The following is a 57,671-nucleotide window of genomic DNA, read 5'->3' on the forward strand; positions in this document are numbered from 1 at the left end:
TGTTGTTTCCGGCTACCGGTGAAAACCGCATGTATGCCAAAGAAGAGGCGCCGGTGACCCGGGTCAGCTTCAATGTGGGCGATCAGATAGCCAGTCACGAAGACTGGACCATGATGGTCGATGAAGTGCAGGAGAAAGATGGCCTGCTTATATATGTAGGTGTTCGCACCGACAATGATGAGCCGGTTGCCCTCAAGGAAGTGTTTCTCAACAACTTCATCAAGTTCAACAAGCCGCAGGATCGCCTGTTCGCCGGCCAGATCGATCGGATGTCCCGCTTTACCCTGCGCTATGAAGCGCTGGTCAACCAACACAAGCGCCGCCGCAATCCGACCCGCGGTCTGGCCGGTGGCAGAGTCAGCCTGATCCCGCACCAGCTTTATATTGCCCATGAAGTGGGTCATCGCTACGCCCCGCGCGTACTGCTGGCCGACGAAGTGGGCCTCGGCAAGACCATTGAAGCGGGCATGATCATTCATCAGCAGTTGCTCTCAGGCCGCGCCCATCGCGTGCTCATCCTGCTGCCCGAAACGCTCCAGCACCAGTGGTTGGTCGAAATGCTGCGCCGTTTCAACCTGCACTTCTCCCTGTTTGACGAGGAGCGCTGCATCGAGGCCTTTGCCGATGCGGAAAACCCCTTCGAAACCGAACAGCTGGTAATTTGCAGCCTCGATTTCCTGCGCAAGAAGCGCCGCCGCTTCGAGCAGTTGCTGGAAGCCGAGTGGGATCTGCTGGTCGTCGATGAGGCACACCACCTGGAGTGGAGCGAGGAGGCGCCGAGCCGTGCCTATGAAATGGTGGAAGCGCTGGCCGAACAGGTGCCAGGCGTCCTGTTGCTGACCGCGACCCCGGACCAGCTGGGCCACCAAAGCCACTTTGCCCGTCTGCGCCTGCTCGACCCCGAGCGCTTCTACGACTACAAAGCCTTCCTCGCCGAGGAGCAAGCCTATGGCCAAGTCGCCAGTGCCGCCCAGGAGTTACTGGATGGCGAGGCCCTGAGCGAAGCCGCCAAACAGACCCTGGCAGGCCAGCTGGATGGGCTGGATCTCACTGATGCGGCCGCCCGTCAGCAGGCAGTTGCCAAGCTGCTGGATCAGCACGGCACCGGCCGCGTGCTGTTTCGCAACAGTCGCGCCAACATTCAGGGCTTCCCCGAGCGTCATCTCAACGTCTACCCCATGCCGTTGCCGGAGCAGTACAAGACCGCCATCAAGGTGATGGGCATGATGGGTGGCAACGGCGGCGATCTGCAGACCCGCGCCCTGCGCTACCTCTACCCCGAGAAGATCTTCCAGCAGTTTGAAGGCGACAGCGCCAGCTGGACCCAGTTTGACCCGCGCGTCGACTGGCTGCTGGAGCTGCTGATCTCTGCCCGTCAGCAGAAGATACTGGTGATCTGCTCCGAAGCGGCCACCGCCATCGCGCTGGAAGAGGCCGTGCGTACCCGCGAGGGGATCCGCGCCGCCGTCTTCCACGAGGGGATGTCCATCCTGGAGCGTGACAAGGCCTCCGCCTATTTCGCTCAAGCTGAGGGTGGCGCCCAGGTGCTGCTCTGCTCCGAGATAGGCTCCGAGGGTCGCAACTTCCAGTTTGCCAGCCACCTGGTACTGTTTGATCTGCCCCTCAACCCGGATCTGCTGGAACAACGCATCGGCCGTCTCGACCGCATCGGTCAGCAGAACACCGTCGAGATCCATGTTCCCTATCTGGAGGGTACCTCCCAGCGTGCCCTCCAGCTCTGGTATCACGACGGCCTGGATGCGTTCGAGCAGACCTGCCCGACCGCCCGCCCGGTGTTCGAGGCGGTGCGTGACGAACTGTTCGAGCTGCTGGCCGCCAACACCGGTGAGCAGGCGACTCTCGAAGCACTGCTGACTCGTACCCGCGAGCTGCACGAACCGCTCAAAGCCAAGCTGGAACAGGGCCGTGATCGTCTGCTGGAGATCCACTCCAGCGGTGGCGAAGCCGCCAAGCAACTGGTCGAGAAGCTAGCCACCGAAGATGACGACACCGGCATGATCTCCTTCGCCCTCAAGATGTTCGACGAGATCGGCGTCAATCAGGACGATCGTGGCGAGAACGCGCTGGTGCTGATGCCGGGCGATCACATGCTGGTACCGAGCTTCCCGGGGCTGCCGCAAGACGGCATGACCATCACCTTCGATCGCACCACCGCCCTGTCGCGGGACGACATGTCGTTCCTCTCCTGGGATCACCCCATGATGCGCGGCGGTATCGACCTGATCCTCGGCTCCGAGATCGGTGCCACCTCGGTGGCTCTGCTCAAGAACAAGGCGCTGCCGGTCGGCTCCATCCTGTTGGAGCTGATCTTCGTTGCCGAGTCTGCGGCCCATCCCCAGCTCTACCGTTTCATGCCGCCGACCCCGATCCGCCTGCTGATGGACAAGAACGGCAACAATCTCGGGGAGAAGGTGGCGTTCGATGCGTTCAACCGCCAGCTGACGCCGGTCAACCGCCACCTTGGCAGCAAGCTGGTGACTGCGTCCCAGCCAGTGATCCACGGTCTGATTGGCCAGGGTCAGGCGATTGCCGAAGAGCTGAAGGCCGGGATTGTCGACAAGGCCCGCGCCCAGATGGCGCAGACCCTGCAGCAGGATCTCGATCGTCTGGAGGCGCTCAAGGCGGTCAACCCGAACGTGCGCGACAGCGAGCTGGAATATCTGCGCAATCTGCAGGCAGAATTGCACCACCTGATCGACCAGACCCAACTCAAGCTGGATGCCATCCGCTTTATCGTGGTTACCCATAACTGATAAAACTGTGAAGACATCGTCTGGTTGATAACGACCAGACCCAACGCGAGTTGGATGCCATGCACTTTTTATCGTGGTTACCCATAACTGATAAAACGGTGAAGGCATCGTCTGGTTGATAACGACCAGACCCAACGCAAGTTGGATGCCATGCACTTTTTATCGTGGTAACCCATAACTGACAGGGGGCTTGCCCCCGCTTTGACCAAAGATGCGAGACGCTATGTTTGTATACTCACCGCCCCTGGAACCCTGGCTCGATATCCTGTTCAAGGACAAGGACATCATGGTGGTCAACAAGCCCACTGGCCTGCTGAGCGTCCCCGGGCGCGGCCCCGAGAATGAAGACAGCGTGCTCCATCGGGTCAAGCAACAGCACCCCAAGGCGGCGGCAGCCCATCGTCTCGACATGGCGACGACCGGCGTGCTGGTGATCCCCCTCAATCCCAACTCCCATCGGGAGCTGAGCCGGCAATTCCGCGAGCGGGAAACCGAGAAGCACTACCTCGCCTGGGTGTGGGGCGAGCCTAAGCTGGATGCGGGTGAAGTGGACCTGCCGCTCTGTGTCGACTGGCCAAACCGACCGAAACAGAAGGTGGACTTTGAGGAGGGACGCCACGCACTGACCCTGTGGCAGAAGTTGAAGGTGGAAAACGGCAACAGCCTGATCAAGCTGACCCCGATTACCGGTCGCTCGCACCAGCTGCGGGTTCACATGCTGGAACTGGGTCACCCCATCCTCGGCGACAACCTCTACGCCAATCCGGAGGCACTGGCGGCTGCCCCCCATCTTTACCTGCATGCGGCCAGCCTGACCATCAGCCACCCCCGCAGCGGCGAACGGATGACCTTCGAGGCACCAGCCCCCTTCCCGGTCTGAGCCAAGAGAGACATCGCGATATCACAGACATAAAAAAGCCCCCATCAACGAGATGGGGGCTTTTTCGTTAGGGTCAGACGCGAATATCGATTTTACTTCCCAGAGAAGCGTTGGCCGATGTCGGTGCAACCGGTGCTGATTGAGCCGCTGTCTGCAGCAGCTTCAATGCAGATTCACCTTCTTGGGTCTGCTGTTTCTTGGCCAGGCTGGCCGTCATCAATGCAGAACCAAATGACGCAGATGCAGAACTAGATATATCCATGGTGTACCTCCTGCCCTAAGACTATCGGCTATCTTAGGCCAGACATGAGCACTTTGGCTAAATTAAATACGTCTTGTCAGGCGGACGCCGCTTCAGCCACTCCTCTTCCATCTCCAGCAGGGTCTGATAGACCTTTTCCGCCTGCTCGGGACGGCTAAACAGATAGCCCTGGCCATAGAGATGAATGTCGGTCAAAGTGCGCAGCACGTCGAGCTGGGCCTGGCTTTCAATCCCTTCGCACACCAGACTCTTGCCCAGCATGGAGCCCATCCGGCAGATGTTGGCGACCAGCTCGGACGCTTCGATGGAGGTATCGATCCCCTGAATGAAGGAGCGATCGATCTTCACCTTGCTGACCGGCAGCTTCTGCAGATAACTGAGGGACGAGTAGCCCGTCCCGAAGTCATCCAGCGCCAGCTGTACCCCTTGCTGGTTGAGGTCCTGCATCAGCTGCAGGGAGTTTTTCACCTCGCGCATGGTGGTGTCTTCCGTCACTTCCAGCACCAGGCTGGCAGCCGGGATATGGTGGTCCATCAGCGCCTTGGCCACCAGCTTCAGCAGATTTCGCTGATACATGCCGGGAGATATGTTCACGCACATCTGCAGATCCACCAGGCCCAGCTGCTGCCATTGATAGAGCTGCTCACAGGCGGTGTTCAGCACCCAGCTGCCCAGCTTCTCGGCCAGCTGGAACTCTTCGGCGACCTGGATCACCTCGTTGGGCGGGATAAAACCAAGCTCAGGGTGACGCCAGCGCAACAGGGCCTCGACCGCCTCACAGCGGCCGCTTTCCAGGTTGACGATGGGCTGATAGTAGAGTTCGAGCGCATTGTGCTCCAGCGCCATGATCATGTCGCTGGCCAGATGCTTGCGGCGCGCCGTCTCATTGAGCAGAGAGTTGTCATAGATAACGTATGGCACATGAGTCTTGCGACTGTGGAACAGTGCCTGCTCGGCCCGGCTGAGCAGTTCCTGGGCCTGTTTGCTGTCCATCGGGAAGAAAGCGATGCCGATGCCCACCTCCAGCCGGAACGGATAGTTGTCGATGATGATGTCCTGCTTGAGTGCGTGCAGCAGACGAGCAACCAGTTCTCTCACCTGGCGCAGATCACTGCTCTCGCGCTGGATCATCGCAAACTGGTCCCCACCCAGCCTGGCCACCCACTCACCGTTTTCACACAGGCCGCGCATCCGCTTCGCCAGCTCCTGCAACAGAAAGTCGCCAGTGTTGTAACCGAACTTGCTGTTGATATCGCGAAAGTCATTGATGTCCACCAGTACCAGACCAAACGGCGTCTCCTTGCTGGCGTAGGTTCCCATCTTCTCGAGCAGCGCCAGGCGATTGGAGAGGCCGGTCAGGGGATCTATCCGCGCCACTCTGAAATGACGGCGCGCCTCGCGGATCAGCAGACCGCTCAGCAGCATCACAGACAATACCAGCCCGGACACCATGAACAGCAGGGCATTGCGCAACTGGCCGAAGCGCTTGTCATTGCCCGAATAGACATTGATGTTCTTCTGCATCACGGAGGCGAGGGAATAGGAGAGCGGCTCCTGCAGAGGCGACAACCGCATCATGATCTGCTGATAATCCGGCGTCCCCGACTTCAGGTTGGTGATATTGGGTTCCATCTCGCGGATATTGCTTTCGATCAACTGAACAAGCCGCAAGGTCTTCTGCTTGTCCTTCATGCTCTGGCGCAGCTGGCCACTGAGCAGGATGGGTGTGCGACTCCAGAGGATGTCGTAACGCAGCATCAGGGTATCGTGATCGATGCCGCCATAATGGTAGATCTCGACGGAGTTGAGGAAGCGCCCCAACTCCAGTTGCAACTGCATCAGGGCCCAGGAGACGTCATAGGTATACTTCTCCATCACCCGGGTCGCATTCTGTATTTGTGCAAGGCAATACAGAGTGCTCCCGGTGAACAGCAGGATGGATAGATAAAGAACGATGAGTAAAGGCCACGCCTTGGTCTTTGCTTTCACTCGTGCTCCCAGAAGTAACTACATCAATGCTGAATATCAATGGCATTCAATTGCCAAATCATCATGTCGGTAAACTCCGAGCGTTTCAGCTCGGGATATTGATCCAGCGGTAGGATAAACCAAAGCGGTCCCTTATTCCGTACCCGCATGGTGACCCCATCATCTTGCCACGCCAGAATAGGGTCGTATTGCCTGACCTTATCCCAGTTGATCCTGATCTGAAAACTGTTCAATGCCGTCAAGGTGATCGCCTTGCCATCCGCGCCGACAGCGGCCAGCACATCGGCCAGCTTGGGGCCCACATATTTGTGCGGTTTGTCGACCCAGGGGTTGGCGGTCACTATCTCGTGCTGCGGCAATGCCTTGAGCATCGCCAGATCGAAGGAGACCACCCCTTCAGTCGCTTCCGCCGGTTGTACATTGCCGGTCACCTTCAGGATGACGGGACCTTGCGGCGTTTCCAGCGCCATTACCGGCATGGCAAGAGAAAACAGTAATGAAATCAAACCCAGTACACGCATGTTCACCTCGGATAAAGTCACTGACAATAGACTCAGTCTAGTCGCCACAAAAAAAAACGGCCCGCAAAAGCGAGCCGTTTGGTAACACTGGCCGAATTACATCATGCCCATGCCACCCATGTCAGGCATGGCAGGGGTATCTTTCTTCGGCAGCTCGGAGACCATGCACTCGGTGGTGATCATCAGACCGGCAACGGAAGAGGCAAACTGCAGGGCAGAACGAGTCACCTTGGTCGGATCCAGGATGCCCATGGCCAGCATGTCGCCGTACTGTTCGGTGTAGGCGTTGTAGCCATAGTTACCTTCGCCGTTCTTCACCGCGTTGGCGATGACGGAGGCCTCTTCACCGGCGTTGATGACGATTTGACGCAGCGGAGCTTCCATGGCGCGCAGGGCAACCTTGATACCCACGTTCTGGTCTTCGTTGTCGCCACGCAGGCCGGTCAGTTTGGCAGCAACACGCACCAGCGCCACACCACCACCGGCAACCACGCCTTCTTCCACTGCAGCGCGAGTCGCGTGCAGGGCATCGTCGACGCGTGCTTTCTTCTCTTTCATCTCGACTTCAGTGGCAGCACCCACCTTGATCACCGCAACGCCACCAGCCAGTTTGGCTACGCGCTCTTGCAGCTTCTCACGGTCGTAGTCGGAAGAGGTCTCTTCGATCTGCTGACGGATCTGGGCTACACGGCTCTCGATCAGGCCTGCATCACCCACGCCATCGATGATGGTGGTGTTCTCTTTGGTGATGACGATGCGCTTGGCACGGCCCAGGTCTTCCAGGGTCGCTTTTTCCAGCTCCATGCCCACTTCTTCGGAGATCACGGTACCGCCAGTCAGGATGGCGATATCCTGCAGCATGGCCTTGCGACGGTCACCGAAGCCCGGCGCCTTGACGGCAGCCACTTTCACGATGCCACGCATGGTGTTGACCACCAGAGTCGCCAGCGCTTCACCTTCAACGTCTTCGGCAACGATGATCAGCGGCTTGCCAGCCTTGGCCACGCCTTCCAGCACCGGCAGCATTTCGCGGATGTTGGAGATTTTCTTGTCGACCAGCAGGATGAAGGGGTCGTCCAGCTCGACGGCACCGGTTTCCGGCTTGTTGACGAAGTACGGAGAGAGGTAGCCACGGTCGAACTGCATACCTTCAACCACTGCCAGCTCGTCTTCCAGACCCTGACCGTCTTCTACAGTGATGACGCCGTCACGGCCCACTTTGTCCATGGCTTCGGCAATCAGCTTGCCGACTTTCTCGTCGGAGTTGGCAGAGATGGTGCCAACCTGAGCGATGGCATTGTTGTCTGCACAGGGCTGGGACAGCGCTTGCAGTTCGGCAACGGCGGCCACCACGGCCTTGTCGATACCGCGCTTCAGATCCATCGGGTTCATGCCGGCGGCAACGGCCTTCAGGCCTTCGTTGACGATGGCCTGGGCCAGTACGGTCGCGGTGGTGGTACCATCACCGGCGGCGTCGTTGGCCTTGGAAGCGACTTCCTTGACCATCTGGGCGCCCATGTTCTGGAACTTGTCTTCCAGTTCGATTTCGCGAGCGACGGAGACGCCATCCTTAGTGATGGTCGGAGCGCCGAAAGATTTGTCCAGCACCACGTTACGGCCTTTCGGGCCCAGGGTCACCTTGACGGCATCGGCCAGGATGTTGACGCCTTCCAGCATCTTGATGCGGGCTTCGTTGCCAAACTTGACTTCTTTAGCTGCCATTTTGTTCAGTCCTTCAATCAATTCTTGGGGGAAAGGGGTGGATTACTCTTCGACAATCGCCAGGATGTCGGTTTCAGACAGGATCAGCACGTCCTGACCATCCAGTTTCTCGGTCTTCACACCGTAGCCTTCGTTGAAGATCACCTTGTCACCAACCTTGACGGCGAGGGCTTTGACGTCGCCATTATCCAGAATTCGGCCAGTCCCCACGGCAAGAACTTCACCACGGGTGGACTTCTGGGCCGCCGTACCAGTCAAGACAATGCCGCCAGCGGATTTGGCTTCAGCTTCGATGCGCTTGATGATGACGCGGTCGTGCAGTGGACGAATTTTCATCGATAACTCTCCCAAAATGAGTCTCTGTGTTGCTTTGAGGAATGGCCATTCCTGGCCAAATTAGATATGTCTCCGATGTGGGGTACGTTTGTTAACCCTTCAAGGGCAAATACAAAAAAAATATTTTCACGTACTATGAAGGTCTTCGATGGATCGCCCGAGTCCCGGTCAGGAAACCGGTTTGTGCTGCCAGCAACCAGAACTCCGCCAGATGTACAGAGACCAGCCCGTGACCCGACCCAATCCCCTGCTGACAGCCCCCATGACGTCCGTACTGCTGCGCATGACGGGCCCCATGATCCTCGGCATCGTCGCCATCCTCGCCTTCAACCTGGTCGATACCTTCTTCATCGGCATGCTGGGCACCCAGGCGCTGGCAGCCATCAGCTTCACCTTTCCGGTCACCTTCGTGGTCACCTCGCTGGCCATGGGGCTGGGGGCCGGCCTCTCCGCCGTAATGGGTCACGCCCTCGGCCAGGGCAAGCATGAAGAGGCCGCCCGCATCACCACCGACAACCTGTTTCTGGCTGTGCTGCTGGTCACCCTTATAGCCGTGGCGGGGGCGCTCACCATACACCCGCTGTTCCGGCTGCTCGGCGCCAGCGATGCGCTGATCGCCCTCATCTACGACTACATGCTGATCTGGTATCTGACCGTCCCCATGCTGGTGCTGCCCATGGTGGGCAATGCCGCCATCCGGGCCACCGGCGATACCAAGACCCCGAGCCTGGTGATGACGGTGGCCGGACTGGTCAACGGCGTGCTGGATCCCCTGCTCATCTTCGGCATAGGCCCCTTTCCCGAGTGGGGGATCCGCGGCGCCGCCATCGCCACCTCCCTCTCCTGGCTGATGGCCATGCTGGTCAGCCTCTATATACTGCGCCACCGCGAAGGCCTGCTACGCTGGCGCCTCTCCCCGCGCCCGCAGTTGCTTGCCCACTGGCGCGCCCTGCTGCACGTGGCCGTGCCCGCCTCCTTTACCAACATGCTCAACCCGCTGGCCAATGCGGTGCTGATGACCATCTTCGCCGGACTGGGCACCGAAGTGGTGGCCGCCTACGGCGCCGCCTCGAGAGTCGAGGCCCTGCTGCTCATCGTGATGATGGCGCTCTCCTCGGTACTGGCTCCCTTCATCTCGCAAAACTGTGGCGCCGGCAACCCGGCCCGCGCCAAGGCGGCGCTGCAGCTCTGCATGCGCTTCGCCCTGCTGTTCCAGCTGTCGGTATATGCGCTGACCTGGCTGCTGGCCCCCTTCATCGCCGATCTGTTCAGCGATCACCCGCAGGTGGTGCGCCTCATCGTGCTTTATCTGCACCTGGTGCCCATCGGTTACGGCTTTCAGGGCATGGTGATGCTGCTTGCATCCGCCTTGAATGGCGTGAGGGCATCCAGCATCTCTTTTCTGTTCAATGGCTTGCGACTGTTTGTCTTCTTGCTGCCAGGAGCCTGGCTGGGGGCAAAACTGGGGGGAGAACAGGGGATCTATCTGGGGATCCTGCTGGCGAACCTGGCGGCGGGCACCTTGGCCTGGTGGTATGCCCGCCACCGCTTCGAGCAGTTGTGCCATCAGGGCAAGGCCTGATGGCACGGGATTGAGCGCAGCACTTACTCCTTGCGCTCGAACTCCCCTTCGATGGTGGTACCGGCGCGCGGGGATTGACCCGGCTGGTCACTGCCAGGCACCTCGTCGAACGGCTGCTGACGGCGCTGAAAACCGCCCATCTGCATTCTGAACTGGTTGCTGCCGATGAGCTTTTCGGCCAGCTTGTTGCGCAGCCAGGGTTGCAGCAGCAGGATGCCGAAGAAGTCGGTCACGAAGCCCGGGATGATCAGTAGCAGACCGGCCAGCGCCAGCATCATGCCCCCCATCACCTCACGTCCCGGCATCTCCCCCTGCTGCATCTTCTGCTGCGCGTTGAACAGGGTCTTGATCCCTTCGCTGCGCACCAGAGAGGAGCCCAGCACCGCCGTCAGAATGAGCAGGCCGACGGTCGGCAAGGCGCCGATCACGGAGCCCACCTCGATCATCACGGTGAGCTCGAGCACCACCAGACCGACCAACAATAGAAACAACTTGCCCATAACAACCTCAGTGCGGGTGAATGTGAATGAACCGCTGGCAAGACCAGACAGCCGTCGATGCCGCTGTCAACCCGCCATGATATCGGTTCCTGCTGGTTAAAATGGGGGTCAGTATGCACTTTTCAAGTGCGGAGAGTGACGCAGCGCCGGATCCGCAGAAAAACCGGCTTGCCGGACTGTGATTGAAGTGATTGTTCTGTCAAAGTTAATCGGTCGATTGCAATATCTGTTTAATGACCACAAGTTATTTGAGGTTGTCTCAAATTTAGTGATCCAGGTCTAATATCAGATACCTCAATTGGGGTAATATCGACGTCAGTAATGAAGGAGGCAAAAAAGGCCTCCAACCGCCCCACTCGATGTGTGGTGCTTCAGGATGAACCGTGCGTAAGGAACTCGCGACCACTCGGTGAGGATCGTTTCCATTTATCTGATTTCTGAGGCATTACAATGAGCGACATCAAGAACGTCCGCATTGAAGAAGACCTGCTGGGCACCAAAGAAGTTTCCAACGACATGTACTACGGCGTACACACCCTGCGCGCCGTCGAGAACTTCAAGATCAGCTCTCAGAAGATTTCTGACGTTCCGGAATTCGTCCGCGGCATGGTGCTGACCAAAAAGGCCGCCGCGCTGGCAAACGGCGAGCTGGGCACCATCCGTCCTGAAATTGCAGACAAGATCGTGGAAGCCTGCGACCTGATGCTGAACACCGGCAAATGCTTCGACCAGTTCCCGGTCGACGTTTACCAGGGCGGTGCCGGCACCTCCGTCAACATGAACACCAACGAAGTACTGGCCAACATCGCCCTCGAGCTGATGGGTCTGGAAAAAGGCCGCTACGACGTCATCAACCCCAATGACCACGTCAACAAGTGCCAGTCCACCAACGACGCCTACCCCACCGGTTTCCGCGTCGCCGTGGTGAACAGCACCGACACCACCCTGTTTGCCCTGGAAGCGCTGATCGCCGCCTTCGATGCCAAGGCTGCCGAGTTCAAGAACATCCTGAAGATGGGCCGTACCCAGCTGCAGGACGCCGTGCCCATGACCCTGGGTCAGGAGTTCCATGCCTTCGCCGTCACCCTGCGCGAAGAGATCAAGTCCATCAAGCGTTGCCAGGAGCTGCTGCTGGAAGTGAACCTGGGCGCCACCGCCATCGGTACCGGCCTCAACACCCCGCCCGAGTACTCCGCCCTGGCCATCAAGCGCCTGGCCGAGATCACCGGTCGCGCCTATGTACCGGCTGAAGATCTGATCGAAGCGACCTCCGACTGCGGCGCCTACGTGATGCTGCACGGCGCCATCAAGCGCATGGCGATGAAGCTCTCCAAGATCTGTAACGACCTGCGTCTGCTCTCCTCCGGCCCGCGCACTGCACTCAAAGAGATCAACCTGCCGGAAATGCAGGCTGGCTCCTCCATCATGCCGGCCAAGGTCAACCCGGTCATTCCGGAAGTGGTCAACCAGTCCTGCTTCAAGGTATTTGGCAACGACGTCACCATCACCTTCGCCGCCGAAGCCGGTCAGCTGCAGCTGAACGTCATGGAGCCGGTGATTGGTCAGGCGATGTTCGAATCCCTGAGCCTGATGGAAAAAGCCTGTATCTCCCTGCGCGAGAAGTGCGTGGAAGGCATCACCGCCAACCCGGAAATCTGCATGAACCACGTGCTGAACTCCATCGGCATCGTGACCTACCTGAACCCCTTCATCGGCCACCACGAGGGCGACATCGTCGGCAAGATCTGTGCACAGACCGGCAAGAACGTCCGTGAAGTCGTGCTGGAACGCGGCCTGCTGACCGCCGAACAGCTGGACGAAATCCTCTCCATCGAGAACCTGATGAACCCGCAATACAAAGCCAAGCGTTACACCCGCGAAGCTACCGTATAAGCGAGCAAATGGGCCGGGATCATCCCGGCCCATAGAGTCAGTTCCCGATAGGTCTTGCCCAGCCCCATCGGGAATTGGCTTTTCTGCCAAATAAAACCTAAAAAAACTGGAAAATGGAGTGTTCACTATGATTGGAATCGAGTTGCTCGTCGTGCTCGCCGCTATCTATCTGGGGGCCCGGATAGGCAGCATCGGCATCGGCTTTGCCGGTGGTTTGGGGGTACTGGTGCTGACCTGGGGCCTCGGGGTGCAGATCCCGAGCGATCAGCTGGTCACCTACATCCCCTGGGACGTGATCATGATCATCGCGTCCGTCATCTGCGCCATCGCCTGCATGCAGCTGGCCGGCGGGATGGACTACCTGGTGCACCTGGCCGAAAAAGCCCTGCGCAAGAACCCCAAATACATCACCTTCGCCGCCCCGGTCGTCACCTACCTGATGACCATGCTGGCCGGTACCGGTCACACCGCCTTCTCCACCCTGCCGGTGATCGCCGAAGTGGCCAAGGAGCAGGGCATCCGCCCATCCCGTCCGCTCTCCATCGCGGTCGTCGCCTCCCAGATCGCCATCACTGCCTCGCCCATCTCCGCAGCCGTGGTCGCCTTCTCCGGCATGCTGGAGCCGTTCGGTGTTGACTACCTGACCCTGCTGGCCATCTGCATCCCGTCCACCTTCATCGCCTGCATCCTCGGCGCCTTCGTCGCCAACATGCTGGGCAAGCCGCTGGAGCAGGACGAAGTCTATCTGGAGCGCAAAGCCAAGGGCCTGATCAAGCTGCGTGGTACCACCCAGCTCGAAATCAAACCCTATGCCAAGCTGTCGGTCTGGATCTTCATCGCCGCCATCGTGGCCGTGATGGCCTATGCCACCGCCATCTCCGGTAAAGTGGGCCTGATCACCAACCCGCCGATCCCCCGTGACGGCGCCATCATGGGCATCATGCTGGCCGCTGCCACCATCATGACCCTGCTGTGCAAGCTGGACGTGACCCAGGTCACCAACATGCCGACCTTCAAGTCCGGTATGTCCGCCTGTATCTGCGTACTGGGTGTGGCCTGGCTCGGCAACGTCTTCGTGAAGGGCAACATGGATACCATCCAGCTCATCGCCGGCGACCTGCTGAACCAGTACTCCTGGCTGCTGGCCGTGGTGCTGTTCTTCGCCGCCATGCTGCTCTACTCACAAGGCGCCACCACCAAGGCCCTGATGCCGGCCGCCCTGGCACTGGGTGTCAGCCCGCTGACCGCCATCGCCTCCTTCGCCGCCGTGAGCGCCCTGTTCGTGCTGCCCACCTACCCGACCCTGCTGGCCGCGGTCGAGATGGACGACACCGGCTCCACCCGCATCGGCAAGGCGGTGTTCAACCACCCCTTCTTCGTACCGGGTGTGGCCACCATCGCCATCGCCGTGGCGCTCGGCTTCTTCTTCGGTGGCATGATGCTCTAAACAGCATTTAATTCCACAAATGTTCAAACGGCCCTCTCTGGGCCGTTTTTTATGCCTGCCTTTCTGGTCAAACCATTAATTAATCCTTGTCCGCTTCAGTTTCTATCAAGGTTCGCAGGGCTACTCTGGGCTATCGGAACAGATAACCGATCAACAGGGCCGAGCACAGGTCCGACAGTGTTTACACCAGAGGAACGAACAATGAAAAAAACAGCATTGACCATGGCCATCTCCAGCCTGCTGCTGGCCGGTGGTGCGCAAGCCGCGACCGTTTACAACCAGAACGACACCAAGCTCGACATCGGTGGTCGCGCCCAGGGCATGTACTACGGCACTGATGACAACGGTTCTGAAGGCGACGCCAGCTACCTGCGTCTGCACGTTGCCGGCGAAACCAAGATTGCTCCGGAAATGCAGGCTTTCGGCTTTGCCGAGTACAACCTGCCGACCTCCGGCTCCGACAATGACGAGCTGCGTTATGCCTACGCCGGCATCAAGCACGATCGCTTCGGTGCCTTCAGCTACGGTCGTCAGGACGGCCTGTTCACCAAAGCCGTGAACAACTACACCGACGTGCTGCCCGAGTGGGGCGGTGACGCCCTGGGCAAGGACACCGAAGTGTTCGGCACCGGTCGTACCAATGGCCTGGCTCAGTACATCTACACCTATCAGGGCCTGACCCTGGGTGCCCAGTTCACCGGCAACAACGATCCGCAGAACGCCGATCGCTCCAACCTGACTGGCACCAACAGCACCTGGAATCCGAAGGGTTCCGCCGAAGGCTTCGCCGTGTCCGCCAACTATGACTTCGACATGGGCCTGAGCCTAGGTGCCGCCTACAACCAGGCCGGCAAGACCGACGAGCAGGCTGCCAACGCCTCCTTCGGTGGCGACAGCGACGCCAAACTGTACGGCGTGGGCGCCAAGTACGCCGTCGGCGACCTCTACCTGGCTGCCACCTACTCCCACGGTGAAGACCACATGTACGTCAGCACCTTCAACGGTTACGCCGAGAAGATGGATGGCTACGAAGCCGTGGCCCAGTACGCCTTCGGCAAGTTCAAGCCGTCCGTGGCCTACCTGCGCACCGACGTGAAGGACAACGCTCGCGGCATCGATGATACCGCCACCGAATACGTCTCCATCGGTGCCTGGTACAACTTCACCGACAACTTCAACGCCTACGTTGACTACAAGATCAACCTGCTGGACAACGTCAACGGCACCCACACCAACTCGCTGGGCAAGAACACCGACGACGTGGTCGCCGTGGCCCTGCAGTACAACTTCTAAGTCTTCCTGTAGCCTACTGTATTTTTTACCGGCCGCTTGCGGCCGGTTTTTTTATGCCCGTTCAGACGTTGACCCGCGCCAGACCCGACTCGCGATGAAAGCAGTTGGCCAGCAGCAACAAGGTGGTCACGCCCACGGTGCCCAGCACCAGCCAGGGCAACCAGGGCTGTCCCTGAGCCATGGCGTAATCATGCAGGGCGCCGCCCCCCACGTACCCCGTCATCCCTCCCAGCGCCAGCCCCAGCCGGCTGAAGCCCATGTAGCTGCCGCGCGCCCCCGGCTGCGCCAGCTTGGTCATCAGGGTCTCCCGCGCCGGCTCGGCGATGACGATCCCCAGGTAGAAGCAGGCCAGCAGCATGAACACGGCAGGCAGGGTGTTGGCAAACGCCACCAGCCCAATGCCGGTGGTCATCAGCAGCACCCCGGCCATCAGCCGGCTCTCCAGCTTGAAGCGCCGCTCGCCATAGCGCGCCAGCGGATAGAGCAGCGCCAGCGAGATGGCGGTCTCCAGGGTATACATCCAGCCAACCGCCGTGGTGCTGCCCGCCATCTGTTTGACCAGGATCGGGAAGATCAGCATCACCTGCACCCAGAGCGCGTAGTAGCCGCTCAGGATCAGCACCAGTCGGCAGAATGCCTTGTCGGCCAGCACCTGACCGAGACCGGCGCGGATCGGGGTCGGCCGCACCGAGAGCTTGTACGGGGGGAGGATCAGCAGGTTGCACAGGGCGGCGCAGACGAACAGGCCGGCCCCCAGCAGGCAGACATACTCGAAGTCGAAGTTGAGCAGCCAGCTGCCGAGCAGGGCTCCCACCACGGCGCCGGCGCTCTCCAGCATCATCAGCAACGAGATGTAGCGACCCCGCTCCCGTGGCCGAGTGAACTTGATCACCAGCGCCGCCCGGGGCGGGTCGAACAGGCAGCCGCCGAGCCCCGAGATGATGCAGGAGAGGATCAGCTCAAGGCCACTCTGGGCATAGGCCAGGCTGGCAAACCCCGCCGCCCGCAGCAGCATGCCGCCCACGATGAGCGGGCGCGCGCCAAACTTGTCCGCCAGCGAGCCCCCCAGAATGCCCAGACCCTGCTGGGTCAGCTGACGCAACCCCAGCGCCAGGCCAACCACCCCGGCCGCCCAGCCGAGCTGATCCACGAAGCGCAGGCTGATCATGGGCATCACCACGAAGAACCCCAGGATCACCAAGAGGGAATCCAACGCCAAAAACCACCGCCCCAACCGCCTCGCCCGATCCACCATGACTACCCGTCCCCTGCTGCTCTGATGACATTCATATCGATTACTGCTCGTCGCCCGAATGACGCCGTCACCAAACGGACTCAAGGTGCTGCAAGCCCCTGAGCCGGTGTGGCAATATGCCAAAGCACAACGATTGATACTGCTATTCTGGAAGGACGCCAGATATAGTGGTAGCCGACAACTGGCTATATTTCATATTGGATTATCTTATGGCTATGACCCTCGACGATCTGCAGTTGCTGCTGGATGTGGTCAATCGCGGCAGCTTCAGCAAGGCGGCGGCCGTGCGCGGCTGGTCGCAACCCATGGTGAGCCAGCAGATCGCCGTGCTGGAGCAGGATCTGGGCCAACCCCTGTTTCGCCGCCACCGGCGCGGCGCCACCCCCACCCCAGCCTGCGAGCAGTTTCTGCCCGCGGCGAGCGCGGCCCTCAGCGCGCTGGAAGGGGGTCGGCTGGCCATGCAGGGGGCACCGGCCCTGCCGCGCATCCGGCTCGCCTGCCTGCCCTCCCTGACGACAGTGGTGTTCGGCCCCCTGCTGCTGGCACTGGTCGACGAGACCTTCGAGATCCGCTGCAACACGGATCACTCCGGCATCATCATGCAGGAGCTGCTGACCGGCGAGACCGACGTCGGCTTCATCCTCAAGTGTCCCGCCATCGCCGGCATCCAGCTAGAGCTGCTCTATCGCTCCCCCATCATAGCGGTGGTCTGCGCCACCCATCCGCTGGCCGGACGGCAAGGTCTGACCCTGCAGGACATCGCCAACGAACGGCTGGCACCCCAGCAGTGGGGCACCGGCTGCGACGAACTGATCCTGCAGCTACGCCTGCTGCGCCAGGTGGCGAGCCCGCTGCACGCCATCCAGCCCGCCAGCGCGGCGCGGGAGCTGGCGCTGGAACACGGCTTCATCACCCTGATGCCGGCGCTCGCCATCGCCCGGGATCTGGAGTTTGGCCGGCTGGTGCAGCTGGACGTGGTGGATCTGCCGCCAGATCACTGGGACGTGATGATGGCCTGGCGCAGCGGCAAGCGCCCCAACCCCGCCAAGGAGCGGGTGCTGGAGGCCGCCCGCACCCTGGCCGCCCGCTGGGCGGGAAAAACCGCATAAAAAAAGCGCCGGACAAGTCCGGCGCTTCACTGTTGTCAACGGCCACTGATGATCAGTAGCTGGCCTTGAGGGTCACCCCGGAGAAAGCGCTGAAGGCGCTCAGCTGCACGTTCCAGGTCCCCGCCTTGGGCGAGTTCAGGGTGCAGGTCTCGGCGTTGCCGCTCTTGTAGGGGCGGCAGTCATAGCTGCTGCTGGTCGGCACGCTGCCGAACTTCACATAGAGGTCCGCATCGCCGGTACCGCCACTGCTGGCGATCACCAGCTGGCTCTTGCCGGCCGGCACGTCGATGGTGAAGTTCAGCTTGCCACCCTTGGCGGCGGAGAGACCGGTCACCGGTACCCCGTTTTGCAGCACGCTGCCCGTGGGCGGAGTGGTGCCGCCACAGGTGGCATTGACCCCGACCGTGGTAAAGGCGGCCGCCACGTCGGTCACGCTGTAACCGAGATCGGTCGCCGCCTTGGTCACGCCACAAGCGCCCTGATCGAAGGTGGTGTTGGCGCCCCAGTAGAGACGGTTGGCCAGCACGAACACTTCGAAGGCCTTGCGGGTATTCCAGCCGCTGGTGTTGGCCAGCAGGTAGAAGGCGCGGTTGTAGACACCCGAGCTGTGGTGCACGTCGATGCCGTCATAGTAGTCGCTGGCGTGGCCGATGGAGCTGCCATCCCGGGTCGGATCCTCGAAGTAGCGCAGGGAGCCGTTGCCCTTGAAGATCTGGGCGCCCACCAGCCAGTCGTTGCTGCCCTTCATGTAGTTCTCGGCCGCTTCCCCCGCCATGTCGGAGAAGGCCTCGTTGATGCCGCCCGACTGACCGGAGTAGACCAGCCCGGAGTTCTGCTCGGTAAAACCATGGCTCACCTCGTGGGCCGCCACGTCCAGGCTCACCAGCGGATAGAAGGTGGTGGCGCCGTCACCGAAGGTCATCTGGCTGCCGTCCCAGAAGGCGTTCTCGTAGTTGCGGCTGTAGTGCACCCGCATCTTCAGTTTGAAGGTCAGCGGCGCCGTGTTGTACCAGTTGCGGTACATGTCGAACACCACGTTGCCGAAGTAGTGGGCATCGTTGAGGGGCGAGTAGGCACCGTTGATCTCCTTGACCGTGTTCTCCGGGCAGGTGAACTGGTGGATGGTGCCGCCCGTGGTGGCGTGATTCATGTTGAGGGTGTCAACGTTGGCACTGGTCATGCGGCAGTTGTCATCCACCTGCAGCGGGCCGAAGTCGGAGCCGTAGAAATATTTGCCGGTCTTGATGTTGCCGCCCGGGCCGGTGGCATCCTTGTGGTTGATCCCTTCCCAGCGCTTGAGCTCGTTGCCGGTCTGGGCATCGATCATCACGAAGGGACGGCTCGGCTCTTCGCTCGCCGCCAGCCAAGAGACCAGATAGACCAGCTTGGCCTGACCCGCGTCATCCTGCATCACGAACAGCTTGACCCGCTCGTTGCTGCCCTTGGCCCCGGCCCGCGCCTTGCTGGCGGCATCGGCCGGCGACAGGGCCGCGGTCGGGCTGGCCAGATCGGCATCGATCTGGCGCAGGATCTGGCCGGAGACCTGGCTGATCTGGCCACCGAGGGACTGTTCGGCCACCAGCACCTGACCCCAGACCGGGATACCGTGCCAGGTCTGCTCATAGCGTACCCGCTGCTGGCCGTTGGGCAGCTTGACTGCCCGCACCTGGCGGAACTCGCCATCCCCGGCCAGCGCGCTGACGCCGGCGGCACCGCTCGGTGCTCCCTGAATGCCGGCAACCTGATGTACGTCAACCTGTTCTGCAGCCAAGGCTGCGCTTCCCCAGCAGGCCAATACCACGGCCAAATAGACTTTGTTCATCCGTCTTTTCCTTAAGTCGATGAAGATTACACGCCGGGTCCGTTGCCCAGCGCTCCTACACTAGTTGGCGCGATCGGAATTGCTGCCTGTCAGATGTGACAGCCCAGCATGAATCCATAGCAGAATCTGCTGCTGCCTGTTTTTGGTAGCGTAAAGAACCGAAAAAATGGCGAATAACACCAGGAAAGGCCGAACAATGACAAGCCCCCCCAATGACGGTCGGAGCCGCCCCTCCATATGGGGATAGCGCAGCCTTGATCGTGGCTGAAAGTCCTTGGCTAACAAGGGGTTGATTGGCTACATTGGCGGTTCTACGGCCCATTGCGGGCCCCTGCTGCAACGGGAGGTGCGGATGTTTTCATGGCAACTGGATGACGAGCTGGCGCTGCTGTTCCTGCAGCCCGACATGGCCAGCGAACTGTTCAACCTGTGTCGGGAGAATCGCGACTACCTGACCCAGTGGCTGCCCTGGCCCCCCTACATTCAGCAACCCACCGACAGCGCCACCTTCATTCGCCACGCCATCGAGAAATTTGCCCGCGGCGAGGGGCTGACCACCGCCATCGAGTATCAGGGGGAGGTGGTCGGTGTCATCGGTTACAACCAGATCGACAAGGCGCTGGCCAAGGTCAGCATCGGCTACTGGCTGGCCGAACGCTGGCAGGGCAACGGCATCATCACCCGCGCCTGCCAGGCCCTGATCCATCACGCCTTCGAAGAGATGGGGATGGAGAAGGTGGAGATCAGCGCCGCCACCGACAACGAGCCCAGCCGGGCCGTCTGCGAGCGCCTCGGCATGCAGCAGGAGGGGATCACCCGCCGTGCCGAGCGGCTGGCCGACCGCATCGTGGATCACGTTCACTACAGCCTGCTGCGCGATGAGTGGCTTGGACAGAGGGATCACTGATGGCACTGCCACACCTGTGCACGGCCCGCAGCCGGCTCACCGTACTGCCCCCCGAGCGGGCCGATCTGATGCTGGATTTCTATCTGCGCAACCGCGCTCACCTCGCCCCCTGGGAGCCCAGCCGGGACGAGAGCTTCTATACCCTGAGCCACTGGCACGGCCGGCTGCGCGACAGCTACGGCCAGTTCTTCAACGGCAGCGGGGTGCACCTGGTGGCGCTCGACCCGGACGGCGAGCAGGTGATCGCCACCTGCAACTTCACCAACATCCTGATGGGTGTCTTCAAGGCCTGCCACCTGGGCTATGCCATCGACCAAGCCCATCAGGGACAGGGGCTGATGCAGGAGATCGTCGGGGCCGGCATCGATTATCTGTTCCGGGAACACGGCCTGCATCGCATCATGGCCAGCTACATGCCGGCCAATCAGCGCAGCGGCGCCCTGCTCGAGCGGCTCGGCTTTGAGCGGGAGGGGTACGCCAAAGACTACCTGATGATCAACGGCCGCTGGGAGGATCACATCCTCACCTCCCGTCTCAATCCGGCGCTCTAGCTGGTTCTCTTGCCGGCGAAGACCCCGTCAAAGACGGGGAGCGGACATAAAAAACGGGCCCGAAGTTACCTTCGGGCCCGTTTTTCAGATGAGGTGCAGGCTTAGTTGGCCTTGGCATCGCTCACTGCGGCTTCTGCCTTGGTGGCTACGTCAGCGGCAGCCTTCTCAACGGTTGCAGTCGCTTCGGAAGCAGCCTTCTCTACGGTAGAGGTGGCTTCGCTAGCGGCTTTCTCAACAGTTGCAGCAACGTCGGCGGCCGGAGTAGCGGCCGGTGCGGCGGCCGGAGTAGCGGCCGGTGCGGCGGCTTCTTCTTTCTGACCACAAGCGGTCAACATCAGACCCAGGATACCGGCTACCAGTACTTTGTTCATGTGCATACCCTCAGAAAAATATGGAGAGATGGTTGGTACAACCATCACAGTGCGTCCTTTCACCCGGTGAAAAAACCATATGCCGGGAGCCAAGAGGCGCGCGAAATATATCCCCATACGCGCCCAATGAAAACGAGTATCACAATGATATTTTCTCGTTGGCTGGATGAAAAGAACTACTGCAGCGACAAACATTAATACAAAACACTGTAAATGGCGCAGTTTTGTACAATAAAACGCCGCAGGCCCCGTGATGGCTGGCAATAAGCAGCTATTGCATGGTGCCGGCAACCACGTGCGGACCCCGTCTCAGTCAGACAGGATCTGACAAGCCAGCCGCTTCCCTTCGCGGGCGCTGTCGCGGGCCAGGTCCAGCAACGCCATCACCGCCAGCGCCTCGCCGGCCGGCACCGGGTTCTCCCCCTCCCCCCGGATGGCGGCGCAGACGCCGCGATAGTAGGCGCCGTAGTCCCCCGCCTCGCCGGCCACGCTCTGTTGCTGCAGCTGACCATCGCGGGTCCGGCTGAGCTGGCCGGGTTCGTCGTCCACGCCCCAGTCTGCCGCCGGCGGCCGCTTGCCGAGCTTGAGCTGCTCCTCCTGCACATCCATGCCGAACTTGATGAAGGAGCCCTCGCTGCCGTGGATGACGAAACGCGGCATGGTGGCCGACACCAGGCAGCTGCCGTGCAGCACGACCCGCATCTCGCCATAGCCGAGCACCACGTGGAAGTAGTCATCCGCCAGGGCACCGGGGCGCTGCTGGGCCAGATCCGCCTGCAGCCAGTCCGGCTGACCGAACAGTTGCAGCGACTGATCGAGGATGTGGGGGCCGAGATCGAACCAGAGGCCGGAGCCCGGACCGCCCGCCTCGCGCCAGCGCTGACGCACCTCGGGACGATAGCGATCGAAATGGGATTCGAACTGGGCGATCTGACCGAGCGCCCCCTCCGCCAGCAGGCGGCGCACGGTGAGAAAGTCCCCGTCCCAGCGCCGGTTGTGGAAGATGCTGAGCAGTCGCTGCTGCTTCTGCGCCAGCTCCACCAGCGCCTTCGCCTCGGCCAGATCCAGGGCGAACGGTTTGTCGATCACCACATGCTTGCCGGCCAGCAGCGCCTCGCGGGCGATAGGGGCATGGGTGTCGTTAGGGGTGGCGATCACCACCAAATCGACCGACGGATCAGCCAGCACCTCGGCCAGCGAACCGACCCGGCAGCCGGGCAGCTCGCTCTGCACCTTGGCGGCATCCCGGCTCACCACCCAGCCGAGGGAGAGCCCGGGCGTGCTGGTCAGAAACGGGGCGTGAAAGGTTTGGCCTGCAAAGCCGTAGCCCACCAGGGCGGCATTGATTGGGTGGCTCATCCGGTTTTCTCCACGGGTAGCTGTGTCATGAGATGCAGGCGAATCTTTGGCCTGCCAAAAGAGAAGGGGGCCCAAGGCCCCCTGAGTGTGCCCATCAGAGCACAGGATTTATTGCAAACACAAGCGCCGGCCCTGGCGGGTCAGCAGCATCAGCAGCGGGGGCAGCAACAGCCACATGTGCAGCGCCAGCTGGTTCAGCGGGTCATGCATCAGCATGCCGATGAAGCCCACCAGTGCACCCGAGCCGCTCATCTGGAACAGACCGAGCAGGGCGGCGGCGGTGCCGGCACAGTGGCCAAACGGTGCCAGTGCCATGCCGGCGGCGGACCCGAGGATCATGGCAAAACCGATGCTGGAGAGGAACACCGGGCCCATCATGGCCAGCGGATGCGCGATGTGCATCGCCAGGCTCAGGGCAATGGCGGAGAGCACCAGCACCAGCAGGCCGATGCGCAGGGTACGTCTTGGCCCCACCTTGGCGATGAAGCGGGGCGCCAGGAAGCAGGCCAGGATGTTGAGTGCCGCGTTGGCGGTGAACCAGTAGCTGAAGCCGCTCATGTCCAGCCCAAGCTTCACCATCAACTGCACCGGCGCCGCGGTGACATAGGCCAGGATCACCGCCATCGCCAGCATGCACAGCGTCGCGTTGAACAGGAAACTCGGGGATCGCAGCACCGGGCTGTAGCGCGACCAGCTGATAAGCGGGCCGCTGCTGCTGGTCTCTTCCGGACGGGTTTCCGGCATCCGCCACAGCAGCCAGCTGCCGACGATGACCGCATAACCGGCCATAAACCAGAAGTTGGCCGACCAGCCCGCCTTGGCGGTGAGCCAGCCACCGAGCAGGGGGGCCAGCGCCGGAATGAAGCAGATGGCGCCGTTCAGGTAGGAGATCATCTGACCGCTCTTCTTGGGGCCATAGCTGTCACGCACCACCGAGAAGGCGGCCACCGAGGTGGCACAGGCGCCAAAACCCTGCAGCACCCGCGCCAGCATCAGCTCGCCGAGGCTGGCGGCAAAGCCGGCCCCCAGGGCGCTCAGACCGTAGAGCAGCACGCCACCGAGGGCGATGGGCTTGCGGCCGTAGCGGTCGGCCAGCGGCCCCACCAGCAGTTGCCCCAGTCCCATGCTGAACAGGAACTAGGTAATGGTGCCCTGCATCAGGGTCACCTCGGCGCCCAGCTGCTCGGCCATCTGCGGAATGGCGGGCAGGTAGATGTCGATGGCCAGCGGACTGAACAGCACCAGGAGTACAAGCAGAAGAATCAATGGCATCAGTCACCTCGTGGCATGGGGGAAATGGATTGGGGCGCGAGTCTACTGACTCACAGTAATGAATTGAAATGGTATTTAATCACTTCTGTTATTCCATTCAGGAAACATTCATTTTATCCACATCTTGCCATGACCCCGGTGAGGGTGATCCAGGGCAATTGGCGCTTTTCCTGGGCGCCAGCCCCGCATAGAATGCGCAGATTATTTTTGCGGAGGTGCTCGATGAACAAGCTTGTCCTGGCAACAGGGAACCAGAAAAAGGTGAAAGAATTGGCCGCCATGCTGGCCGATATGAAGATCCAGGTAATCCCACAGAGCGAGTTTGCGGTCTCCGATGCCGACGAGACCGGCACCACCTTCGTCGAGAATGCCATCATCAAGGCCCGCCACGCCGCCCGCGTTACCGGCCTGCCGGCGGTTGCCGACGACTCCGGCCTGGAAGTGGATCTGCTGCACGGCCGCCCCGGCGTCTACTCCGCCCGCTTTGCCGGCACCGGTGCCAGCGACAAGGAGAACATCGACAAGCTGCTGGGCGAGCTGAAAGGGGCCCCCGAGTATCTCAAGAGCGCCCGCTTCTGGTGCGTGCTGGTCTACATGCGCCACGCTGACGATCCCACCCCCATCATCTGCCAGGCGAGCTGGGAGGGGATGATCATCGACGAGCCGCGCGGCCAGCACGGCTTCGGCTATGACCCTGTGTTCTTCGTGCCCGATCACGACTGCACCTCGGCCCAGATGCCGGCCGAGCTCAAAAACCAGCTCAGCCATCGCGGTCAGGCGCTGGCCAAGCTCAAAGCGGCTCTGGCGGCGGTCAACTAAAGCGCTGTCTCCCGCCGCGTTGTCATCTACAATGGGGGCCGTCGGCCCCCGTTTCGTTCGCGGCGCCCAGGCCCGTTGTCATCGACGACAAGGGCAACCCGACCCCTTTTGATTGTTGAATACTGGAAACCCCATGCTGCAACTGCCGCCCCTCTCCCTCTATATCCACGTGCCCTGGTGTGTCCAGAAGTGCCCCTACTGCGACTTCAACTCCCACGCCCAGAAGGGGGAGCTGCCCCACCTCGAGTATGTGGCCGCCCTGCTGGAGGATCTGGAGCAAGACCTGCACTGGGCCCAGGGGCGCCCCCTCTCCTCCATCTTTATCGGTGGCGGCACGCCGAGTCTGCTCTCCGTGGAGGCCATGCAGGCGCTGCTGGACGGGGTGCGCGCGCGCATCGAACTCACCGCGGACTGCGAGATCACCATGGAGGCCAACCCGGGCACGGTGGAGGCGGACAAGTTCGCCGGCTTCCAGCGGGCCGGCATCAACCGCATCTCCATCGGGGTGCAGAGTTTCCAACAGGAGAAGCTGACCCGGCTCGGCCGCATCCACGGCCCCGAGGAGGCGCGCAAGGCCGCCGAACTGGCTCACGCCATCGCACTGCCCACCTTCAACCTGGATCTGATGCACGGCCTGCCGGATCAGAGCCTGGACGATGCCCTCTACGACCTGCAGCAGGCCATCGACTGCGCGCCGCCTCACCTCTCCTGGTATCAGCTCACCATAGAGCCGAACACGGCGTTTGCCTCCAAGCCGCCCAAACTGCCGGAAGATGACACCCTGTGGGAGATCTACGAGCAGGGCCACGCCATGCTGACTGCCAAAGGCTATCAGCAGTACGAGATCTCGGCCTATGCCAAGGCGGGCTACCAGTGCCGCCACAACCTCAACTACTGGCGCTTCGGTGACTATCTGGGGATCGGCTGCGGCGCCCACGGCAAGGTGACGGATCTCGCCAACCAGCAGATCCTGCGCACCGCCAAGGTGAAGCACCCGAAAGGTTATCTGGACCCGAACCGCCCCTATCTGGACGAGCAGTGGCAGGTGAGTGCGGACGATCTGCCGCTCGAGTACTTCATGAACCGGTTCAGGCTGTTTGAACCGGCCCCCAAGGCGGAGTTCGAAGCCTACACTGGCCTAGGGCTGGAGCGGGTAGAGACCATGCTGACCATCGCCCAGAGCAAGGAGCTCATCGAGGATCTCGGCGACAGCTGGCAGCTCACCCCCCTCGGCCATCGCTACCTCAACGTGCTGCTCGAGCTCTTTATGGACGAGTGAATCAGCACCAGCGAATAGAAAAACAATCAGGGCGCCATTGGCGCCCTGATTGTTTTGGTTCCAAGAACCTGTTCACGGTCTGTCACGAGAGGCTGTCAGCAAGGTGAAGAGCAGCGCAGGAACCGGAGTGTGTAAGTACACATGAGGATTGCGAGCAGCACATGAGCCTTGATCACGGCCTCGCAGCAAGATCGTGGACAGGTGCCAAAGCAGAAACCCGCTCAGCAGCAGACGCTTACCATCTGCTGTTGGCCGGGCTCCCACCGCTTGCCGTGCTTGGCCTTGCGCTGATAGCTGCCCTTGCCCTTCTTGCTCGGTTCGACCCGGGCCTGGAACAGGGGGGAGGTCACCAGTGCCTTGAGGTGGTTGTCCTAGATGATGCCGCGCTGATGTTCGCAGGCGGGCTCGGTGGTGACGGAAGTCACCTTCTTCTTGGCCATATGGGCTCCTTGATGGGGTTGTCGTGTTTGCCTATCGCCCCTGTCACCTTATTTGGGAGGGCAGGTGGCGAAAAACGCACCGATTGTGCGCCTCTCTCGGCCCGCCTGCAAGGGGGGGCTCCTCAGGCCGGTTGATAGACGACCCGCACCAGCCCGCTCGGCAGCACGGTACTGGACACAGGCCTCAGCGCGCCGGGCAGGGATCCTGCAAAGAGCTGCACCCCGCGCCCCAGGGTGACCGGCACCCAGAACAGGATCAGCTCGTCTACCAGGGCCCTCTGCAGACCCTGCCTCACCAGCTCCCCGCCATCCAGATAGAGGTGGCGGCTGCCCGCCTGCCACAGCTCGTCCAGCACCTGCGCCAGCGCCCCCTGCCGAAAGGAGACGTGCTCACGGGGAGCGGCGGGTCTGTGGGTCAATACCACCACCGGCTTGTCACCATAGAACCATTCGGGAAAGGCGCTCACAACGTCATAGGTGTTGCGCCCCATCAGCAGGGTGTCTGTACTGGCCATCAGCGCGCCGTAGCCGGTCTCATCCTGGGAGTCGCCGTTGTAGGGTTCAAGCCAGGCCAGATCGACCCCCCTCCCCGGCAATGAAGCCGTCGAGGGAGAGGGCGAGAAAGGCGGATACCCGGGGCCGGCGCAGCTCAGTGCTCATGATCGTGGTGCTCGTGGCGGGAGGGAGCGCCGGACTCCAGCGTCTCGAGGATGGCGCAGTGCTCCGCCGAGCGCGGGCCACCGCAGCAGATGTTGGAGAGCTCGCGCAGGTTGTCGCGAAAACGGGTCAACTCGATGATCTTCTGCTCCACCTGTTCGAGCTTGGTGTCGGCCACCGCCTTCACCTCCTGGCAGGTGACCTTGGCCTTGTTGGTGTCGAGATCCAGCAGCTCGCCGATGTCGGCCAGCGAGAACCCCACCGACTTGGCGCGGATGATGAACTCCAGCCGCCGCTTGTCCTGCTCGCCATAGAGGCGATAGCCGGACTCGTTGCGAATGCCCGGCGAGATGAGACCGTTTTTCTCGTAAAAACGCAGGGTATCCGCCTTCACCCCGCACGCCTTGGCCAGCTCCCCGATCCGATACATGCCTTTTCTCCCGTTGAATTTGCCACACAGCCACAACCGGCCCCCACTATCGCCCCTTTGCCCGGCGATTGCCAGTCGGCAGCGGGAAAGAGGACGCAGCCACCCTTTTCCATCAAGACACTGAAAAGACAAACGTTTCACAATAAACCACCAGAAAACGTTTAACACCGCACCAGACAAGGCTTTGTCACTTTAAAAAATCCACCACGGGTCACATTTTTTGTGTAGAATACGCGCCCACAAGAGAGCGACGCGTCAAGCGGGTATTTCCTAAAACGCTTTTGCCTGGCGGCAGGTTTCAGGCGAGAGCGGTTTGCGAAATCCCCCACTTCCATTTATTTGGGGACTCTCTGTGTTGAGCCTCGCCTCCCATGGAACGGTCCCCGTTATGCTGAGGACGATAGTGTGATGGAACAAGCTCGACCCATTCGCCGTGCACTGCTGAGTGTGTCTGACAAGACTGGCATCGTGGAATTTGCCAAGGCACTCAACGAGCGCGGCGTGGCCCTGCTCTCCACCGGTGGTACCGCCAAGCTGCTGGCCGAGGCGGGTCTGCCGGTGACCGAGGTCTCCGACTACACCGGATTCCCCGAGATGATGGACGGCCGGGTCAAGACCCTGCATCCCAAGGTCCACGGCGGCATTCTCGGCCGTCGCGAGCAAGACGACGCCATCATGGCTCAGCACCACATCTCCCCCATCGACATGGTCGTGGTCAACCTCTATCCCTTCGCCGCCACCGTTGCCAAGCCCGATTGCACCCTGGCCGATGCCGTCGAGAACATCGACATCGGCGGGCCGACCATGGTTCGCTCCGCCGCCAAGAACCACAAAGATGTGGCCATCGTGGTCAAGGCTGCCGACTATGACCGCGTCATTCGCGAGATGGATGGCAACGGCAATAGCCTGAAACTGGCCACCCGCTTCGATCTGGCCATCGCCGCCTTCGAACACACCGCCGCCTACGACGGCATGATCGCCAACTACTTCGGCACTCTGGTTCCCTCTTACGGTGACAACAAGGAGGGCGACGAGGAGTCCCGCTTCCCGCGCACCTTCAACAGCCAGTTCATCAAGAAGCAGGACATGCGCTACGGCGAGAACAGCCACCAGGCCGCCGCCTTCTATGCCGAGGAGCAGGCCTCACCGGGCTCGGTGGCAAGCGCCATCCAGCTGCAGGGCAAGGCTCTCTCCTACAACAACATCGCCGACACCGACGCGGCGCTGGAGTGCGTCAAAGAGTTCGACCAGCCGGCCTGCGTCATCGTCAAGCACGCCAATCCGTGCGGCGTGGCCATTGGCAGCGATCTGCTGAGCGCCTACGAGCGCGCCTGGCAGACCGACCCCACCTCCGCCTTTGGTGGCATCATCGCCTTCAACCGTGAACTGGATGGCGCCACCGCCAAGGCCATCGTTGAGCGCCAGTTCGTCGAGGTGATCATCGCCCCCACCGTCAGCCAAGCTGCCCGCGACGCGGTCGCCGCCAAGCAGAACGTGCGGCTGCTCGAGTGCGGTCAGTGGACCGCGCCGGCGCAAGGCTTTGACTTCAAGCGCGTCAATGGCGGCCTGCTGGTGCAGGAGCGCGACCTTGGCATGGTGACGCTCGGGGATCTGACCGTGGTCAGCAAGCGTCAGCCCACCGAGGCCGAACTAAACGACCTGCTGTTCTGCTGGAAAGTGGCCAAGTTCGTCAAATCCAACGCCATCGTCTATGCCAAAGACGGCCAGACCATCGGCGTCGGCGCCGGCCAGATGAGCCGCGTCTACTCGGCCAAGATCGCCGGCATCAAGGCCGAAGATGAAGGGCTGACCGTGGCGGGCTCCGTCATGGCCTCCGATGCCTTCTTCCCGTTCCGCGACGGCATCGACGCCGCAGCGGCAGCCGGCATCTCCTGCGTCATCCAGCCCGGTGGCTCGATGCGCGATCAGGAGGTGATCGACGCCGCCGACGAACACGGCATGTGCATGCTGTTCACCAACATGCGCCACTTCCGTCACTGATGGATCAGGGCCGCCATCGGCGGCCCTTTTGTTGTCTCTTTTCACCTGGCTATTTTCACCGGCGCAGGCCCCAGGCCCGCCAGTGACCCCGAATAGAAGCGAGCGATACGATGAAAGTACTGATCATTGGCAACGGCGGCCGTGAACACGCCCTGGCCTGGAAGGCCAAGCAATCCCCCCTGGTGACCCGGGTCTTCGTCGCCCCCGGCAATGCCGGCACCGCCCATGAAGGGAGCATCGAGAACGTGGCCATCTCCGCCACCGACATCCCGGCCCTGCTGGCGTTTGCCAAGGAGCAGCGCATCGGTCTGACCATCGTCGGGCCGGAAGCGCCGCTGGTGAAAGGGGTGGTCGATGCGTTCCGCGCCGAGGGGCTGGCCATCTTCGGCCCGACCGCCGCCGCAGCCCAGCTGGAGGGCTCCAAGGCGTTTGCCAAGGATTTCCTGGCCCGCCACGCCATCCCGACCGCCGAGTACCAGAACTTCACCGAGGTGGAGCCGGCACTGGCCTACCTGCGCGAGAAGGGCGCACCCATCGTCATCAAGGCTGACGGCTTGGCCGCCGGCAAGGGGGTCATCGTTGCCATGACCCTGAGCGAGGCCGAAGAGGCGGTACGCGACATGCTCTCCGGCAACGCCTTTGGCGACGCCGGGGCCCGGGTGGTGATCGAGGAGTTCCTCGAGGGGGAAGAGGCTAGCTTCATCGTCATGGTGGACGGCGAGCACGTGCTGCCGATGGCCACCAGCCAGGATCACAAACGAGTCGGTGATGGCGATACCGGCCTCAACACAGGCGGCATGGGTGCCTACTCCCCTGCCCCCGTGGTCACCGACGAGGTGCATCGCAAGGTGATGGAGCGGGTGATCATGCCGACAGTGCGTGGCATGGCTGCCGAAGGCAACGTCTACACCGGCTTCCTCTACGCCGGTCTGATGATCGATGGCCAGGGCAACCCCAAGGTGATCGAGTTCAACTGCCGCTTCGGCGATCCCGAGACCCAGCCCATCATGCTGCGCATGCGCTCCGATCTGGTGGAGCTCTGCCTGGCGGCCTGTGCCGGCAAACTGGATCAGGTCGAGGCCATCTATGACACCCGCGTCGCCATCGGCGTGGTGCTGGCAGCGGGCGGTTATCCCGGCGATTACCAGCAGGGCAAGCCCATCAGCGGCCTGCCGGTGGAAGAGGCAAGCGGCGAGAAGGTATTCCACGCCGGCTCTCGCATGGAAGGCGATACCGTGGTCACCGCCGGGGGGCGCGTACTGTGCGCCACGGCCCTCGGCCACACGGTCGCAGAGGCGCAGCAGCGGGCCTATCAGCTGGCAGGGCGCATCAAGTGGGACGGCGTCTTCTACCGCAACGACATCGGCTGGCGCGCCATCGAGCGTGAACAGCAGCAGTAATGAACAGGGCCCGCAAGGGCCCTCTCTTTAGCTTGCCCTCGACCAGCCTGGCAGCATGGCCCATATGGCATGGTTCGATTGGCTCAACATATCCCTTGCATCTCCCTCTTCCCTGTTACCCTTTGTGACAAAAAACAGCAATATTCACAAACAGTTCACGCACTGTCATGGCATCATGCCTGTGATGAATCCAGATAAGGGTTCATAAGAAGCCACATAGAATCGATAAGCATGTCGTTTAAATAAGGAAATCCCATGTTGAAAACTGTACGCCCCCTGTTGCTGCCCCTGATGTTTGGCCTGATGACTCTGCCCACCATGGCCGGTGAGCTGGAGCAGCCGATGAAGAAGATCGGCTTCAACTACAAGCAGGCGGTCAAGGCCGAGGATGCCGCCACCATGGAGAAGTACATCAACGAGATGAAGGCACAGTTCGACATCGCCAAGCAGAAGAACATGCCGGCCGCCAAGAAAGAGAAGTTTCTGGAAGGCATGAACGAAGTACAGACCGAACTGGACGCCAGCCTGGCGGCCCTCAAGGTGGGTGACGAAGCCAAGGCGCGCGAGCACCTGGCCAAGGTCAACGACCTGAAGAAGGAGTACCACAAATATGCCAAGCAAAAAGGCTGATCCCTTCCACTGGGATAGTCTGGTCCGCCTCACCCACTGGGGTGTGGCGGCCATCTGTATCGGCAATCTCTGGCTCAACGAGGCGGGCGAGGAGTGGCACGAGCGGCTGGGTTACCTGGCCATCGCCCTGATCAGTCTGCGCCTGGCGTGGGGGCTCTCGTTTGCCAGGGGTCATGCCCGGTTGCGAGCCCTCATCCCAAGCCGGGAAGATTTTCGCCAGCAAGCGGTGGAGCTGCGCGAGCGTCTGCCGCCGGCACCCGGTCACCACGGCAGCGGCAAGCTGGCGGTATGGACGCTCTGGCTGCTGATCCTGGCCACCGCCGGCACCGGCTGGTTCCAGAATACCGAGATGGGGTTCGAACTGGGGGCGGACGACTGGCACGTCTGGTGCACCTGGGCCCTGCAGGGGATGATAGCGCTGCACCTGCTGGCCATCCTGTTCACCTCCTGGCGCCAGCGCAGCAATCTGGTAAGGCGTATGTTGCCCGCACGGCGACGCCCAAGCGCCCCCGAGCAGGCCCCCATCCAGCAGGATCAGGGCTCCTGACCCAGTTTGAGGCGAAACGTCAGACAGCAAAAAGGCCGCTCATGATGAGCGGCCTTTTTAGGAAATTTGGTGGCCCCTGCCCGACTTGAACGGGCGACCAATCGATTATGAGTCGACTGCTCTAACCAACTGAGCTAAGGGGCCGAAATATGCTTTTGCGGCGTGGATTATAGGGGATGTCCGTTAGCCAGTCCATAGGCATATCAACCACTTGGCGAGATTTCATCCATATTCAAGCGGTTCCGGGGTTCATCGTCAGCGCCCCATCGCCACGAATAAAACAAAGCCCCGCATGGCGGGGCTTTTTGGCTGCGGTTCCGGGTTGGAACGTCCGGGATTATTCGTCCAGGAAGCTGCGCAGCACTTCGGAGCGGCTCGGGTGGCGCAGCTTGCGCAGCGCCTTGGCTTCGATCTGACGGATACGCTCACGGGTCACGTCGAACTGCTTGCCCACTTCCTCGAGGGTGTGGTCAGTGTTCATGTCGATACCGAAACGCATCCGCAGTACCTTGGCCTCACGAGCGGTCAGACCGGCCAGCACTTCGCGGGTCGCGTTGCGCAGGCTCTCGCTGGTGGCGGCATCCGCTGGCAGAGCCAGGGTGGTATCTTCGATGAAGTCGCCCAGGTGGGAATCTTCATCATCACCGATGGGCGTCTCCATGGAGATGGGCTCTTTGGCGATCTTCAATACCTTGCGGATCTTGTCTTCCGGCATGCCCATGCGCATAGCCAGCTCTTCCGGGTTCGGTTCACGACCCATCTCCTGCAGCATCTGACGGGAGATACGGTTGAGCTTGTTGATGGTCTCGATCATGTGCACCGGGATACGGATGGTACGGGCCTGATCCGCGATGGAGCGGGTAATGGCCTGACGGATCCACCAGGTGGCGTAGGTCGAGAACTTGTAGCCACGACGGTATTCAAACTTGTCGACCGCCTTCATCAGACCGATGTTGCCCTCCTGGATCAGATCCAGGAACTGCAGACCGCGGTTGGTGTACTTCTTGGCGATGGAGATAACCAGACGCAGGTTGGCCTCGACCATCTCTTTCTTCGCACGGCGGGCCTTGGCCTCACCGATGCTCATGCGACGGTTGATGTCCTTGATCTGGGCGATTGACAGACCGGTCTCTTCCTCGATCTGCTGCAACTTGCCGATGGCGCGCAGCACATCTTCGTCCATCTCGACCAGACGCGGTGACCAGGCTTTGCCGGCCTGCTTCTGGTATTCGAACCAGGCAGTTTCGCACTCGTTGTTGGTGAAGGCCGCGACGAAGGTTTTCTTCGGCATCTTGGCCTGCTCAACGCAGAGTTTCATGATGATGCGTTCCTGCACGCGGACCCGCTCCATCATCTCGCGCATGTTGTTGACCAGGCGATCGAACTGCTTGGGCATCAGGCGGAATTGACGGAACACGTCTGCCAGCTGGGCAATGGCATTCTGGGTATCTTCGTGCGCGCGGCCATTCTGCTGAATGGAGAGGCGGGTTACCTCGTACTGGGCGCGCAGCTCACCGAACTTCTCGCGAGCAACTTCCGGATCCGGACCACCGTCGCCATCATCGTCGGAGTCATCACCATCACCGTCTTCGTCTTCGTCTTCGTCTTCATCCTCGTCAGCCAGATCTTCCTCGCTGAGCTCGGAGCCGATGTGAGTGGCGGTCGGTGCGACGTCGTCGGTCTCGTTGGGATCGATAAAGCCGGAGATGATGTCGGACAGGCGCAGCTGTTCGGCTTCATACTTGTCATATTGTTCAAGCAGATAGGTAATCGCTTCCGGGTACTCGGCGACGGAGCTTTGTACCTGGTTTATACCGTCTTCGATCCGCTTGGCGATATCGATTTCGCCTTCGCGGGTCAGCAGTTCGACGGTACCCATTTCCCGCATGTACATGCGGACGGGATCGGTCGTGCGACCAATCTCGGATTCAACAGATGCCAGAGCCTGGGCCGCTGCTTCGGCAGCGTCCTCATCGGCGGTACCACCTTCAGCCATGATAAGATCATCGGCATCCGGGGCGTTTTCCACCACCTGGATACCCATGTCGTTGATCATCTGGATGATGTCTTCGATCTGGTCAGAGTCGACAATGTCTTGCGGGAGGTGATCGTTCACCTCGGCATAGGTCAGGTAGCCCTGTTCTTTACCTTTGGCAACGAGGAGTTTAAGCTGAGACTGCGGGGTTTGCTCCATAGAACTCATCCGGTTGGTGTTGCTAGGTTGCGCGTACAGTGCGCTGCTGCGCAAATAGCCAATTCTAATAGAAAACCGCCAGACATGCTATGTCTGGTTGCGGCGTCGGTCATGAGAAACCCCTGCCCGCAGTATTGTCGGGGCCAGGCGGTTATAAAATGTTTGCTTTTAATCCCGTCCATTCGGGCAACGGTATTCATATTGGGGTTAATCACTCAAATATCAAGCCCCACTCTCATTTCTTTTCTCAATCTGCACCTCTCTGATCAGCATCATCAGCTCCTGAGTTTCCTCAGAGCTTAGCCCCTCCTGCGCCACCTTGGCCTGCAATTCCTCGATGCGCTGCTTCAGGAACAGGTTGATGAAACCGACGAAAGTATCCTGCAATTCTCCCAGAATATCGGGCTCCTGGTCGAGCTTTACCTCTTCAAACAGATCGTGCATCGCCAGCTGGGCCAGGATCTCTCCCTCCTTGGTACCGCGCCAGTGTTCCAGCAGGATACCTGTTGTCACCCCGGGTTGAGTCAGGATCTGCTGATGCAGTTGCAGCAGGAACTGGATCCCCTGCAGACGCAGGCCAGCCAGCTCAGGCATGGCCGGCAACTCCGCGGTAATCGCCGGATATTGCACCATCAATGCCAACGCCCGGCGTAGCGGTGTCAGCTTGGCCGCCTTGGGCTTGCTCACCTCGGCCTTCGGCTGGCTGTTGCGGGCAAACAGCTCGGCGATCCGCTGCTTGTTTTCACCCCAGCGCATCATGCTGGAGAGGCGGGTGATCAACCCCTCGCGCGTAAAGCCTTCCGGCACCCGGCGGATCAGCTCGGCGGCCTTGTTGGCCACTTCAAACTTGCCGGCCTCACCGGAAAGAGCCGCATCGCGCCCGAGACGTTCGAACATGAAGTCGGCAAACGGCTGAGCCTGGTCGAGCAGCGCTTCGAACCCCTCCTTGCCGATCTGGCGCACCAGGGAATCGGGATCCTCGCCATCCGGCAGAAACACGAACTTGAGCTCACGGCCATCCTGCAGATGAGACAGTGCGTTATCCAATGCCCTCCAGGCCGCTTCACGGCCGGCATTGTCGCCGTCGTAACAGCAGACCACCTCGGCCGTGGTGCGAAACAGGGTATGGATATGGTCGCTGGTGGTCGCGGTTCCCAGCGCAGCCACCGCATAATCGATGTCGTACTGGCCGAGCGCCACCACATCCATATAGCCCTCCACTACAAGGATCCGACGCGGATCCTTGTGCGCCTGCTTGACCTCGTAGAGACCAAACAGCTCCCGCCCCTTGTGGAAGATGGGCGTTTCGGGAGAGTTAAGATACTTGGGCGTGCCATCCCCCAACACCCGGCCACCGAAGCCGATGACCCGGCCGCGTTTGTCGCGGATAGGGAACATGATGCGATCGCGGAAGCGATCATAGCTGCCGGGGCCGCTGTCGCGCGGGATCAGCATGCCGCCTGAGATGAGCAGCTGCTCGTGCTCCCGGCTGGATCCAAAGCGGCGACGCACCTGATCCCAGTCTCCGGGGGCATACCCGATGTTGAAGCGCTTGACCACCTCGCCAGTCAGGCCTCGGCCTTTCAGATACTCCACCGCCTGTGGCGCGTTCTTGAGATTGCTCTCGTAGAAGCGCGCAATCTGGTTCATCAGCTCGAACAGATCCTTACTGACGGCCGGTTGGCTATTGCTGGCCCCCCCCGCCGTTTGCTCACGGGGGACCTGCATGCCATGCAGGCTGGCCAGCTCCTCGATGGCATCGGGGAATTCCAGGCCGTCGTACTCCATCACAAAGCCGATGGCATTGCCGTGGGCACCGCAGCCGAAACAGTGATAGAACTGCTTCTCCTGACTGACGGTAAACGAGGGGCTTTTTTCGTTATGAAAAGGGCAGCAAGCCTGGTAGTTCTTACCGGCTTTCTTCAGCCGCACACGGGAGTCGATCAACTCGACAATGTCTGTGCGTACCAGCAGATCATCGATAAAGGATTGTGGGATCCTGCCTGCCATAACCGTCCTGTTTCATTGCGTAGAAAATAAAAAAGCCGCGCATTCCCAGGGAAGCACGGCTTCTTTGACCAAACAAGAGAGTTGCCTGTTACGCCAAGCGGGTTTTCACCTGCGCACTGACGGCGCCGACATCGGCACGCCCCTGAATTTTCGGCTTCAAGACAGCCATGACCTTGCCCATGTCAGCCATGACGGCAGCACCACTTTCAGCGATAGCTTGCTCAATCAGTGCGGCAATCTCGGCTGCGGTCAGCTGTTGCGGCAGGAATTCCTGCAACACAGCGATCTCGGCGGACTCTTTGTCGGCAAGATCCTGGCGACCGGCGGCCTCGAATTGACTGATGGAATCACGGCGCTGTTTAACCATCTTGGTTACCACAGCGAGGATATCCTGATCATCGAGCTCGACACGGGTGTCAACTTCACGCTGCTTGATTTCAGCCATCAACAGACGGATCGCGCCCAACCGCTGCTTGTCTTTGGCAAGCATGGCGAGCTTTTGCTGATCCTTGAGTTGATCCTTCAGAGACACGGCATTATCCCTTGATTAGTACAGGCGGATACGACGTGCGTTTTCGCGGGACAGCTTCTTGGCGTGACGCTTAACAGCGGACGCTTTGGCACGCTTGCGAATGGTAGTCGGCTTCTCGTAGAACTCACGGCTACGAACTTCGGACAGGATACCGGCTTTTTCGCAAGAACGCTTGAAGCGACGCAGAGCAACGTCAAACGGCTCATTTTCACGGACTTTGATTACTGGCATGTGCCTTTCACCTCAGTGATAAATTGTTAGCTGACCTTCAATCGATCAGCATGTCTTAAAATGGTGCGAAATTATACTCTGGACAGGGAATGAAAGTAAACCCGCAGAGATCGCTCTGGTTTAAAAAACCCGCGAAGGTTACCATAGCCGTCTCATTTTAGCAGTGAAATTTTTTAGCAATGCGTGTATTGGGCATAGAGACATCCTGTGACGAAACCGGGATCGCGATCTTCGACGATCAAAAAGGGATCCTTTCCCACCAGTTATACAGCCAGGTCAAGCTGCATGCGGACTACGGCGGCGTCGTTCCCGAGCTGGCCAGCCGGGACCATGTGCGCAAGACGATCCCCTTGATCCAGGCGGCGTTGCAAGAGGCCGGACTGGGCAAGGATGACATCGACGGCATCGCCTATACCGCGGGCCCGGGTCTGGTTGGCGCCATTCTGGTGGGGGCCACCATTGGCCGTTCACTGGCCATGGCATGGAACAAGCCGGCCATCGCCGTGCACCACATGGAAGGCCACCTGCTGGCGCCCATGCTGGAAGAGAAGGCCCCCGAGTTCCCCTTTGTGGCGCTCTTGGTCTCCGGCGGCCACTCCATGTTGGTGCGGGTCGACGGTATCGGCAGCTATCAGCTGCTCGGGGAATCCATCGACGATGCCGCCGGCGAGGCGTTCGACAAGACCGCCAAGCTGATGGGTCTGGACTATCCCGGTGGCCCGCTGCTCTCCCGCTTGGCGGAGAAAGGTCTCAAGGGCCGCTTCACCTTCCCGCGTCCCATGACCGACCGCCCCGGGCTCGACATGAGCTTCTCCGGCCTCAAGACCTTTGCCGCCAACACCATCGCCGCCAATGGCGACGACGAGCAGACCCGTGCCGACATCGCCCGGGCGTTTGAGGATGCGGTGGTCGATACACTGGCCATCAAGTGTCGCCGCGCTCTGAAGGAGACCGGTCTCAATCGCCTGGTGGTGGCCGGCGGAGTCAGCGCCAACCGTCACCTGCGCGCCCAGCTGGCCGAGCTGATGGAGAGCCTCAAGGGGGAAGTCTTCTATCCGCGCACCGAATATTGCACCGACAACGGCGCCATGATCGCCTATGCCGGCATGCAGCGCCTGAAAGCGGGCGTGTTCGAGCCGCTTGCCGTGAAGGCCGTGCCGCGCTGGCCGCTGGATACGCTGGATCCGGTTTGATCCTGTGGATCCAGTCGACATGAAAAAGGGGCCATGGGCCCCTTTTTGTTTTGCCTGGTAAGCATCTTCGCTCACTCGCAGCCATTAGTTGGTACGGAACAGCGCCTCGATGGAGAGCCCCTGCCCCAGCAGGATCTCCCGCAGACGGCGCAGCCCCTCCACCTGGATCTGGCGCACCCGCTCCCGGGTCAGGCCAATCTCGGCCCCCACATCTTCCAGGGTCGCCGGCTCATAACCGAGCAGACCAAAGCGACGGGCCAGCACCTCACGTTGCTTGGGATTCAGTTCTTCCAACCAGTGCACTATGCTGGCGCGCATGTCATCATCCTGCGACTCCAGCTCCGGGCCCATGCCGCGCTCGTCAGAGAGCACATCCAACAGCGCCTTGTCGCGATCGCCGCCAATCGGGGTATCGACCGAGGTGATCTTCTCGTTGAGCTTGAGCATGCGGTTCACATCGTCCACCGAGCGATCGAGCGCCTGGGCGATATCCTCGGCGGTCGGTTCATGATCGAGGCGATGAGAGAGTTCGCGCGCGGTGCGCAGGTAAACGTTTAATTCCTTGACCACATGAATGGGCAGACGAATGGTACGGGTCTGGTTCATGATGGCCCGCTCTATGGTCTGGCGGATCCACCAGGTGGCATAGGTGGAGAAGCGGAAGCCGCGCTCCGGATCGAATTTTTCGACCGCGCGGATGAGACCGAGGTTGCCCTCTTCGATGAGATCCAGCAGCACCAGGCCGCGGTTGTTGTAACGACGGGCAATCTTGACCACCAGTCGCAGGTTGGACTCGATCATGCGCTTGCGGGCGGCTTTGTCACCCCGCAAGGCACGGCGAGCATAATAGACTTCCTCTTCGGCCGTGAGCAGGGGGGAGAAGCCAATCTCCCCGAGATAGAGCTGGGTGGCATCCATCACCTTGTTCAGTTCAGGTGCCATCAGCTCATCGGAAATCGTCTCTTCGGCCTCGGCCGCAACTTCCTGTATCTCTTCTTCTTCCTGACTCTCCAGCTCTTCGTCGAACTCTAACTCTGCATCCTGCATTACCAGTTGTTCTTGGCTCATGGCGTGTCTCCCTGACCTGCACCAGAGTAAGACTTAACTCTCTGGGTCTAACGCTTTGGCAAATGGCTCATCGGGTTGATCGACTTGCCTCTGTACCGGATTTCAAAGTGCAATCGCACATCCGGCGCGTCCGTGCTACCCATGTTGGCAATGACAGATCCGCCCTGCACCGAATCCCCTTCCTTGACCCGCAGCTCATCGTTGTGAGCGTAGGCTGAAAGGTAGTCATCATCGTGCTTGAGGATGATCAGCTTGCCATAACCCCTTAGTGCGCTACCCGCATAGACGACCTTGCCGCCGCTCGCCGCGTAGATGGGTTGCCCCTTCTGGCCAGCGATATCTATGCCCTTGTTCCCCTGTTCTGCAACAGAGAAACCCTCGACGATCCGGCCTTTGGTTGGCCAGTGCCAAGAAAGTCTCGACTGAGGCTTATTGTCGTTTTTTTGTTCTTTTGCCTGAGCGTATTCTTTTGAAGATGGCTGAGCAACGGTTTTTTGTTTGATGAATGGAGTGGTCGTACCTGACGTTGCCGGAGCCAGGGGTTTGGGACCACTACTCTGGCTGACCACCGGAGCGGTCACCGGCGAGGTCGCCGCCACCATCTGGCCACTGCTCGCCCCGGAGGACTGCACGTTCAGCACCTGCCCCACCTGAAGGGCAAAGGGGGCCCTCAGATTGTTGTTCTGGGCCAGGGTCTGATTCGACATGCCGAACTGGCGGCCAATGCTGCTCAGGGTATCACCGGGTCGAACCTGATAGGTGCCCGCGCTGCGTGCCACCGCCATGGTGCTGCCGGAGGCGTCGAGCCGGATCTGCTGACCCGGATAGATGTTGTAGGGGGGGCTGATACCGTTGAGGCTGGCCAGCGAGGGCACGTCATTGCCCGAGTTGAAGGCGATGGAGTAGAGCGTATCCCCTTTCTTCACCGTGTAGCTGTTGCCCTGAATGGTGGGCTGGGCCGCCATCTGGCGCGCCGGAATGGTGGAAACAAGACCGTCATTGCCCAGTCCCTGGACGGGGGCAGCGGTCTTGCTGGAAGCGCAAGCAAGCAACAGCCATGACAACACGACGACACTGCTTCCTTGCCAAATACGCGAACGCATAGTGGATCCTCAACGACTAAACCAGAAATAGGCCACGACGGCCAAACCAATACAGAGCCAACCCAGCACATCCACATAGTGCATCAGCTTGCGCTCCATCTTTTCGCCACCCCAGCGCATCAGACCCGCCACCAGGAAAAAGCGCATGCCACGCCCGATCAGCGAGGTCACGATGAAGGGCAGCAGTGCCATTTGCAGCAGACCGGCCGTCACGGTAAACACCTTGTAGGGGATCGGCGTGAAGCTGGCAATAAAAATCACCCAGATACCCCACTGCTGGAACCACTGCTCGGCCACGGCAATCTTGTCCTCATAGCCGACCGACGCAACCAGCGGCTGGACTACCGGCTCCCACAGGGCATAGCCGAGCAGGTAACCCACCAGGGCCCCCAGTACCGAAAACAGGGTGGCGAGCGCGGCATAGTGCCAGGCCCGCCGGGGTTTGCCGAGCGCCATGGGGGCCAGCATCACATCCACCGGTATGGGCCAGAACACCGACTCGATGAAGGCGGTGATCGCCAGATACCAGGGGGCATACTTGTGGCGCGCCCACTGCATCACCAGCACATAGAGGCGGGAAAACAACTTCACTCGACATCTCCGTCAATCAGGGGAACAAAACGAACCGGCTCCAGGATCCGGCTGGTGAGCTGGGAGCCCGACCGCTCGATCAGCTGCAGGGTCTGCTGACTATCCCCCACCGGCAACACCAGCCTGCCACCGTCGGCCAGCTGGTCGGTGAGGGCCGTCGGCACCTCGCTGGCGGCCGCCGTGACCAGAATGGCGTCAAACGGTCCTTTATTGGGCCAGCCCAGCCAGCCATTGCCGTGCTTGGCGGAGACATTGTGCAGATCGAGCTGGCGCAGCCGGCGCCGGGCCTGGAACTGCAGAGACTTGATCCGCTCCACCGTGTAGACGTGCTCCGTCAGATTGGCCAGCACCGCCGTCTGATAACCCGACCCTGTGCCAATCTCCAGCACGTGGGCCGGATTGTTCTGGATCAGCAGTTCGGTCATGCGCGCCACCATGTAGGGCTGCGAGATGGTCTGGCCGTGCCCGATGGGCAGGGCCGTATTATCCCAGGCCTTGTGGGCCATGGCTTCATCCACGAACAGCTGGCGCGGCACCTTGGCAATCGCCGCGAGTACGCGGAAATCGCGAATGTCCTGCGCGATCAGCTGGTTTAACAGGCGCTGTACTATCACACCTTCATCCCTGCAGGTCCAACCAAGCCCCCAGCCCCGCCAGACTGCTGTAGGCTGTCATATCGATGGTCAGGGGGGTGATCGAGACGTAGCCCTGCTCGATGGCGGCGAAATCCGTGCCTTCTCCCGCATCTTGCTGGCTGCCGGGGGGGCCGATCCAGTAGATGGGCTGGCCGCGGGGATCCTCGGTGCAGATCACCGACTCCGCCCGGTGGCGGTTGCCAAGGCGCGTCACCCGAATCCCCTTGATCTGATCGAGGGGCAGGTCAGGCACATTGACGTTGAGGATCTGATCGGCAGGCAGCGGGTGCACCATCATGCCTTTCACCAGCAGGGCCGCGTAGTGGGCCGCCGTGGCGAAATGGGTCTTGCCTACCAGCGAGATGGCCAGCGAGGGGAAGCCGAGGTGGCGCCCCTCGGTCGCGGCCGCCACCGTGCCCGAGTAGATGACGTCATCCCCCAGGTTGGCACCGTGGTTGATGCCGGCCACCACCATGTCGGGTTCCGGGCGCACCAGCTCGTTGACAGCCAGGTGCACGCAATCGGTCGGCGTTCCCTTCACCGCATGATATCCGGTTTCGGCGATGCGGGTGACCCGCAGCGGCACTTCCAGCGTCAGGGAGTGACTCGCCCCGCTGCGATTGCGATCCGGCGCCACCACGATGACCTCGCCGCAGGCGGCCAGCGCCTCGCTGAGGGCGCGGATACCCTCGGCATGCACACCGTCGTCATTACTGACCAGAATTCTCATCGGACTGATTCCTGAAACCATGATCGGCCTCTTCGGCCTGCATTAACTCGCGCACCACGCTGGTGGCAAACGCCCCGGCCGGCAGGAAGAACGACAGGGTCAGCACGGCCCCCTCCAGCTGCCAGCTCATGGCCTGCGGCTTGAGCAGCAAGGGACGGCGATCCTGATCCAGCCCCGCCTTCTCCAGCCCCTCGCACCAATCGCTATAGGGCGCCAGCACCGCCTGCTCGAACTCGGCGGCGGCGCCCTGGCTGGCAGAGCGACCACGGCCCCACTGGGGCGCGGTGAGCTGCACGTCGCCGGAGGCGAGACGCACTTCCAGCTCGGGCGTCACGCTCTCTTCGCTGAAGATGGAGTGGCTGCCTTTGAGCATCACGCAGTCACCGGCCAGCAGCTGATGGGCCAGTCCCTGCTCGATGCGGGCGCTGACGATGGCGTTGAACAGCATGCTGCGGGCGGCGGAGAGGTAGAGGGAGCGCTTGTTGCGGTCCTTGATCCGCTTGCCGGCGAACATCGCCTTGGCGGCCTCCAGATTGTTGCCACCGCGGCCGAAACGCTGCTCGCCGTAGTAGTTGGGCACGCCCTGGTCGGCGATGGCCTGCAGGCGGGACTCCAGTCCCTCGGCCTGTTCCAGCGCGGTGAGGCGCAGGGTGAAGTGGTTGCCCTTGAGATAGCCGACCCGCAGCTTCTTGTTGTGACGCTTCACCTGCAGGATCCGGATGCTGTCGCTCTCGATGACCGAGAGATCCGGCTCTGCCTTGCCAGGCAGGTGGATACCGAACCACTGTTCGGTCACCGCGTGGCGATCTTTCAGCCCGGCCCAGGTCACCGCATTGCGGGCAACCCCGGCCGCATCGGCCAGCAGGCCCGCCACCCAGGCGGTGTTCTCGCCGGTTTTGCGCACCTGGACGAAGATGTGCTCACCCTCGCCGCAGGGTTCAAACCCGAGATCTTCATTGACCACGAAGTCGGCGGCTTGCGCCTTGAGGATGCCGCGGGCAGTGGGCGCCCCGTGCAGGTAGGCCAGTTGTTCGAGCATTATTGTTTCACCAGTAAGACGACGGCTTCGGTGGCGATCCCTTCCTTGCGCCCCGTGAATCCAAGCTGTTCGGTGGTCGTCGCCTTGACGTTCACCCGGTTCAAATCACATTGCAGATCGGCGGCCAGCACGGCGCACATGGCGTCGATGTGGGGCGCCATCTTGGGCGCCTGGGCGATGATGGTCACATCCAGATTGCCGATGGCATAACCCGCCTTCTGCACCCGCGCAAACACGTCCCGCAGCAGGATGCGGCTGTCGATGCCCTTGAATTCGGCCGCGGTATCGGGGAAATGGCGGCCGATGTCGCCGGCGCCGATGGCCCCCAGCAGGGCATCGCTCACCGCATGCAGCACCACATCACCATCGGAGTGAGCCAGCAGGCCCTGTTCATACGGCACCGCCACCCCGCCCAGCATGCAGGGGCCAACCCCACCAAACTTGTGTACATCAAAACCATGTCCAATCCGGATCATGCCAGCTCCTCTGTGGGTGAATCGGGTCGCGCCGGCCGGCGCGCGTCTTGTTGCTGCAAATAGAGCCCCGCCAGGGAGAGATCCTCCGGCCGGGTCACCTTGATGTTGTCGGCTCGCCCTTCCACCATTCGCACCGGGAAGCCGGCCCGCTCCATGGCGGAGGCCTCATCCGTGATGGTGGCCCCCAGTGCCAGCCCCTCCTCCAGTGCCCGCTTGAGGGGGCCGGTGGGGAACATCTGCGGGGTCAGGGCGTGCCAGAGCTCCTCGCGCTCGACGGTGGCGAGGATGTTGCCGGTGGCGTCGGAGCGCTTCATGGTGTCGCGCACCCGGCTGCCGAGGATGGCGCCGCCACAGGCCATGGCGGTAGCGATGAGGCGATCGAGATCGCCGTGGGTCAGACAGGGGCGGGCGGCATCGTGCACCAGCACCCACTCCCCTTGCGTCACGTGCAGCGCATTGAGCACGGAGAAGGCGCGCTCGGCGCCCCCTTCCACTCGCAGGATCCTCGGATCGGCGGCCACAGCCAGGGTATCGAACCAGCAGTCATGGGGAGCCAGCGCCACTATGACCTGAGCAATGGCCGGGTGGGAGAGCAGCCGGGTCAGGGTGTGCTCCAGAATGGTCATGCCCGCCAGCTGCAGATACTGTTTCGGGCACTCGGCCCCCATCCGGCTGCCGATGCCGGCGGCCGGCACGATGGCGGTCAGTCCGCTGTGATGATCAGTCATCGTAGGCTGCGTCTCCGGAACTGGAGCCCTTGTCTTTGTCCTTGGGAATGATGCGGTAGAAGGTCTCGCCCTGCTTGATGTAGCCAAGATCGTTGCGCGACAGCTCCTCGATGGCTTCCAGGCCCGAGGTCAGGTCATCAATCTCGCGATAAATCAGGTTGTTGCGATCCTTGAGTACCAGATTGTCCTGCTGCTGCCGGGTGATGGCATCGGACAGCTCACGATAGTCAGACAGGCCGTTCTTCCCCAGCCAGAGGTCGTATTGAAGCCCTCCCAACAGGAAGAGCAGGATAAGAGTGAGTAGCCGCATGCACTGAGTCTCCTTCAAGCGGCCTAGTTTCCCATATTCGCAGGCAAGACAAAAGAAAGCCTGTGTCCCGGATGGGTTCGGTCGGAACAAAAAATGCAGAATCCGGGGATGGGGGTGACACAGACGAAAAAGCCCCGCCGGATGGCGGGGCTTTGTGAAGCAGGAGAACAGGCGACGATTAAGCCTGGTTCTTCACTTCTTTCAGACCGCGGAACGGAGCCTTGGCACCCAGGGCTTCTTCGATGCGGATCAGCTGGTTGTACTTGGCAACACGGTCAGAACGGCTCATGGAACCGGTCTTGATCTGGCCAGCAGCGGTACCAACGGCCAGGTCGGCGATGGTCGCGTCTTCGGTCTCACCGGAGCGGTGGGAGATGACGGCAGTGTAGCCAGCGTCTTTGGCCATCTTGATGGCAGCCAGAGTTTCGGTCAGGGAACCGATCTGGTTGAACTTGATCAGGATGGAGTTGGCGATGCCGTTGTCGATACCGCGCTTCAGGATCTTGGTGTTGGTTACGAACAGGTCGTCACCCACGATCTGGATTTTCTTGCCCAGTTTCTGGGTCTGGTAGGCGAAGCCTTCCCAGTCAGATTCGTCCAGGCCGTCTTCGATGGAGACGATCGGGAACTTGGCAGTCAGCTCTTCCAGGAAGTCGGAGAAACCGTTGGAGGTGAAGACACGGCCTTCGCCTTTCAGGTTGTACTCTTTCTTCTCTGCGTCGTAGAACTCGGAAGCAGCGCAGTCCATGGCCAGGGTCACGTCGGTGCCCAGCTTGTAACCGGCAGCAGCAACGGCTTCAGCGATCACTTCCAGCGCTTCGGCGTTGGATTTCAGGTTCGGAGCGAAACCACCTTCGTCACCAACGGCGGTGTTGTAACCCTTGGACTTCAGCACTTTGGCCAGGTTGTGGAACACTTCGGCGCCCATGCGAACGGCTTCTTTCAGGGTCTTGGCGCCAACCGGCTGGATCATGAACTCCTGGATATCGACGTTGTTGTCGGCGTGCTCACCACCGTTGATGATGTTCATCATGGGCAGCGGCATGGAGTAGACACCCGGGGTGCCGTTCAGCTCGGCGATGTGGGCGTACAGCGGCATGCCTTTGGCAGCAGCGGCAGCTTTGGCGTTGGCTAGGGAAACAGCCAGGATGGCGTTGGCGCCGAACTTGGATTTGTTCTCGGTACCGTCGAGGTCGATCATGATCTGGTCGACAGTGGCCTGGTCCTTGGCATCTTTACCCAGCAGAGCCTGAGCGATCGGGCCGTTGACGGCTTCGAGGGCTTTCAGCACGCCTTTACCCAGGAAACGGCTCTTGTCGCCGTCACGCAGTTCCAGCGCTTCGCGGGAACCGGTGGACGCGCCAGACGGAGCGGCTGCCATACCAACAAAACCACCTTCCAGGTGAACTTCGGCCTCAACGGTCGGGTTACCACGGGAGTCGATGATTTCACGACCGATCACTTTAACGATCTTGGACATGTGTATTTCCTCAGGTTTCGTAAAAAAACAACAAAAATATGCCAAAAAAAGCGGCTGTGGCACAGGGCCCCAACCGCATTTATTTTCAATTACTTCAGATTACGCTTCTGATACTCGCCCGCCGCCTTCACAAAACCGGCGAACAGGGCGTGGCCATCACGAGGAGTCGAGGTGAACTCCGGGTGGAACTGCGCGGCCACGAACCAAGGGTGATCCGGGATCTCGATGATTTCCACCAACTTCTTGTCGGCGGAGAGACCGGTCACTTTCAGACCCGCTGCTTCGATCTGCGGCAGCAGCTTGTTGTTCACTTCATAACGGTGACGGTGGCGCTCGTAAATGGTCGGGCTGCCGTACATCTGACGCACCTTGGAATCTTCCACCAGGTGGCAGAGCTGGGAACCCAGACGCATGGTGCCGCCCAGATCGGACTTCTCGGTCCGGGTCTCGACGTTGCCTTCGTCATCCACCCACTCGGTGATGAGACCCACGACCGGGTAGGCGCAATCTTTCTTGAATTCGGAGGAGTGAGCCCCGGCCATGCCGGCCACGTTGCGGGCAAATTCGATCATGGCAACCTGCATGCCGAGACAGATGCCGAGATACGGGATCTTGTTCTCGCGGGCATACTGGGCCGCCAGGATCTTGCCTTCCACGCCGCGCTCGCCGAAGCCACCCGGTACCAGGATCGCGTCCAGACCTTCCAGCAGCTCGGCGCCACGGGTCTCGATGTCCTGGGAATCGATGTACTTGATGTTGACGGAGAGACGGGTCTTCAGACCGCCGTGCTTGAGCGCCTCGTTGACGGACTTGTAGGCATCCGGCAGGGAGACGTACTTGCCCACCATGCCGATGGTCACTTCTGCAGTTGGGTTGGCCTCTTCATAGATGACCTGTTCCCACTCGGCCAGATCGGCCTCCTTGCACTCGATGCCGAAGCGCTCGGTGATGTAGGAGTCCAGGTTCTGGGATTTCAGCAGCGCCGGGATCTTGTAGATGGAGTCGACGTCCTTCATGGAGATGACGGCACGCTCCGGCACGTTGCAGAACAGGGCGATCTTGGCACGTTCGTTGGCCGGAATGGCGCGGTCGGAACGGCAGATCAGCACGTCCGGCTGGATACCGATGGAGAGCAGCTCCTTCACGGAGTGCTGGGTCGGCTTGGTCTTCACTTCGCCGGCGGCGGCCAGATAAGGCACCAGGGTCAGGTGCATGAACATGGCGTTGTTGCGACCCACTTCGGCAGCCAGCTGACGAATGGCTTCGAGGAACGGCAGGGACTCGATATCGCCCACGGTACCGCCCACTTCGACGATGGCAACCTGATGGCCTTCGGCACCGGCAATCACCCGCTCTTTAATGGCGTTGGTGATGTGCGGGATCACCTGAATGGTGGCGCCCAGATAGTCGCCGCGGCGCTCTTTGCGCAGCACGTCGGCGTAGATGCGACCGGTGGTGAAGTTGTTGCGGCGGGTCATCTTGGTGCGGATGAAGCGCTCGTAGTGGCCCAAGTCCAGATCGGTCTCGGCCCCGTCCTCGGTTACGAACACTTCACCGTGCTGGGTCGGGCTCATGGTGCCCGGATCCACGTTGATATAGGGGTCCAGTTTCATGATGGTCACATCCAGACCACGGGCTTCCAGAATGGCTGCCAGAGAAGCTGCGGCAATGCCTTTGCCGAGGGATGAAACAACGCCACCAGTTACAAAAATATATTTTGTCGTCATGCTGAACCTGAAAGAAGTTTAGGGAATTTTAAGGGGTGCTTCGGGGATGAAGCAGGACGGGGAAACAGTATACCAAAACCCCCTCTCCCAAACAATGAACAAAAATCTATCAGGCTCCCGGCGCCCCCATCTTGCGCCAAATCAACTTTGTTCGGTTTCCTTGGCCTTGACCCAGGCGGCATCCAGCTTCTCGAGGCTGCAGTCGGTCATTTTCAGCCCTTCCGCGGCGATAAACTGTTCAACCTGACGAAAGCGGCGTTCGAACTTGGCGTTGGCGCCCCGCAGCACCTGCTCCGGATCCTTGCCGAGATGACGCACCAGGTTGACGGTGGCAAACAGCAGATCGCCGAGTTCGTCACTCACCCGCGCTTCATCCACGTCGGCCATCAGCGCCTCTTCCATCACCTCGTCGATCTCCTCGTGGATCTTATCCACCACCGGGCCCAGGGTCTTCCAGTCGAAGCCGACGGTGGCGCAGCGCTTCTGGATCTTGGCGGCGCGGGTCAGGGCCGGCAGCGAGAGGGGGATGTCGTCAAGCACGCTCTCTTTATCGAGTGCCGCCCGCTCTTTGGCCTTTTCCGCCTCCCAGTTCACCTTCACCGCCTGCTCGTCGCCAAGGTCGGCATCAGAGAAGACATGGGGGTGGCGACGAATCAGCTTCTCGCTCACCGTGTCGACGATGTCGGCAAAGTCGAACAGCCCCTGCTCCTTGCCAAGCTGGGCATAGAACACCACCTGGAACAGCAGATCCCCCAGCTCCCCTTTCAGCCCCTGCCAATCTTCGGTCTCGATGGCATCGGCCACCTCGTAGGCCTCCTCCAGGGTGTACGGCACTATGGTCTGAAAGCTCTGCTTGAGATCCCAGGGGCAGCCCCCGTTCGGGTCGCGCAGTTTGGCCATGATGGCGAGCAGTTGGGGCAGGTCGTAACGTTGGGACATGGGATGTTCGCTTTTCTTGATGCTACCGGGAGAAAACAGTGACCGACCTGGCGGTCGGTCACGAGTGCAGTGTTGCGTACGATCAGAGGCGCTTGGCGCTGATCACGTCGTTGAGCTGGCTCAGCTTGGCCAACGCCCGGTTGAAGGCGTTGATGTTGTAAATTTCCAGCTCCATGTCGATCTCGGCGGTCTGCTCGCGCACGTTGGAGCGCGAGCGCACCCCCATCACGTTGATCTTCTCGTTGGCGAGCACTGTGGTGATGTCGCGCAGCAGGCCGGATCTGTCGTTGGAGAGGATGCGGATGGTGAGACCGTAACCGCCGGAGTAGTTCTCCCCCCATACCGCGTCGATCAACCGCTCCGGGTTGCGCCGTGACAGCTCTTTGAGTTGCTCGCAATCCTCCCGGTGGATGGAAACGCCGCGGCCCATGGTGATGAAGCCCTGGATGGCATCCCCGGGGATCGGCTGGCAGCAGCGGGCGATGTGGGTCATCAGGTTGCCGACCCCTTCCACCACGATGTGATCCTTGGGCTTGTGGCGGAACGGCGCATTGGCCTTTTGCTCCAGCTTCTCCAGCAGGCGGCGATCTTCCTCCTCCGCCGTCGGCTTGTTGTAGCAGGTGTCCAGGTAGTTGATCACCTGGTTGATGCGGATGTCGCCGCTGCCGATGCCGGCCAGCAGATCGTCGGTGCTCTCCAGATTGAAGCGGCGCAGCATGTTGCCCTTGTCGATCTTGGCCATGCTGAGGTTGTGGCGATCCAGCTCCTTGTCGAACAGCTCGCGCCCGGCGACGATGTTCTTGTCCCGATCCAGCTTTCTGAACCAGGTGGCCACCTTGGCCCGCGCCCGGCTGGAGCGCAGGAAGCCTGAGTTGGGGTTCATCCAGTCGCGGCTCGGATTCGGCTCCTTCTGGGTGATCACCTCCACCTGATCGCCGGTCTGCAGCGCATAGGTGAACGGCACGATGCGGCCGTCGATCTTGGCGCCGATGCAGCGGTGGCCGATCATGCTGTGGACGTGATAGGCAAAGTCGAGGGGCGTGGCCCCCGCCGGCAGGTCGATGACATCCCCTTTCGGAGTGAACACATAGACCCTGTCCTCGAACACCTGACTGCGCAGATCCTCGAGCAGGGAGCCGCTCTCGGAGAGATCCTCCTGCCAGGCGAGCAGCTTGCGCAGCCACTCGATCTTGTCTTCGAAGTTGTTGGCCTTGCCACCGGCCTGAGCCCCTTCCTTGTAGCGCCAGTGAGCCGCCACACCGAGCTCGGCATCCTGGTGCATCTGGTCGGTACGGATCTGGATCTCCACCGTCTTGCCCTCGGGCCCCACCACCACGGTGTGGATGGACTGGTAGCCGTTGGGTTTGGGGTTGGCGACATAGTCGTCAAACTCGCGGGGAATGTGGTGGAAGTGGGTGTGAACGATGCCGAGCGCCGCATAACAATCCTGCAGCCGCTTGGTCACCACCCGCACCGCGCGCACGTCGAACAGCTCGTTGAATTCGAGGTGCTTCTTCTGCATCTTGCGCCAGATGCTGTAGATGTGTTTCGGCCGGCCGTAGACTTCGGCCTCGACCCCCGCCTCTTTCAGGGCATCGCGCAGGGACTGCACGAATTCGCGGATGTAGCGCTCCCGATCGAGCCGCTTCTCGTCGAGCTGTTTGGCGATCTGCTTGTAGGTATCCGGGTGCAGGTAGCGGAAGGCAAGATCCTCGAGCTCCCACTTGAGCTGACCGATGCCGAGCCGGTTGGCCAGCGGGGCGTAGATGTTGGTGATCTCCTGGGCCATCAGCACCCGGGTCTCTTCATCCGCCTTCTTTGCCTCCCGCAGGCAGGCGATCCGCTCCGCCAGCTTGATCACCACGGCGCGCACATCCTCGACCATGGCGAGCAGCATGCGCCGCACGTTGTCGACCTGCTCCGGCGAGGTTTCGCTGCGGTGCAGGGTCTGCAGGGAGCGGATGGCCTCCATCTCCAGCACCCCTTCCACCAGCTTGGCGATCTTGGGACCGAAGTCCTCGTCCATCCGCTCCTGGCTGATGAGACCCGCTTCGACGAAGGGGTAGATGATGGCGGCCTTGAGGGTGCCGAGATCCATGCTGAGCATCAGCAGGATGCCCACCATTTCGACCCCGCGCACCAGCAGCCGGTTGGTGAGCGCTTCGTCACCGAGCGTCAGACAGTACTGGTAGACGGTTCGCAGCTGATCCTTGTCACTGTCACTCAGGGTGAGCGAGCTGACCCACTCCTCCAGAGTGAAGTTGTCTTTCAAATGAATATCGCGAACCGCAACCATGGTATCAATCCTTTAAATTATTGGGCCGAAGGCTGTCGCCCCCTCCCCTCATGAGATTGCCTCAAATGGGGATCTGCGGAGAATTTTTCAAGGCATATTGTCAAGAAAAACAATAGAGTTCTCCGCCAGGCCCTGCCGATTTACAAGGGTCTAGATTACCCCAATCATGCCTGCCCAGACAGCGTTATGGACGCCACCATCGTCAGGTAACGGCTGCCCTTCCCATGGCACCGCCACCACGTCCGTTTTGCCCATCATCGCTCGTCTATTTGCGCTCGAACAGCGCCATGGACTCCAGGTGGCCGGTGTGCGGGAACATGTCGAGCATGCCGAGGCGCACCAGCCGGTAGCCCCCTTTCACCAGCACCTGGCTGTCGCGCGCCAGGGTGACCGGATTACAGGAAACGTAGACCACCCGTCTGGGTGAAAGTTTCACGACGTGCTCCATCACCTCGAATGCACCGGGACGGGCCGGATCCAGCAGCACCAGATCGAACCCTTCCCGTGCCCAGGACATGCCGGCGATGTCACCGTTCAAGTCAGCCTTGTAGAAGCGTGCGTTCTCGATGCCATTGCGACGGGCGTTCTCTTCGGCGCGCGCCACCATGGCCAGCTCCCCTTCGACCCCCACCACTTCGCGGGCCTGACGGGCCAGCGGCAGGGTGAAGTTGCCGATGCCGCAGAAGAGATCGAGTACCTTGTCATCCTTGCCCGCCTCGAGCCAGTTCAGCGCCTGCTCTACCATGCGCTGGTTGACCGGGCCGTTGACCTGGATGAAGTCACCGGGAGCGAATGCAAGAGACAGGCCATCCAGCGAGTAGGAGGGCGCAAACTGCTGGTGCAGCGGCTCAATCTGCTCGTCGGCCGCCTGCAGATAGAGGTCGATCCCCTGCGCCTCGGCAAACTCGATCAGCTGCGCCCGATCCGCCTCGGTCGGCCGGCCGGTATGGCGCAGCAGCATCAGGATCCCCTGCTCGGCCTGGATCAGCTCCGCATGGCCCAGCTCACGCTGGCTCTTGAGGCGGTTGAGGCATTCGCGCAGCGGGGCGATCAGTGCGGAGAGCGGTTCGGCCAGCACCGGGCAGCCACTGATCTCCACCAGATCGTTTGACTGGCGACGACGAAAGCCCACCCGGGTGCAGCGGCCGTTCTTGTCGAACTTGATGGCCAGCCGGCAGACCCGGCGATAGGCGCGGGACTCCCCGCCCAGCACGGGCTCAAGCGCCGGGGGCTGGATGTTGCCGAGCCGCTCGAACAGGCTGACCAGGCCGGCCTCTTTGGCGGCGCGCTGATCCGCCTCAGCCAGGTGCTGGGCGCTGCAGCCGCCGCACTCGCGGTAGTGGCTGCAGAAGGGGGCGATGCGATTGGCCGCCGGGGTCACCACCTGTTGCAGGGCGGCGTGGGCATACTGCTTCTTGTCTTCGAGGATGCGGGCCTTGACCTGCTCACCGGGCAGCGCCCCTTCGATGAAGATCGCCTTGCCCTGGTGGCGGCCGATCCCGACGCAGTGGTGATCCAGGCTGTCTACCGTAAATTCAATGCGTTGGGGCTGGGTGGGTTTCTTTTGGGGCTTGAAAAACTGGGCCATAAAACTTGGTGCCTATAGGTGGCTATGTCATGATTGTGGAATCTGCAGCAGGCTATTGTCCCACAAGAATAATAGTATGACCAAATACGGCCTGTGGGCCCGCACCCGCTCGTTTACGCCATTGCCAACCCTGCTCTTCGGGGGATCATCCGCATGACCAAATACGGCCTTCGGGCGCGTGTGCTGGCCTTTACCATCTTGCCGACCCTGATCATCGGCGGCCTGATGGCCGGCTATTTCACCTTCCACCGCTATCAGCAGCTGGAAAACAACCTGATCGATCAGGGCATCAACATCATAGAGCCGCTGGCCATCGCCAGTGAATACGGCATGACCCAGCACAGCCGCGAGTCGCTCAAGCGGCTGATCGGCCTCACCCACCGCAAGAACTCGCCGCTCATCAAGTCCATCGCCGTCTTCACCCAGGACAACCAGCTGTTCGTGACGTCCAACTACCACAGGGACTTCACCCGGCTGCGGCTGCCGGACGGCAGCCAGATCCCCGAGCTCACCAGCGTCACCCTCTATGGTGACGACATCATCTTGCGCACCCCGATCCAGGCCGAGACCAGCATGGACGGCTTCCCGCTGCCGAGCGACGTGGAGCCGCCGATGATCGGCTACATATCCATGCAGATGACCACCGATCGGGCCATGATCCTGCAATACCGCGACACCTTCTTCGCGGTGATCATGGTGCTCATCGGCATCGCCTTCAGTACCCTGTTCGGCTTTCGGCTGGTCAAGAGCGTGACCCAGCCCATCACCGACATGGTGCAGGCGGTGCACAAGATCAGGGAGGGGCGGCTCGATACCCGGGTCAGCGGTCAGCTCACCGGCGAGCTGGACATGCTGAAAAACGGCATCAACGCCATGGCCAAGGCGCTCTCGGAATACCACGAGGAGATGCAGCAGAACATCGATCAGGCCACCTCCGACTTGCGCGAGACGCTGGAGCAGATAGAGATCCAGAACGTCGAGCTCGACATGGCCAAGAAGCGTGCGCAGGAGGCGGCGCGGGTCAAGTCGGAGTTCCTCGCCAACATGTCCCACGAGCTGCGCACCCCGCTCAACGGGGTCATCGGCTTTACCCGCCAGCTGCTCAAGACCAGCCTGACCCCGAGCCAGACCGACTACATGCAGACCATCGAGAAGTCGGCACGCAACCTGCTCGGCATCATCAACGACATCCTCGACTTCTCCAAGCTGGAGGCGGGCAAGCTGCAGCTGGAGCACATCCCCTTCAGCCTGCGCGACACCCTCAACGAGACCATGCACCTGCTCGGCCCCAGCGCCCACGACAAGCAGCTGGAGCTCTCCCTGCAGGTGGATGCCGAGGTGCCGGACTACCTCACCGGAGACCCCATGCGCCTGCAGCAGGTGCTCACCAACCTCACCGGCAACGCCATCAAGTTTACCGAGCGCGGCAACGTGGACGTGCGCATCCAGCAGACCGGCAGCCTCAGTGGCAACAAGGTGCGACTCAACGTGCTGATCCGCGACACCGGCATCGGCATCTCGGAAGAGCAGCAGCGCCAGCTGTTCCAGGCCTTCAACCAGGCCGACTCGTCCATCTCCCGCCGTTATGGCGGCACCGGCCTGGGCCTCGTCATCACCCAGAAGCTGGTGCAGCAGATGGGGGGGCAGATCCGCTTCGAATCGGAACTCGGCAAGGGATCTGTCTTCTCCTTCAGCCTGGATCTGGAGGTTTCCCCCCTGCCCCAGACCGACCGGTTGCCGCTGGATCGCATCCAGGGCAAGCGGGTCTGGCTGCTGGAACCGGATCCCTTCAGCCACTCCGCCATCTGCGCCCTGCTGGCGGAGTGGCAGTTGCAAGTGCACTCCCTGACCGGCGACGACCCCTGGCCCGAGATGAGCAGCCAGGACATGGTGATCATCGGCAGCGGTACCCAGCACAGCCCGCAGCAGGTGGTAGCGCGCCTCGACGGGCTGGATGGCCAGCAGAACACCATAGTGCTGCTCAGCAGCCACGAGCCTTCGCTCTACGAGGCCATGCTGGCCCACGGTGCCCAGCACTGCCTCTCCAAACCCATCAACCATCGCAAGCTGCTGCACGCCCTGCTCTCCCCCGAGGCGGCGCGCAGCGCCCCGCTGCCAGAGCCCTCCCCGCGCAGCGTGCAGGAGATCAAGGTGCTGGCGGTGGACGACAACGCAGCCAACCTCAAGCTCATCGCCGCCATGCTCAAGGAGATGGTGAGCCAGGTGGTGGTGTGCAAGAACGGCAAGGAGGCGGTCAGACTGGCCCAGAGCCAGCCGTTCGACATCATCTTCATGGATATCCAGATGCCGATCATGGACGGCATCAGCGCCACCCAGGCTATTCGCAGCCAGTCCCTCAACACCGAGACCCCCATCGTCGCGGTCACCGCCCACGCCATTCCCGGCGAGCGGGAGCGGCTGATCCGCCAGGGCATGGACGACTACCTGGCCAAGCCCATCGACGAGGCCATGCTGGCCAAGCTCATCACCGACTTCGCCCATCGTCGCCACCAGAATCACGCCAGCCAGCAGATCGACTGGTCGCTGGCGGTGCGCCAGGCGGCGGGCAAGCTGGATCTCGCCAAGGAGATGCTGACCATGCTGATGACCAGTTTCGACGAGGTGGATCCGGTGCTGGAGGCTGCGCTCGCCGGCCAGGTGGAGGATAGCGAGGTGCTGGCCCAGCTCCATCGCCTCAACGGCGGCTGCGCCTACTCGGGGGTGCCTCGCCTGCAGCGGCTGCTCTCCCAGCTGGAGCAGCAGTTGCGAGACGGGGTGGCGGTGGCCGAACTCGAGCCCGAGTTGCTGGAGCTGCAGGATGCGATGGAGCAGGTGCGCCAGGAGGCTCCCCGCTATCTCGCCTGACAGGGTGGCCCGCTTTTTCTGACGCGGGCCCCGCCAGATGATAAAGTTGCGCCGTTTCCACAGGAGTCGACATGACCAACAACGATATTTTGCGCCGCCTGCGCTACGCCCTCAGCATCAGCAACGACCAGATGGTCGACATGTTCGCCAAGGGCAACCTGACCGTCACCCACACCCAGTTGCACGGCTGGCTGATGAAAGAGGCAGAAGAGGGTGAGGTGCAGGAGGCTGGCTTTGCCGCCTGCCCGGATTCGGCCCTGAGCCAGTTCCTCGACGGCCTGATCCTGGTGCGCCGCGGCGCGCGGGAAGATGCACCGCCCCAGGTGATCCCGAACCGGATCAACAACATGATCCTGCGCAAGCTGCGCATCGGCCTCAACTTCAAGGAAGAGGAGATGCTCGCCACCCTCAAGCTGGCGAACTTCAACCTCTCCAAGTCCGAGCTGAGCGCCCTGTTCCGCTCACGGGACCACAAGCACTACCAGGATTGCGGGGATCAGATCCTGCGCAACTTCCTCATCGGCCTCACCGCCAAGTATCGCGGCTGAACCATGGGCCGGCGTCTGCGCTCACCATCATCCCGCCTGCTGGCGGTGGGTGGGCGCCGTCGGCCATGGGGCAACTGCCGGCACTGGTATGCCCTCTGCCTCACCCTGCTGCTGAGCGCCTGTCAGCCAGCCCCCTATCGGCTCAACAACGACCATCAGAGCGCCAGCCAGAACGAGCGCATCGCCTTTCTGATCCTGCACTACACGGATGAAGACGATGAGCGTTCCCTGCGCCTGCTGACCGAGCCGGCCCATCAGGTGAGCGCCCACTACCTTATCCCGCGCGATACCCATGAGCGGCCGCTGCCGGTCTACCAGCTGGTGCCCGACAACCGGCGCGCCTGGCATGCCGGCCGCAGCCGCTGGCACCAGTATACGGGGCTCAATGCCAGCTCTCTTGGCATCGAGATCGTCAACCTCGGCTACCCGCCACAGGATGAGCTGCTGCCCGCCCACCAGCGGCGCTGGCAACCCTACACCCGGGCACAGATAGCCGCCCTCGGCGCCCTCGGCCGCGAGCTGGTCGAGCGCTACCAGATCCCTCCCACCCAGGTGCTGGCTCACAGCGACGTCGCCCCCGAGCGCAAGCAGGATCCCGGCCCCCACTTCCCCTGGCGCGAGCTGGCCCTGCACTACGGGGTGGGCGCCTGGCCCGATGAAACCCGGCTGGCCGAGCTGCGCCAGCAGCCGGTGCCTGCCTGGGATGCCCTCGGCTGGCAGCAACGGCTGGCCCGCTACGGCTATGGCGTAACCCCGAGCGGCAACTGGGACGAGCAGAGCCGCGCCGCCCTGCGCGCCTTTCAGCTCCACTTTCGGCCCGCGCTGGTCAGCGGTGAAGCGGATGGCGAGAGCCAGGCCATCCTGACAGCCCTGCTCGAGCGTTACTTTCCCGAGTCAGACTGACCCTCATCCCTACCGGTATCACGCCATTCTGCCCAAAGCAGAAGAACGCCGAACGTCAGGCCATCCTCCCTCCTCCTGCTCGAGCGTTATTTTCCCGCGCAACGCTGAGCTTCTCCCCGACCACGAAAGAGGGACGCCATGGCGTCCCTCTTTTGCATTCTCCGTCGAGTACCGATTCAGGCCTCCACCAGCAGCACCTCTATCCCGGCCTGGCGCAGACCGGCCAGGGTCTCGGCCGCGATGGCGTCGTCGGTGATCAGGGTGTGGATGCGCCGGGTATCGATGATCTTGTGCAGGCTCAGCCGGCCAAACTTGCTGGAGTCGGTCACGACGATGATCCGCTCGGCCACGTGGCACATGCAGCGGTTGAGCCTGGCCTCGTCTTCGTGATGGGTGCTGACGCCGCGCTCCAGATCGATGCCATCCACCCCGAGAAA

49 protein-coding genes, 1 tRNA gene and 3 pseudogenes (2 of these 53 cut by a window edge) are annotated in these 57,671 nt (G+C 61.3%); 19 read left to right on the forward strand and 34 right to left on the reverse strand.

The window, feature by feature from the left end:
• Together rapA and rluA are read left to right on the forward strand one after the other, a co-directional pair.
• Positions 1-2,774: the 3' portion of an RNA polymerase-associated protein RapA gene (rapA, locus tag CAK78_RS07935; protein WP_094696932.1), read on the forward strand. It extends 94 nt beyond the left edge of the window; 2,774 of the gene's 2,868 nt are visible here — the last part of the coding sequence; its start codon lies off the left edge, out of view; it ends in the stop codon at positions 2,772-2,774.
• A 223-nt stretch (positions 2,775-2,997) separates the two neighbouring features.
• Positions 2,998-3,654: a bifunctional tRNA pseudouridine(32) synthase/23S rRNA pseudouridine(746) synthase RluA gene (gene rluA, locus CAK78_RS07940; protein ID WP_094696933.1), complete on the forward strand. Its 657-nt coding sequence runs from the start codon at positions 2,998-3,000 to the stop codon at positions 3,652-3,654.
• 73 nt (positions 3,655-3,727) lie between these two features.
• On the opposite strand, the gene CAK78_RS07945 is transcribed toward rluA, so the two are convergent.
• From CAK78_RS07945 to CAK78_RS07965, 5 genes are all read right to left on the reverse strand, one after another.
• Positions 3,728-3,916, reverse strand: a complete 189-nt coding sequence (locus CAK78_RS07945; RefSeq protein WP_080628999.1) for a hypothetical protein — start codon at positions 3,914-3,916, stop codon at positions 3,728-3,730.
• Between the two features lie 57 nt (positions 3,917-3,973).
• On the reverse strand, positions 3,974-5,905 hold the full coding sequence (locus CAK78_RS07950) for a putative bifunctional diguanylate cyclase/phosphodiesterase (protein WP_094696934.1): 1,932 nt from the start codon (positions 5,903-5,905) through the stop codon (positions 3,974-3,976).
• 23 nt (positions 5,906-5,928) lie between these two features.
• Positions 5,929-6,426 (reverse strand): molybdopterin-binding oxidoreductase, encoded by a 498-nt coding sequence (locus CAK78_RS07955; protein ID WP_176452720.1) that lies wholly within the window; start codon positions 6,424-6,426, stop codon positions 5,929-5,931.
• A gap of 96 nt (positions 6,427-6,522) precedes the next feature.
• Positions 6,523-8,148, reverse strand: coding sequence for a chaperonin GroEL (gene groL, locus CAK78_RS07960; protein WP_094696935.1), 1,626 nt, complete (start codon positions 8,146-8,148; stop codon positions 6,523-6,525).
• A gap of 42 nt (positions 8,149-8,190) precedes the next feature.
• Positions 8,191-8,484 carry a co-chaperone GroES gene (locus tag CAK78_RS07965; RefSeq protein WP_005309514.1) on the reverse strand — a complete coding sequence of 98 codons (294 nt, stop codon included), beginning with the start codon at positions 8,482-8,484 and terminating at the stop codon, positions 8,191-8,193.
• Between the two features lie 181 nt (positions 8,485-8,665).
• On the opposite strand from CAK78_RS07965, the gene CAK78_RS07970 reads away from it, so the two are divergent.
• Positions 8,666-10,066 (forward strand): MATE family efflux transporter, encoded by a 1,401-nt coding sequence (locus CAK78_RS07970; protein WP_094696936.1) that lies wholly within the window; start codon positions 8,666-8,668, stop codon positions 10,064-10,066.
• A gap of 23 nt (positions 10,067-10,089) precedes the next feature.
• Here CAK78_RS07970 and CAK78_RS07975 read toward each other — a convergent pair whose 3' ends face one another.
• Positions 10,090-10,566, reverse strand: a complete 477-nt coding sequence (locus CAK78_RS07975; RefSeq protein ID WP_094696937.1) for an FxsA family protein — start codon at positions 10,564-10,566, stop codon at positions 10,090-10,092.
• Positions 10,567-11,016: 450 nt separating this feature from the next.
• Between CAK78_RS07975 and aspA the strand changes: the two genes are divergently transcribed.
• The 3 genes from aspA to CAK78_RS07990 all read left to right on the forward strand — a co-directional run bounded on the left by aspA (position 11,017) and on the right by CAK78_RS07990 (position 15,199).
• Positions 11,017-12,459, forward strand: a complete 1,443-nt coding sequence (gene aspA / locus CAK78_RS07980; RefSeq protein WP_005309505.1) for an aspartate ammonia-lyase — start codon at positions 11,017-11,019, stop codon at positions 12,457-12,459.
• Positions 12,460-12,586: 127 nt separating this feature from the next.
• A complete protein-coding gene (locus tag CAK78_RS07985) occupies positions 12,587-13,906 on the forward strand; it encodes an anaerobic C4-dicarboxylate transporter (RefSeq protein WP_094696938.1) in 1,320 nt (439 codons plus the stop codon).
• Positions 13,907-14,107: 201 nt separating this feature from the next.
• Positions 14,108-15,199 (forward strand): porin, encoded by a 1,092-nt coding sequence (locus CAK78_RS07990; protein ID WP_094696939.1) that lies wholly within the window; start codon positions 14,108-14,110, stop codon positions 15,197-15,199.
• A 61-nt stretch (positions 15,200-15,260) separates the two neighbouring features.
• Here CAK78_RS07990 and mdtH read toward each other — a convergent pair whose 3' ends face one another.
• The gene (gene mdtH / locus CAK78_RS07995) at positions 15,261-16,454 is read right to left on the reverse strand and encodes a multidrug efflux MFS transporter MdtH (protein WP_094696940.1); all 1,194 of its coding nucleotides are present in this window, start codon (positions 16,452-16,454) and stop codon (positions 15,261-15,263) included.
• Between the two features lie 209 nt (positions 16,455-16,663).
• Between mdtH and CAK78_RS08000 the strand changes: the two genes are divergently transcribed.
• The gene (locus CAK78_RS08000) at positions 16,664-17,563 is read left to right on the forward strand and encodes a LysR family transcriptional regulator (protein WP_176452721.1); all 900 of its coding nucleotides are present in this window, start codon (positions 16,664-16,666) and stop codon (positions 17,561-17,563) included.
• A 52-nt stretch (positions 17,564-17,615) separates the two neighbouring features.
• Here CAK78_RS08000 and CAK78_RS08005 read toward each other — a convergent pair whose 3' ends face one another.
• Positions 17,616-19,385: a M4 family metallopeptidase gene (locus CAK78_RS08005; RefSeq protein ID WP_010634996.1), complete on the reverse strand. Its 1,770-nt coding sequence runs from the start codon at positions 19,383-19,385 to the stop codon at positions 17,616-17,618.
• A 352-nt stretch (positions 19,386-19,737) separates the two neighbouring features.
• Between CAK78_RS08005 and CAK78_RS08010 the strand changes: the two genes are divergently transcribed.
• Together CAK78_RS08010 and rimJ are read left to right on the forward strand one after the other, a co-directional pair.
• On the forward strand, positions 19,738-20,292 hold the full coding sequence (locus CAK78_RS08010) for a GNAT family N-acetyltransferase (RefSeq protein ID WP_094696941.1): 555 nt from the start codon (positions 19,738-19,740) through the stop codon (positions 20,290-20,292).
• Entirely contained in the window at positions 20,292-20,843 is a 552-nt protein-coding gene (gene rimJ / locus CAK78_RS08015) for a ribosomal protein S5-alanine N-acetyltransferase (protein ID WP_094696942.1), read from the forward strand. Before CAK78_RS08010 ends, rimJ begins: the two co-directional genes overlap by 1 nt.
• A gap of 101 nt (positions 20,844-20,944) precedes the next feature.
• Here rimJ and CAK78_RS08020 read toward each other — a convergent pair whose 3' ends face one another.
• From CAK78_RS08020 to CAK78_RS08030, 3 genes and pseudogenes are all read right to left on the reverse strand, one after another.
• Positions 20,945-21,214, reverse strand: a complete 270-nt coding sequence (locus CAK78_RS08020) for a hypothetical protein (protein WP_094696996.1) — start codon at positions 21,212-21,214, stop codon at positions 20,945-20,947.
• Positions 21,215-21,523: 309 nt separating this feature from the next.
• Complete coding sequence (locus CAK78_RS08025; protein ID WP_094696943.1) at positions 21,524-22,573, reverse strand: oxidoreductase; 1,050 nt, start codon at positions 22,571-22,573, stop codon at positions 21,524-21,526.
• 108 nt (positions 22,574-22,681) lie between these two features.
• A pseudogene (locus CAK78_RS08030) lies at positions 22,682-23,845 on the reverse strand (multidrug effflux MFS transporter).
• 222 nt (positions 23,846-24,067) lie between these two features.
• Here CAK78_RS08030 and rdgB point away from each other — a divergent pair.
• Together rdgB and hemW are read left to right on the forward strand one after the other, a co-directional pair.
• A complete protein-coding gene (gene rdgB, locus CAK78_RS08035) occupies positions 24,068-24,664 on the forward strand; it encodes an RdgB/HAM1 family non-canonical purine NTP pyrophosphatase (protein WP_094696944.1) in 597 nt (198 codons plus the stop codon).
• A 133-nt stretch (positions 24,665-24,797) separates the two neighbouring features.
• Positions 24,798-25,943 (forward strand): radical SAM family heme chaperone HemW, encoded by a 1,146-nt coding sequence (hemW, locus tag CAK78_RS08040; protein WP_094696945.1) that lies wholly within the window; start codon positions 24,798-24,800, stop codon positions 25,941-25,943.
• Between the two features lie 221 nt (positions 25,944-26,164).
• On the opposite strand, the pseudogene CAK78_RS08045 reads toward hemW, so the two are convergent.
• The 3 genes and pseudogenes from CAK78_RS08045 to zntR all read right to left on the reverse strand — a co-directional run bounded on the left by CAK78_RS08045 (position 26,165) and on the right by zntR (position 27,470).
• Positions 26,165-26,383, reverse strand: a pseudogene (locus tag CAK78_RS08045) (alternative ribosome-rescue factor A).
• 122 nt (positions 26,384-26,505) lie between these two features.
• Positions 26,506-27,043 (reverse strand): annotated as a pseudogene (locus CAK78_RS08050) (dihydrofolate reductase family protein).
• Positions 27,033-27,470, reverse strand: coding sequence for a Zn(2+)-responsive transcriptional regulator (zntR, locus tag CAK78_RS08055; protein ID WP_024941406.1), 438 nt, complete (start codon positions 27,468-27,470; stop codon positions 27,033-27,035). Before zntR ends, CAK78_RS08050 begins: the two are co-directional and overlap by 11 nt.
• A 408-nt stretch (positions 27,471-27,878) precedes the next feature.
• Between zntR and purH the strand changes: the two genes are divergently transcribed.
• The 4 genes from purH (at position 27,879) to CAK78_RS08075 (ending at position 32,048) form a co-directional block, all read left to right on the forward strand.
• The gene (gene purH, locus CAK78_RS08060) at positions 27,879-29,471 is read left to right on the forward strand and encodes a bifunctional phosphoribosylaminoimidazolecarboxamide formyltransferase/IMP cyclohydrolase (protein WP_094696946.1); all 1,593 of its coding nucleotides are present in this window, start codon (positions 27,879-27,881) and stop codon (positions 29,469-29,471) included.
• 110 nt (positions 29,472-29,581) lie between these two features.
• Positions 29,582-30,871, forward strand: a complete 1,290-nt coding sequence (gene purD, locus CAK78_RS08065) for a phosphoribosylamine--glycine ligase (protein WP_024941404.1) — start codon at positions 29,582-29,584, stop codon at positions 30,869-30,871.
• Positions 30,872-31,126: 255 nt separating this feature from the next.
• On the forward strand, positions 31,127-31,501 hold the full coding sequence (locus CAK78_RS08070; RefSeq protein ID WP_094696947.1) for a cytochrome b562: 375 nt from the start codon (positions 31,127-31,129) through the stop codon (positions 31,499-31,501).
• The gene (locus CAK78_RS08075; protein WP_094696948.1) at positions 31,482-32,048 is read left to right on the forward strand and encodes a cytochrome b/b6 domain-containing protein; all 567 of its coding nucleotides are present in this window, start codon (positions 31,482-31,484) and stop codon (positions 32,046-32,048) included. The genes CAK78_RS08070 and CAK78_RS08075 overlap by 20 nt, the downstream gene beginning before the upstream one ends.
• Positions 32,049-32,115: 67 nt before the next feature.
• Here CAK78_RS08075 and CAK78_RS08080 read toward each other — a convergent pair.
• The 5 genes from CAK78_RS08080 to rpsU form a co-directional block, all read right to left on the reverse strand.
• Positions 32,116-32,192, reverse strand: a tRNA-Ile gene (locus CAK78_RS08080).
• A gap of 193 nt (positions 32,193-32,385) precedes the next feature.
• Complete coding sequence (gene rpoD, locus CAK78_RS08085) at positions 32,386-34,281, reverse strand: RNA polymerase sigma factor RpoD (protein WP_264082799.1); 1,896 nt, start codon at positions 34,279-34,281, stop codon at positions 32,386-32,388.
• Between the two features lie 183 nt (positions 34,282-34,464).
• Positions 34,465-36,252 (reverse strand): DNA primase, encoded by a 1,788-nt coding sequence (gene dnaG, locus CAK78_RS08090; protein WP_017764736.1) that lies wholly within the window; start codon positions 36,250-36,252, stop codon positions 34,465-34,467.
• A gap of 88 nt (positions 36,253-36,340) precedes the next feature.
• Positions 36,341-36,784, reverse strand: coding sequence for a GatB/YqeY domain-containing protein (locus CAK78_RS08095; RefSeq protein WP_017780947.1), 444 nt, complete (start codon positions 36,782-36,784; stop codon positions 36,341-36,343).
• 15 nt (positions 36,785-36,799) lie between these two features.
• On the reverse strand, positions 36,800-37,015 hold the full coding sequence (rpsU, locus tag CAK78_RS08100; RefSeq protein ID WP_005309452.1) for a 30S ribosomal protein S21: 216 nt from the start codon (positions 37,013-37,015) through the stop codon (positions 36,800-36,802).
• Between the two features lie 179 nt (positions 37,016-37,194).
• On the opposite strand from rpsU, the gene tsaD reads away from it, so the two are divergent.
• A complete protein-coding gene (tsaD, locus tag CAK78_RS08105) occupies positions 37,195-38,208 on the forward strand; it encodes a tRNA (adenosine(37)-N6)-threonylcarbamoyltransferase complex transferase subunit TsaD (RefSeq protein ID WP_010635011.1) in 1,014 nt (337 codons plus the stop codon).
• Positions 38,209-38,292: 84 nt separating this feature from the next.
• Here tsaD and rpoS read toward each other — a convergent pair whose 3' ends face one another.
• From rpoS to rlmD, 14 genes are all read right to left on the reverse strand, one after another.
• Positions 38,293-39,276, reverse strand: a complete 984-nt coding sequence (rpoS, locus tag CAK78_RS08110; RefSeq protein ID WP_005309444.1) for an RNA polymerase sigma factor RpoS — start codon at positions 39,274-39,276, stop codon at positions 38,293-38,295.
• Between the two features lie 47 nt (positions 39,277-39,323).
• A complete protein-coding gene (locus CAK78_RS08115) occupies positions 39,324-40,379 on the reverse strand; it encodes a peptidoglycan DD-metalloendopeptidase family protein (RefSeq protein ID WP_025202185.1) in 1,056 nt (351 codons plus the stop codon).
• A gap of 9 nt (positions 40,380-40,388) precedes the next feature.
• Complete coding sequence (locus CAK78_RS08120) at positions 40,389-40,970, reverse strand: YqaA family protein (protein WP_010635013.1); 582 nt, start codon at positions 40,968-40,970, stop codon at positions 40,389-40,391.
• A complete protein-coding gene (locus CAK78_RS08125; RefSeq protein ID WP_094696949.1) occupies positions 40,967-41,584 on the reverse strand; it encodes a protein-L-isoaspartate(D-aspartate) O-methyltransferase in 618 nt (205 codons plus the stop codon). Before CAK78_RS08125 ends, CAK78_RS08120 begins: the two co-directional genes overlap by 4 nt.
• Before the next feature lie 4 nt (positions 41,585-41,588).
• Complete coding sequence (gene surE / locus CAK78_RS08130) at positions 41,589-42,335, reverse strand: 5'/3'-nucleotidase SurE (protein ID WP_005309435.1); 747 nt, start codon at positions 42,333-42,335, stop codon at positions 41,589-41,591.
• The gene (gene truD / locus CAK78_RS08135) at positions 42,316-43,374 is read right to left on the reverse strand and encodes a tRNA pseudouridine(13) synthase TruD (RefSeq protein WP_094696950.1); all 1,059 of its coding nucleotides are present in this window, start codon (positions 43,372-43,374) and stop codon (positions 42,316-42,318) included. Before truD ends, surE begins: the two co-directional genes overlap by 20 nt.
• Positions 43,374-43,850: a 2-C-methyl-D-erythritol 2,4-cyclodiphosphate synthase gene (gene ispF / locus CAK78_RS08140; protein ID WP_005309431.1), complete on the reverse strand. Its 477-nt coding sequence runs from the start codon at positions 43,848-43,850 to the stop codon at positions 43,374-43,376. The genes truD and ispF overlap by 1 nt, the downstream gene beginning before the upstream one ends.
• Positions 43,847-44,578 (reverse strand): 2-C-methyl-D-erythritol 4-phosphate cytidylyltransferase, encoded by a 732-nt coding sequence (gene ispD, locus CAK78_RS08145; RefSeq protein ID WP_094696951.1) that lies wholly within the window; start codon positions 44,576-44,578, stop codon positions 43,847-43,849. The genes ispF and ispD overlap by 4 nt, the downstream gene beginning before the upstream one ends.
• A complete protein-coding gene (gene ftsB, locus CAK78_RS08150) occupies positions 44,571-44,888 on the reverse strand; it encodes a cell division protein FtsB (protein WP_005309428.1) in 318 nt (105 codons plus the stop codon). The genes ispD and ftsB overlap by 8 nt, the downstream gene beginning before the upstream one ends.
• A gap of 178 nt (positions 44,889-45,066) precedes the next feature.
• Positions 45,067-46,368 carry a phosphopyruvate hydratase gene (gene eno, locus CAK78_RS08155; protein ID WP_005309426.1) on the reverse strand — a complete coding sequence of 434 codons (1,302 nt, stop codon included), beginning with the start codon at positions 46,366-46,368 and terminating at the stop codon, positions 45,067-45,069.
• An 89-nt stretch (positions 46,369-46,457) separates the two neighbouring features.
• Positions 46,458-48,095 carry a glutamine hydrolyzing CTP synthase gene (gene pyrG, locus CAK78_RS08160; RefSeq protein WP_005309423.1) on the reverse strand — a complete coding sequence of 546 codons (1,638 nt, stop codon included), beginning with the start codon at positions 48,093-48,095 and terminating at the stop codon, positions 46,458-46,460.
• 141 nt (positions 48,096-48,236) lie between these two features.
• Positions 48,237-49,034 carry a nucleoside triphosphate pyrophosphohydrolase gene (mazG, locus tag CAK78_RS08165; protein ID WP_094696952.1) on the reverse strand — a complete coding sequence of 266 codons (798 nt, stop codon included), beginning with the start codon at positions 49,032-49,034 and terminating at the stop codon, positions 48,237-48,239.
• Positions 49,035-49,116: 82 nt separating this feature from the next.
• Positions 49,117-51,330: a GTP diphosphokinase gene (relA, locus tag CAK78_RS08170; protein WP_005309420.1), complete on the reverse strand. Its 2,214-nt coding sequence runs from the start codon at positions 51,328-51,330 to the stop codon at positions 49,117-49,119.
• Positions 51,331-51,595: 265 nt separating this feature from the next.
• On the reverse strand, positions 51,596-52,918 hold the full coding sequence (rlmD, locus tag CAK78_RS08175; protein WP_094696953.1) for a 23S rRNA (uracil(1939)-C(5))-methyltransferase RlmD: 1,323 nt from the start codon (positions 52,916-52,918) through the stop codon (positions 51,596-51,598).
• A 153-nt stretch (positions 52,919-53,071) separates the two neighbouring features.
• On the opposite strand from rlmD, the gene barA reads away from it, so the two are divergent.
• The 3 genes from barA to CAK78_RS08190 all read left to right on the forward strand — a co-directional run bounded on the left by barA (position 53,072) and on the right by CAK78_RS08190 (position 57,234).
• Positions 53,072-55,783 carry a two-component sensor histidine kinase BarA gene (gene barA / locus CAK78_RS08180; RefSeq protein ID WP_094696954.1) on the forward strand — a complete coding sequence of 904 codons (2,712 nt, stop codon included), beginning with the start codon at positions 53,072-53,074 and terminating at the stop codon, positions 55,781-55,783.
• Between the two features lie 71 nt (positions 55,784-55,854).
• Positions 55,855-56,331 (forward strand): DUF1456 family protein, encoded by a 477-nt coding sequence (locus CAK78_RS08185; protein ID WP_094696955.1) that lies wholly within the window; start codon positions 55,855-55,857, stop codon positions 56,329-56,331.
• A gap of 3 nt (positions 56,332-56,334) precedes the next feature.
• On the forward strand, positions 56,335-57,234 hold the full coding sequence (locus CAK78_RS08190) for an N-acetylmuramoyl-L-alanine amidase (RefSeq protein WP_094696956.1): 900 nt from the start codon (positions 56,335-56,337) through the stop codon (positions 57,232-57,234).
• A 176-nt stretch (positions 57,235-57,410) separates the two neighbouring features.
• Here CAK78_RS08190 and CAK78_RS08195 read toward each other — a convergent pair whose 3' ends face one another.
• Positions 57,411-57,671, reverse strand: the final stretch of a protein-coding gene (locus CAK78_RS08195) for a DeoR family transcriptional regulator (protein WP_005309410.1). 537 nt of this gene lie beyond the right edge of the window; the window shows 261 of its 798 coding nt (coding positions 538-798); the start codon falls outside the window, past its right edge — the gene reads right to left on this strand; it ends in the stop codon at positions 57,411-57,413.

The sequence above is a fragment of the Aeromonas sp. A35_P genome (assembly GCF_002259925.1).
GTDB lineage: Bacteria > Pseudomonadota > Gammaproteobacteria > Enterobacterales > Aeromonadaceae > Aeromonas > Aeromonas dhakensis.

Excerpts from the sequence above, each read along its gene's own strand:
- rluA (WP_094696933.1), top strand. The coding sequence starts at position 2,998 with ATGTTTGTATACTCACCGCCCCTGGAACCCTGGCTCGATATCCTGTTC.
- CAK78_RS07945 (WP_080628999.1), bottom strand. The coding sequence starts at position 3,916 with ATGGATATATCTAGTTCTGCATCTGCGTCATTTGGTTCTGCATTGATG.
- CAK78_RS07955 (WP_176452720.1), bottom strand. The coding sequence starts at position 6,426 with ATGCGTGTACTGGGTTTGATTTCATTACTGTTTTCTCTTGCCATGCCG.
- groL (WP_094696935.1), bottom strand. The coding sequence starts at position 8,148 with ATGGCAGCTAAAGAAGTCAAGTTTGGCAACGAAGCCCGCATCAAGATG.
- CAK78_RS07965 (WP_005309514.1), bottom strand. The coding sequence starts at position 8,484 with ATGAAAATTCGTCCACTGCACGACCGCGTCATCATCAAGCGCATCGAA.
- CAK78_RS07975 (WP_094696937.1), bottom strand. The coding sequence starts at position 10,566 with ATGGGCAAGTTGTTTCTATTGTTGGTCGGTCTGGTGGTGCTCGAGCTC.
- aspA (WP_005309505.1), top strand. The coding sequence starts at position 11,017 with ATGAGCGACATCAAGAACGTCCGCATTGAAGAAGACCTGCTGGGCACC.
- CAK78_RS07985 (WP_094696938.1), top strand. The coding sequence starts at position 12,587 with ATGATTGGAATCGAGTTGCTCGTCGTGCTCGCCGCTATCTATCTGGGG.
- CAK78_RS07990 (WP_094696939.1), top strand. The coding sequence starts at position 14,108 with ATGAAAAAAACAGCATTGACCATGGCCATCTCCAGCCTGCTGCTGGCC.
- mdtH (WP_094696940.1), bottom strand. The coding sequence starts at position 16,454 with ATGGTGGATCGGGCGAGGCGGTTGGGGCGGTGGTTTTTGGCGTTGGAT.
- CAK78_RS08000 (WP_176452721.1), top strand. The coding sequence starts at position 16,664 with ATGGCTATGACCCTCGACGATCTGCAGTTGCTGCTGGATGTGGTCAAT.
- CAK78_RS08005 (WP_010634996.1), bottom strand. The coding sequence starts at position 19,385 with ATGAACAAAGTCTATTTGGCCGTGGTATTGGCCTGCTGGGGAAGCGCA.
- CAK78_RS08010 (WP_094696941.1), top strand. The coding sequence starts at position 19,738 with ATGTTTTCATGGCAACTGGATGACGAGCTGGCGCTGCTGTTCCTGCAG.
- rimJ (WP_094696942.1), top strand. The coding sequence starts at position 20,292 with ATGGCACTGCCACACCTGTGCACGGCCCGCAGCCGGCTCACCGTACTG.
- CAK78_RS08020 (WP_094696996.1), bottom strand. The coding sequence starts at position 21,214 with ATGAACAAAGTACTGGTAGCCGGTATCCTGGGTCTGATGTTGACCGCT.
- CAK78_RS08025 (WP_094696943.1), bottom strand. The coding sequence starts at position 22,573 with ATGAGCCACCCAATCAATGCCGCCCTGGTGGGCTACGGCTTTGCAGGC.
- rdgB (WP_094696944.1), top strand. The coding sequence starts at position 24,068 with ATGAACAAGCTTGTCCTGGCAACAGGGAACCAGAAAAAGGTGAAAGAA.
- hemW (WP_094696945.1), top strand. The coding sequence starts at position 24,798 with ATGCTGCAACTGCCGCCCCTCTCCCTCTATATCCACGTGCCCTGGTGT.
- zntR (WP_024941406.1), bottom strand. The coding sequence starts at position 27,470 with ATGTATCGGATCGGGGAGCTGGCCAAGGCGTGCGGGGTGAAGGCGGAT.
- purH (WP_094696946.1), top strand. The coding sequence starts at position 27,879 with ATGGAACAAGCTCGACCCATTCGCCGTGCACTGCTGAGTGTGTCTGAC.
- purD (WP_024941404.1), top strand. The coding sequence starts at position 29,582 with ATGAAAGTACTGATCATTGGCAACGGCGGCCGTGAACACGCCCTGGCC.
- CAK78_RS08070 (WP_094696947.1), top strand. The coding sequence starts at position 31,127 with ATGTTGAAAACTGTACGCCCCCTGTTGCTGCCCCTGATGTTTGGCCTG.
- CAK78_RS08075 (WP_094696948.1), top strand. The coding sequence starts at position 31,482 with ATGCCAAGCAAAAAGGCTGATCCCTTCCACTGGGATAGTCTGGTCCGC.
- dnaG (WP_017764736.1), bottom strand. The coding sequence starts at position 36,252 with ATGGCAGGCAGGATCCCACAATCCTTTATCGATGATCTGCTGGTACGC.
- rpsU (WP_005309452.1), bottom strand. The coding sequence starts at position 37,015 with ATGCCAGTAATCAAAGTCCGTGAAAATGAGCCGTTTGACGTTGCTCTG.
- tsaD (WP_010635011.1), top strand. The coding sequence starts at position 37,195 with ATGCGTGTATTGGGCATAGAGACATCCTGTGACGAAACCGGGATCGCG.
- rpoS (WP_005309444.1), bottom strand. The coding sequence starts at position 39,276 with ATGAGCCAAGAACAACTGGTAATGCAGGATGCAGAGTTAGAGTTCGAC.
- CAK78_RS08115 (WP_025202185.1), bottom strand. The coding sequence starts at position 40,379 with ATGCGTTCGCGTATTTGGCAAGGAAGCAGTGTCGTCGTGTTGTCATGG.
- surE (WP_005309435.1), bottom strand. The coding sequence starts at position 42,335 with ATGAGAATTCTGGTCAGTAATGACGACGGTGTGCATGCCGAGGGTATC.
- truD (WP_094696950.1), bottom strand. The coding sequence starts at position 43,374 with ATGCTCGAACAACTGGCCTACCTGCACGGGGCGCCCACTGCCCGCGGC.
- ispF (WP_005309431.1), bottom strand. The coding sequence starts at position 43,850 with ATGATCCGGATTGGACATGGTTTTGATGTACACAAGTTTGGTGGGGTT.
- ispD (WP_094696951.1), bottom strand. The coding sequence starts at position 44,578 with ATGACTGATCATCACAGCGGACTGACCGCCATCGTGCCGGCCGCCGGC.
- ftsB (WP_005309428.1), bottom strand. The coding sequence starts at position 44,888 with ATGCGGCTACTCACTCTTATCCTGCTCTTCCTGTTGGGAGGGCTTCAA.
- eno (WP_005309426.1), bottom strand. The coding sequence starts at position 46,368 with ATGTCCAAGATCGTTAAAGTGATCGGTCGTGAAATCATCGACTCCCGT.
- pyrG (WP_005309423.1), bottom strand. The coding sequence starts at position 48,095 with ATGACGACAAAATATATTTTTGTAACTGGTGGCGTTGTTTCATCCCTC.
- mazG (WP_094696952.1), bottom strand. The coding sequence starts at position 49,034 with ATGTCCCAACGTTACGACCTGCCCCAACTGCTCGCCATCATGGCCAAA.
- relA (WP_005309420.1), bottom strand. The coding sequence starts at position 51,330 with ATGGTTGCGGTTCGCGATATTCATTTGAAAGACAACTTCACTCTGGAG.
- rlmD (WP_094696953.1), bottom strand. The coding sequence starts at position 52,918 with ATGGCCCAGTTTTTCAAGCCCCAAAAGAAACCCACCCAGCCCCAACGC.
- barA (WP_094696954.1), top strand. The coding sequence starts at position 53,072 with ATGACCAAATACGGCCTTCGGGCGCGTGTGCTGGCCTTTACCATCTTG.
- CAK78_RS08185 (WP_094696955.1), top strand. The coding sequence starts at position 55,855 with ATGACCAACAACGATATTTTGCGCCGCCTGCGCTACGCCCTCAGCATC.
- CAK78_RS08190 (WP_094696956.1), top strand. The coding sequence starts at position 56,335 with ATGGGCCGGCGTCTGCGCTCACCATCATCCCGCCTGCTGGCGGTGGGT.